Genomic DNA, 57,671 nt, shown 5'->3' with positions numbered 1-57,671 from the left:
ACCGGGCTGGCGTTCACGATGCTCGGTGCAGCGATCGTCCATGCCCGCCGCAAGGAGAACCAGATGATCGGGGCGAACGTCGTCCTGTTGGTCATAGCGGCCATCGTGGCCTGGGGCAGGTTTGGCCCCTACGCCTTCTGATCCCGTCCAGGTCCTCCTCGGTCCACGTCGCGAACCCTTTGGAGATCGTCATGCGTGCATTCGAACGTTCCCGACCCTTGGAGGCTAGGGACGTGAAGCGGGGGCAGGTCGATCGACCTGGTAGTCGACGCCGCCGGCTGTGCTGGCCGCCGACAGACCCGGCCGGCAGCACCGCAACGCCTCCTGCCCGCCAGGGAGTCGCGGTCTGAGTTGAAGCGTCAAGTTATCGTGGGGGTATGAACACTGACGAGCCCCGCTGGCTGGATGACGAGGAGCAGCAGACCTGGCTTGCCATGGTCAGCATGCTGGTCCGGTTCCCCGCCGCTCTCGACGCCCAGTTGCAGCGCGATGCCAACATCTCCCACTTTGAGTACCAGGTCCTCGCCGGGCTCTCCATGGCTCCCGAGTGCACCCTTCGTATGAGCGACTTGGCCGACTTCGCCGAAGCGTCTCTGTCTCGCCTCTCCCATACCGCCAAACGCCTGGAGGGCAAAGGGTGGATCACCCGCACGCCCGACCCCACGGACGGTCGGTTCACCCTCGCGACCTTGACCGACGCAGGGCTGGACAAAGTCACGGCTACTGCTCCTGGTCACGTTGCAGAGGTGCGCCGCCTGCTCATCGACTCCCTGACAAAGGCGCAGTCCAAGCAGTTGCGGGAGATTAGCCGTCGCGTCAATGACGCCATGGGGCCCCGCCCTGACTACCCCTCGGTGCGCACCGCCTGACCACAGCGGCTCCGGTGTGGCGCACCAACTCCAACGAAAACCACCCCAGCGGGCTGAGCCGCCCGCAGCCGCACTGGAGGCCATCGTGCCCGACCTGTTGAACCCCGAGACGCCCGCCGGCGCCTACGACGCTTTCCTTCCCGACGCCCTCGACCGGGCCGCCTCGCACCGGTCGTGGGGTCCCACCGGCGGGCCCCTGCCGGCGATCTACCTCAGCCATGGCGCCCCGCCGCTCTTCGATGACGCCGACTGGATTCGGCGGCTGTTCGACTGGGCCCAAGCAATGCCCAAGCCCAAGGCCATCATGATCGTCTCCGCGCACTGGGAGGACGCCCCACTCAGTTTGTCCGCGCCCGCGGCCGGCACGCCCCTGGTCTATGACTTCGGCGGCTTCCACCCGCGCTACTACCAAATGCGGTACGACACCCCCGACGCGTCCGGCCTGGCAGCCCGTCTTGCCGCGATGATGCCCGACAGTGAACCCATCCATCACCACCCCTCTCGCGGCCTGGACCACGGCGCCTGGGTCCCGCTGATGGCCATGTACCCGCTCGCAGACATCCCGGTCCTGCAGATGTCCATGCCCACCCATGACCCTCAGCGGCTCCTTGCACTCGGTCGTCGTCTGGCGCCTCTGCGTGATGAAGGCATTCTCGTAGTCGGTTCCGGCTTCATGGTCCACGGCCTACCGCACATGACACGCGACATGATGTTCCACGGTGCCGTGCCCAACTGGTCCTCCGACTTCGACGCATGGGCCACCGACGCCCTGGCGCGAGGTGACATCGACGAACTCACCTCCTACGCCAACCGCGCACCGGGGATGCCCTACGCCCACCCCACCCCGGAACACTTCCTCCCCATCTTCGTCACCCTTGGCACCGCGGAAAACCCCGAGCAGCCTGCCCGGACCGTCATCGACGGTTACATGGCTGGTCTTGCCAAACGCTCCTTCGAGCTTCTCTGAATCCACCAAGTGCAGTGCCAGGCGTGCCGTCACGAAGGCTCATTGCCCAACGGTGCTGAGACGAAATAGCGGCCCGAGGGCGACGCGCATGAACGCATCTCCCCCGGCGGCACGCCCCACTTGCGGATGACGGGCCCTGCGGAACCGGTGGGGAGGCGTGGTCGGCGTCCTCCTGGATCAGGCAGCGCATGCCCGCGTTGCGCCCGCACGTCGAGGTCCACACGGTGGAACTGAGCGCAGATACGGAATGGCCGGGCGCGACCCCGCTCGCCGTGAAGAAGGTGTCCCGCTCGGTCACTCGCAGTGGCCCTGCACGGCCAAGTCGCCATCGGCCGACTGGCGCAGCGATTCCGGTGCCGGGTCGAGCATCCACAGGAGCGGCGCACACGCCGCCTGCGTGAACCAGATCAGCTCGCCGTGTTCCTGGAGGTAGCGGACGGTGTCGCCTTACTGATGGTTTCAGAATGAATTTCGGTGTGGGGCTTGGTGGTTGGGTGTTGTGTCGGCAGGATTTGGTAGGTCTGCTGACCTTGTGCCTGATGATCTGTGGGAACGTGTCGCGCCGCTGTTGCCGGCCCGTGCGCCTCGGCGACATCGGTATCCCGGGCGGTTGCCGGTGGAAGACCGGGCTGCGTTGCGGGGCATCGTTTACGTGCTGTGCAAGGGTGTGAGCTGGCGGGACGTTCCCGCGGAGCAGGTCGGCTGCAGCGGGGTGACGGCCTGGCGGCGTCTGCGGGACTGGACGGAAGCGGGTGTCTGGCCCCGGCTGCACGAGGTGCTGCTGGCCGAGTTACGGGCTGCCGGGTTGCTGGATATGGACGACGCGGCGATCGACGGATCGCACGTGCGTGCCCTCAAAGGGGGGCTCACACCGGACCTTCGCCGGTCGACCGGGCCCGGCCCGGAAGCAAGCACCACCTGATCGTCGACCGGCATGGCACCCCGCTCGCCGTCTCTTTGACCAGCGGAAACCGTCACGATGTCACCCAGCTCATGCCGCTACTGGACGCCGTACCCCGCATTCGCGGCCTGCGTGGCCGGCCCCGTCACCGGCCCCGGCGGCTCTTCGCCGACCGCGGCTACGACTACGACAAGTACCGGCGTCTCGTCCGGGCCCGTGGGATCACACCCAAGATCGCCCGCCGCGGAGTCCCGCACGGTTCCGGTCTGGGCAAGACCCGCTGGGTCGTCGAGCGCACCTTCGCCTGGCTCCACCAGTTCAAACGACTCCGCATCCGCTACGAGATACGTGCCGACCTCCACCTCGGCCTGCTTCAACTCGCCTGCACCATCATCTATTTGAGACGACTCCGAACCTCATTCTGAAACTATCAGTTAGGGCGTGCAGATCTTTAACCTGTCTTCTTGATCTTGATTTGGGCAGGGCCGGAAGCGAGAAACGTTGCGAGGTCGGTTGGTGTGCGGAAGCGGGCGGTGGAGGCGTCGATGTGGTGGCCGTGTGCTTCCAGGAGTGGGCGGACTTCTTGGCTTGCACGGCTGATGGTCACGGCGGAGACGCCGAAGAGTTGGCCGAGGAGGTTCATGGTGGCGAGTTTGCGTAGGTGGAGCACAGTGGCCAGGATCCGGTCGGCTGGGGTGAGTTTGGCTTTGGCGCCTGTACCGGGAGCTACCAGGCGCGCGTGACCGCGAATTGTATGGAGTGTCTGCTCGCGCTGTAGTGCCAGCTCGGGAGTCAGTGCGCCGATCAATTCACTGAGCTGTTGGCGGGTCATGCCGGTGAGTTCGGGGTCCTGCAGTGAACGCATCGACAGTGGATGCGGGTTGTTCGCCGGTGGCTGGCGCGTCGTTGCGTTGATCAGCGTCGTGCCGAGCGGCGGGTGGGGGTGGAGGGTGTAGTTCCAGTCGCCGTGGAAGCGGTGCCGGGTGATCGGCAGGGCGGCGATCTCTTCGTCGCTGACCTGGATGCCTGTGGGGTACTGGTCGGTGTCGAGTTCGGCGTGCACCGTCAGGCCGGTTTTGGTGGTGGTCGCGGCGATGCTCTGGACGATGACTTCGTGGCTGGTCAGAGGCCTGCCGCGCCAGTTCATGGTGATGTGGGAGAACAGGCGGTGCTCGATCCGGTTCCACTTTGAAGTTCCGGGAGGCAGGTGGCAGACGGTGATCGCCAGTCCGGTCTCGGATGCGAACTGGGCGAGCTGGGTCTTCCAGGTGCGTGTGCGGTAGCCGTTGGAGCCGCCCGCGTCGGCGGTGATCAGCAGGCGGCAGGCCGTCGGATAGGCGGCCCGGCCGGCTCCGTTCCACCAGCGGCGGATGGACTCGACGGCGAACGCGGCGGTGTCGTGGTCGGTGCCCACATTGACCCAGCCGGTGTTCGCGGTGACGTCGTAGATGCCATAGGGCACTGCCTTACCCAGCTCGCGGTCGGGGAAGTCGTGGGTGTCGACCCGCACCGGTTCACCCTTCGGTTCCCACTCGCGGCCGTTGTTCTTGAAGGGGCCGACCAGTTCCTTCTTCTTCGTGTCCACACTGATCACCGGAGCCCCGTCGTTCTGGTGGTCCCGAGCCCGTTCGTTGAGGTAATGGAACTGCGCGTCTCGGTCAGGGTGCTGCTTGCCCTCCAGGGTCTTGGCGTTGCTTTGCAGGCTGAAGCCCTCCTCGCGCAGGATGTCGCCCACCGAATCCGCGGAGATTTTGTGGCCCTGCCGGGTCAGCTGCTCGGCGAGCTTGCGGGTGGATTTGGTGGTCCAGCGCAGCGGCGACATGGGGTCCCCGCGGACATCCGGATCAACCAGGGCGAGCAACGCAGCCCGCAGTGCAGGGTCCAGGTCGACGACGCGTTTGCGTCCACCGCCGGGCCGGCGGACCCGCCCCAACGGCGCCTCTCCGGAGTCGAGTTCCCGCACACCGAGCGACACAGTGGCCTCACGGACACCGACGGCACGAGCGACTGCCCTGATCCCGCCGTGGCCGAGCGACCGGGCCTCCGCCCCTATCAACAGACGACGCTGCCGCTCATCCAAATGCGGCAGAATCGCCCCTAACTTGGCTGACAGCATGGCCCGTTGCTCTTCCAACCCACCCATACCAGACCAACGACATACCGAGCGGAAAGCCACGGGTTAAAGATCTGCACGCCCTTAGAACTCCTCGCCGTCGTCGGGCAGTTGAAGACCCTCGGACTGCTTACCCACACCGCACACACGATGCTCTCGACGAGGACGGCGTCGACGAACCCCTCGAGGGGCTCCACGACTCGACGCAGCCGTCCTGCGCCACGTGCAACTGCCGGGACCTGCATCGGACAGCATCGCCGTGGCCCTGGGCCGCCGGACCGTACCCCACGGTGGCTTCTGCGTAGCCCAGGTTGCGCAGGCACTGAACACCACCGCAGAGCACGCCATCTGTCCGCTGTCCCGGCACCCGGTCGACCGGAGTTCGCCTCGGTTCCGCGGCACCCAGAACACCGTCACCCGCATCGGACAACGGTGCATCTGGTTCGAGCGGGACCACCTGTCGCTCCGGACCGTCGGACTGTGAAGGCACAAGCCTCGTCACTGTGCGTCTGTTCCTAGTACTACAGCCGGTGGTCTTACGGTGAGTGAGCGCGGGCGGTTCGGGTGCGGTAGTGGCTGGTTCGGGCTCGGGTCTGGTGGCGGGTGCGCCAGCGGTGCCAGTGCATGGCCAGCCAGGTCCGGGCGGTGCGGGCGGGAGCGAGGACGATCCGGTCGTACAGGCGGCGGATCTCGTTCACGGTCGGGGGTCGGGAGTCATCGGTGGGGCGGGTGTGAGCCGGCTCCGGACGGTGACGAGGAAGGCCATGGCGAGCATGCACACGGTGGTGTGCCGGTACCACGAGCACCATTTGCGTACCTCGTGCTCGTCCAGCCCCACCTGTCCCTTGGCGACCTGGAACGACTCCTCCACCATCCAGCGCTGTCCGGCGGCGACGACCATCTCGGCCAGGGTTGTGTCCAGGTGGGTGTGGCACAGGAAGTAGGCGATCTCCCGGACGAGTTCGCCGGTCTTCTTGTCCTTCTTGTTGGGCACGATCGAGCGGCGGATCAGCAGATGCCGCTCGAAGTCCCCTTCAGTGGTGGCGAGTTGGACGGTGGCCCAGTCGTACTCGCGCGGGCCCTTGGCGCCGTCCGCGCAGGGCCGGCGCTCGAAGGCGTCCTCGGGTACCAGCGCCCACAGCTCGCGGGCCTGCCGGGTGCGCCCGTCGGGCAGCGGCAGCACCTCATCTTTCGGGACGGCGAGCACGTAGCGGACGTGGTGTTCCTCCAGCCAGGCGCGCAGCGCCCGGCACTGCCCGTATGCCTCGTCGGCCAGGAAGTAGGTGAACGGCACCGAGGCCGCCAGCGCGCGCTCCAGCATCCGCCGGGCCAGCTCCGGTTTGGTGACCACCGCGCTCGCGCGTTCGGGCGGGATGCCCTGCTCGGCGCAGCGGCGTTCGTGCTCCACGGTGGTGCCGGCCCAGTTCCTGCCGAGGTAGAGCTCGGCGTCGATCAGAGTGCGACCCCGGCGGGATCCGTACGACAGGTGCACGCTGACCTGGGCATTCTCGACCCTGCCCGCAGTTCCGGTGTACTGCCGCTGGACACCGGCGGTCTTGGTGCCCTTCTTGATGTCGCCGGTCTCGTCCGCGATCAGCACCGCGTCGTCGTCGGCCAGGGCGTCGACCGCGACGGCGCGGACCCGGTCGCGCAGTTCGTCCGCATCCCACGCGGCCTTGGCCAAAAAGCCCTGCAGCCGGTCCGGGTTGGGGTGGCCGGCCGCCTCCGCGAGCTGCCACAGGTTCTTGCGCGGCACCTCGCTCAGCAGCCCACGCACCATCGCCCGCAGGTTCTCCCGGGAGGCCGGACGCGCAAACACATCGTCTACCGAGGCACACAACGCCTCCAGCTCCCCCTCAAGCTCCCGCACTTGGCCCTCGGCCAGCTCGTCCGTCCGCACCACACCAAGCGACAGTTTCAACCCCACGAACGGAGCAACGAGCCAACCATCGTCACGTCACGTGAACCACCGGCTGTAGTACTAGTCAAGAAATGATGTCCCCGCTACGCCCCGCCGGGTCCTATCCAGGTTTTCCCAGAAGGAAGTTACCGTCCAGGCGAGTTCTTTCGTTAGACCCCGTCCTGGGCGTTGACGCACGCTTCGATGATCAAGGCCACCTGTTCCACAGCCGGTGAGTTGCCCACGGAACGGCGGCCCAGGACGAGGTCGGTGGTCTCCGTCTCGGCGAGCGGCACGTACGTGACGCCGTCGAGCCGAAGGCTCTGAACCGACTCCGGCACGAGGGCGACCCCGTGCCCGGCGGCCACGAGGACGACGAGGGTGGCTGTCTCACCGACCTCGACGAGGGACGCGGGCTGGAAGCCGGCCCGGCGGCACGCGGCAAGGACGCGGTCGTGCATGGCGGACCGCGCCTGGGCGGGATGGATGACGAAGGGTTCTCTCGCCAGAGAGCCGAGCGGGATCGGGTCGTCGGAGGCCAGTGGGTGGTGGGCCGGCAGCACAGCGACCAGGGGTTCGGTGCGCAGCAGCGTGGCGTTCACCCCTTCGGCGTGGGGGCCGGAGCGGAGTACTGCGAGGTCGTAGGTGCCGTCGAGCAGGCCGTCCATGAGTTGTGGGGTGAGCAGTTCGCCGCGCAGGTCCAAGGTGATGTGGGGCAGCCGGGCGCGCACGGTTCGGGCGACGCGCGGCAAGACGTCGTACGTAGCGGTGCCGATGAAGCCGATGGAGACGCGTCCGGCGTGACCGGTGGCGAGTTCGGCCATGTGGGCCTGTGCGCGTTCGGCTTCGGACAGGAGGGACCGGGCGTGGCCGGTGAGGTGCCGGCCCGCCTCGGTGAGTTCGACATGCCGGGTGGACCGGTGGAACAACGGGACGCCCAACTCCCGCTCCAGCTGCTTGATCTGCTGGGACAGGGCAGGCTGGGCGACGTGCAGGCGGGCTGCCGCGCGCCCGAAGTGGCACTCCTCCGCGAGCGTGAGGAAGTAGCGGACCTGGCGGAGCTCCATGGATCCATTCTATAAAGAGCACTTATCAATGAGGAAGAACTCAGTCTTGGACGTGATGAAGTTCGCGGGCCTACCGTTGTGACCGTGACCGACAGTTATGTGTACGCGACAGCAAGGACGCCGTTCGGACGATTCTCCGGTGCCCTTGCCGGCATCCGGCCTGACGACCTCGCGGCGCTCGCCGTGCGCGGGGTTCTGGATAAGGTGCCGGCGCTCGATCCGGGTGAGATCGACGACGTGGTGTGGGGGAACGCGAACGGCGCGGGTGAGGACAATCGCAACGTGGGCCGGATGGCTGTGCTCCTGGCCGGACTGCCCACGTCCGTGCCCGCCACGACCGTGAACCGGTTGTGCGGCTCTTCTCTCGACGCAGCGATCATCGCCTCCCGGGCCATCGAGACCGGCGACGCGGACATCGTGCTGACCGGCGGGGTGGAGTCGATGAGCCGGGCTCCGTGGGTGCTGCCCAAGCCCGACCGGGCCTTTCCCGCCAAGGACATGACCGCCGTCTCCACCACTCTGGGCTGGCGGTTGGTGAACTCGCGGATGCCGAAGGAGTGGACGGTCTCCCTGGGCGAGGCCAATGAGCAGCTCGCCGAGCGGTTCTCCGTCTCGCGGGAGCGGCAGGACGTGTTCGCCGTCCGGTCCCACACCTTGGCGGACGCGGCCTGGACGGACGGCTTCTACGACGATCTCGTCGTGCCGGTCGCGGTGGACGGCAAGGGGCATGCGCTGACGCGGGACGAGGGCATCAGGCCGGGGTCCGCGGTCGACAAGCTCGCCGCTCTCAAGCCGTCGTTCCGCCCCGACGGTGTGATCACGGCGGGCAATGCCTCGCCGCTGAGCGACGGCGCGTCGGCGGTACTCCTGGGTTCGGGGGCGGCCGCGGCTCGCATCGGGGTGGATCCGCTGGCCCGCGTGGCCGGCCGCGGGGTGTTCGCGCTGGATCCGCAGATGTTCGGCTTCGCTCCGGTGGAGGCGGCGAACCGGGCGCTCAGGAGCGCGGGTATCGACTGGCCGGACGTCTCCGCGGTCGAACTCAATGAGGCGTTCGCCGTGCAGGCGCTGGCCTGTGTGGACGCCTGGAAGATCGACCCGTCGATCGTCAACGCCCAGGGCGGCGCGATCGCGCTCGGCCACCCGCTGGGCGCCTCCGGCGGCCGGCTCCTCGGCACGTTGGCCCACCGGCTGAAGGAGTCAGGTGAGCGCTGGGGTCTCGCCGCGATCTGCATCGGAGTCGGCCAGGCGCTCGCCGTGGTGCTGGAGAACGTCACGGGGACGAGGCGATGACCGTGAAGCTGTGTGCTCATGCCGATGAGGCCGTTGCCGGCATCAAGGACGGTTCGACGGTGCTTGTCGGTGGGTTCGGGATGGCCGGGATGCCGGTGGAATTGATCGACGCGCTCATCCGCCAGGGCGCGACGGATCTGACCGTGGTGTCCAACAACGCCGGCAACGGCGACACCGGCCTGGCGGCGCTGCTGGCGAAGGGACGGGTCCGCAAGGTGGTCTGCTCTTTCCCCCGGCAGAGCGATTCCTATGTCTTCGACGGGCTGTACCGGGCCGGCAGGATCGAGCTGGAGGTCGTCCCGCAGGGCAGCCTCGCCGAGCGGATGCGGGCGGCCGGCGCCGGCATCGGAGCCTTCTTCTGCCCCACCGGAGCGGGCACACTGCTGGCCGAGGGCAAGGAGACCCGCGTCATCGACGGTCGCACCTACGTGCTGGAGTACCCGATCAGGGGCGACGTCGCGCTGATCGGCGCCCACCGGGCCGACCGCATGGGCAATCTCGTCTACCGCAAGACCGCTCGCAACTTCGGTCCGGTCATGGCCACGGCTGCGACCACGGTGATCGCGCAGGTGCGAGAAGTCGTCGACACTGGAGTGCTCGACCCGGAGTCCGTGGTGACGCCGAGCATCTACGTCGACCGCGTGGTGCAGGAGGCAACCGCATGAACCCCGATCGCCCCACCATGGACGCCGAGCGCCGTCCTCTGGGCAAGAGTCCTCTGGACAAGCACGACATCGCCGCACGCATCGCGCGGGACATCCCGCACGGAGCCTTCGTCAACCTCGGTATCGGCCAGCCGACGCTGGTGGCCGACCACCTGTCGGCCGACTCCGGTGTGGTGCTCCACACCGAGAACGGCATGCTCAACATGGGCCCGGCCGCCCAGGGCGACGCGATCGACCCCGATCTCACCAACGCCGGCAAGATCCCCGTGACCGAACTGCCCGGAGCCGCGTACTTCCACCACGCAGACTCCTTCGCCATGATGCGCGGCGGTCACCTGGACGTGTGCGTCCTGGGTGCCTTCCAGGTCTCCGCGGACGGCGACCTCGCCAACTGGCACACAGGCGCGCCCGACGCCATACCCGCCGTCGGCGGAGCCATGGACCTGGCAATCGGAGCCAAGAAGGTCTTCGTCATGATGACCCTGTTCACCAAGACCGGCGCGCCCAAGCTCGTTCCTCAATGCACCTACCCGCTGACCGGAACCGGCTGCGTCGACCGCGTCTACACGGACCTGGCCGTCTTCGACCTCACCCCACAAGGCGTCGTGGTTCGAGAGACCTTCGGGGCCACGATCGACGACCTCGCGGGCCGTCTGGACCTGCCACTCCTGCCTGCCTAGGCCTGACCTGCGCATCCCGGACAGGCGTCACCCGACAGGCGACTCGCCCGGTGTTCTCGGCGGTCCCGAGGGGATCTACGACGAAGCGGTCAGGGGATGTCGGCTCGCGGGGGCCGAGTCGTGGGCAAGAGGGACAAGGCGCCGGGCCCCTCGATGGACAATGAGCTCACGTCCCGGACACTGGAACGCGCCGCTCGTGAACTGCTCGAACTCGATGGCGTGCTGAATGGGTCGAACCTGCTGGAGGTGACTGATCACGCCGGTGTGAACCGCGGCTGGTACCCCACTACTTCGGCTCCCGCAGGGAACTGCTGCGCTCGACGCTGCGACGCAACGTCAAGGAACGCATCAACGCCTTCCGTCTCCCCGACCGTCCGCAGCGCGTCGTCGACCGGCTCCGGAACGTGGTGAAGGGTGGTCTCCGCAACGGGGGCCGTGCTGCGATCAACGGTCGGACAGGGGGTGTGCCTCGTCCAGGCGCCTGAACACGTCGATGACGTTGGCCAAGCCGGCCCGTCACCATGGGCGGCGGACCGGCGCCCGCCTGGAGCTCGTAATGATCGAACTCCAGCACCAGCGTCAGTGATCCCTCGAGTGCGTGAGAGCGGCGGCGTCGCTCTGCGGGCGGCTCCGTCGCTCATTTCGTTGTGCTCGAACCCGTGACTCGGCCCGCGAGCGCGTGCGCCTCGTGCAGGAGGAGCTGACCGAGCTCCTGCTGGCGCGGCGGTGAGAGGCGGGACTCGATGCCGGTGATACTCAAAGCCCAGCGCGGCTCTTCGTGAGCGTCGAAGACAGCGGCCCCGAGGCCCCAGCTGCCGGGCACGATGAGGCCGGGGTTGACGGCGTAGCCGAGGTCGCGTGTGGCCTTCACCCGCTCGCGCAACTGGTCGGCGCGGTGCTGCTCGCCGAACCGCTCCTCCAGGTGGACGCCCGCCAGGTAGGGCTCGCGCTCGCGCTCGTGAAGGAACGAGAGGATGACTATCCCGGCCGAGGCGACGCCGAGTGGGAAGCGGATCCCCTCGTGCAGGACGTGCGACCGGATCGGGAAGCTGCCGTCCTCGCGGAGGACGCATACCGTCTCGCTGCCGCGTCGTACTGAGAAGAAGGCGCTCTCGCCGGTCTCGCGCGCGATACGGAGCACTGTCTCGCGGGCGATCGGCGTGATGTCGTGGCGGCTGGTCGCCGCGGCGCCGAGCAGGAAGCACTCGGGGCCGAGATGCCAGGAGCCGCTGATCTCGTCGCGCTCCACCAGTCCCTCCTCCCGCAATGCGGAGAGCAGGCGGTGTGCCGTTGGTCGCGGCAACGCCGTCGCGCTTGCGAGGTCGGTGGTGCTGGCTCCGTCCGGCTCGCGGGCGGCGAGGGCCCGCAGCAGGATCCCGATTCGGCTGGCGACGGTGGGTCCGGTGTCCATGCTGACAGAATATGACCAGTGTTCGCTGAATGAACGCGTGAGGGCCTCAATGCCCGTCACGTGAGAAGTTCAGAGCGAATCGACGGTCATTCATTGACCGTTTTGCCTCTCGGGTCTTTGACTGTCGCGTCATGGACAAGTTGATTCCGTCGGCTGCTGAAGCGCTGGCCGACATCCGGGACGGCGCGACCTTGACGGTCGGTGGCTTTCGGCCTGTGCGGCATCCCCTCTGTGCTCATCCAGGCTCTCCTCGACGCCGGGCCCCGCGACCTGGAGGTGGTCTCGAATAATGCCGGCATCGACGACTGGGGCCTGGGCCTGCTGCTGTCGGCGGGGCGCCTGCGGCGCGTGGTGGCGTCCTATGTCGGTGAGAACAAGGAGTTCCGCCCGGCAGTACCTTTCCGGTGAGCTGGAGGTCGAACTGACGCCTCAGGGCACGCTGGCAGAGCGGATGCGCGCCGGCGGCTCGGGGATCGCCGCGTTCTACACCCGCACGGGAGTGGGGACCCAAGTTGCCGACGGCGGCCTCCCGTGGCGGTACGACGCCGAGGGCAACGTCGTGAAGCGCTCGCCCGTGAAGCCGGTGATGGTCTTCGACACCCGGGATGGCCGACGCGAGTTCGTACTGGAAGAGGCGATCGTGTCCGACTTCGGACTGGTCCGCGCCTGGAAAGGCGACCGGCACGGCAACCTCGTCTTCAAGGACTCCGCTCGCAACTTCAACCCGCTCGCTGCGATGGCCAGCCAGGTCACCATCGCCGAGGTGGAGGAGCTCGTCGAACCTGGGCTGATCGACCCCAACGAGGTGCACTTGCCCGGTGTCTACGTCCACCGGGTCGTACGGCTCACGTCCGAGCAGGCCGCCGACAAGCGCATCGAGAAAAGAACCGTGCGGACGGCCAGTGCCTCCGCCGCAGGCGGGGAGGGCCGCTGACATGGCATGGACACACGAGCAGATGGCCGCACGTGCCGCGTCCGAGTTGGTCGACGGTGACTACGTGAACCTGGGCATCGGCCTGCCGACCCTTGTGCCCAACTACGTGCCCGACGATGTCGAGCTGGTATTGCAGAGCGAGAACGGCATCCTCGGAACCGGCGCCTACCCGACCGAGCACGCCGTCGACCCCGACCTGATCAACGCGGGCAAGGAGACGGTGACTGTGCGGAAGGGGGCGAGCTTCTTCGACTCCGCCGCCAGCTTCGGCATGATTCGCGCGGGGAAGATCGACGCCGCGATCCTCGGCGCCATGCAGGTCTCCGCCGCCGGAGACATCGCCAACTGGATGATCCCCGGCAAGATGGTCAAGGGCATGGGCGGTGCGATGGATCTCGTCCACGGTGCGAAGAAGGTCATCGTGCTCATGGAGCACGTCGCTCGTGACGGCTCGTACAAGGTCGTCAATGAGTGCTCGCTCCCCTACACCGGCCGCCGGGTCGTGCAGCGGATCATCACCGACCTGTGCGTTCTCGACGTCAACCCCGACGGCCTGCGGCTCGTCGAACTCGCGCCAGACGTTACTGCGGACGAGGTCCGCGCGAAGACGGAGCCACCCCTGCGCCCTCGATGATGAAAACGCACCGCTATGGCCTTGGCACGCTCATGAGCAGTCCCGCCCTGGTGATGCCTGCGTCCTCTCGGTACGTCGCGACGCCGGACCTGACGACGCCCGTGTGGGCGTCGTCAGGCCGACCGGGTGCGAGCCCCTGCGAACAACCCGCGCGAGAGACCACCGCCCCGGGCTGCAGCGGTTGCTGTGGGCTGCGTGCGAAGGCACGAGTCCGGTGATCGCGCGGGTCCAGAGCTGGGTCAACTCCGCCGCCGCACGTCGTCGACCGCCACGGCGAGCAGACCGCCGACCAGGCCAAGGTTCTTGAGGAACTGACCCTTGAGCTGCCCACGTTGCGGCCCTTCAGGCTCACTCCAGTACGGGAACGCCGCCCACGTGGTGGGCAGAAGCGAGCCGGCAAGAGCCGTCGCACAGATGGCGGGTGCGCGGCCTGCCGCCAGGCCTATGCCGGCTGCGACGTGGACGGCCGCGTTGGCGCGCACCAACTGGACGTCGGTCAGCCGGTCGAGGAGCGGCACCACGCGCCGGCACCGTTCGAGAAACGGTCCGGCTGCCTGGGAAGGACCGTCCGGGTGCTGCCATACCTGGCGGCCGCCGGAGACGAACACCGCGGCCAGGGCGAGCCGGGACGCAGTGAGCGCCGCGGCTTCGGGGCGCAGGGGGAGTTCAGGCATTCCATGGGTCCGTTCGCAGGTGCCGGTCGAAGAAGCGCTCGATGAGGGCCGGTGTCAGCGGCACGGAATGCTTGAGGCCCGGAGCGTGGGAGGAGTGAACGGTCGCTGTCATGGGGCGGCGCTCCCAGTCGGCCGAGTTGAGGAAGCTGTGGTCGGCACCGCGGACCATGAGCAGGTGGGACTCGGCGCCCGCGGTCAGTAGCGCGTCATGCAGGCGGCGGCTCTGCGCCGGCCCGATGAGCAGGTCGCGGTCGCCGTGCAGCAGGAGCACGGGAGGTACCTGCGGGTGGACCTGACGGACCGGGCTGGCCTGGACGGCTTCTGCGGACCGCGCCCAAGGGTTTCCTCCCAGGAGCCCCCAGGCGGGATCGGACAGGTCCACCCCCTGTACTCCGCCGGGCAGTGCGTCTTCGTTCAGGCGCAAGAGATCCGTCGGGGGGTATCCCGCCACCACAGCGCGTACGCCGGGCACGGTGCGCGCTCCCGCGCCGTCGGTCGCGAAGGCGGCGAGCAGCGCCAGGTGCGCGCCGGCGGAGCTGCCCCACAGGCCGAGCGCCCCGGTGTCCAGGTCGTAGACATCGGCGAGGCCGTGCAGGTGGTGGAGCGCGGCGAGGACGTCGTCGATCTGCGCGGGCCAGCGGTCGACGTCGGACGAGCGGTAGTCAACATCGACCATGGCGTAGCCCCGCTCGGCGAAGAGCCGGGGCAACCGAGGCCCATAGCCCCGGCGTTGCCCCCGCCAGCCACCACCCGGAAGCCACACGATCACCGGCGCGGGGGCCGGCGCCGACCGTGGTAGATACAGGTCCATCCGCAGTTCCGTAGGGCCCCCCGTGCCGGTCGGCGTGCTGAACACGATGTCGCGCACCACCCGTACGGCAGGCGGGTCGATCCGCTCGGGAGGGAGTGGTGCCTTGCTGAGTCCCTCCATGAAGCGGCCCATGACGGCGGAGTTGTTCGCCAGCACCTCGGTGAGCCCGGAGGTCTGCGGCGGCGAGGTCTCACTGTTCACCGGCACGTCCCGTTGCGATGGCGGCGAGGAGGGGCAGGGTGCGGCGGGCTTGGGCGCGGTGCTCGGTCAGCCGCTGCCGGTACTCCGGTGCCATCTTGTCCTCGCTCCAGTCGACCTCCTCGCTCAAGGCCACCTCGACCGCGGTTACGCCGGGCAGCGCCGAGAGGCGGGCGTGGGCCTCGTTGGCGAAGGAGCCGATCAGGACGCAGCTGGGTTCGGTGACGCCGACGGTGACCGCGATGCGATGGCAGCCGTTCGGAGCGTCGTCGATACGGATGTCACCGACGAGGCCCATGTCGACGAGGCCGGCGGGCACTCCGGCGGTGATGCTGCACGGGTCGACGATCTCGTTGAGCGTGGCGCGCACGTCGGATTCGGTGAGTGTCGTCATCGGGCACCGGCCAGGGCGTCGTCCTGGGCAGGCTCGATGCGGCCGCCCCACGGCTGCTTGAGCTCGGTGGTGTCGAACTCGTCGCCAGTGATGCGCTTGCGCAGGTCCTGCTCGTCGATGCCGTGCATGCGCAGGAAGTTGCGGCCGAGGATGTTCGCCTTCATCTCCTTGGTCAGCTCCGGCAGCCCGTACTCCTCGATGAGGTCGCGGGGCATCTCGAAGTTCCAGAACGCCTCCAGCACCGGGCGGGGGTGGACGGCGTCGCAGCCGGTGGCCCAGATGATCCGGTCCGCACCGCCGGCCTGGACGAAGGCGCCCATGGCCTGGGCGAAGCGGCGGGGCGCGTACACCGCCATGAACGACGTGGCCTCCAGATTCACCCAGATGTTGCGGAACGACTCCAGCTGGAGGGCCGTCTCCTCGACGAAGGCCATGCCGCCGTGGACGACTTCGAAGGTCAGGTCGGGGAAGGCGAGGGCGGCGGCCTCGACGTCGGCCATGCCGAGCGCGGAGGTCGGGCCGGGGCCGACCGGCAGGGCCTTGTGGATGCCGATGACCTTGATGCCGCGCTCGCGGGCCTTCTCGAACAGCGGGAAGCAGACCTCGGGGTCGCCCATGTCGAGAGCGGTCGTGCGGCCCTCGACGACATCGATCGGGTAGAGCTTGAGGGCATTGACCCTGTGCTCGTCCACCAGCTCGTCCACGCGGTCCAGGGCGCCGGGGCGCAGCGGGGAGACCGCGCCATAGATCAGGACGCGCTCCGGCCACTTCTCGCGCATCTCCAGGCCGATGCTCAGCGCCGAGCCGCCGTCCTTGAAGTGCCCGTAGATGGGGGTCTCGTGGTAGACGATCACGTCGGTCTGGGACTCGGCGAGGAGCGATCGGCCGATGAGCTCCGCGCCGGCGCCCTGCAGGTAGGTGGAGCGCTCCAGGCTGTACTCGGGGCCGCTCACACGCTTGTGCAGGCCGTACATGTGCTCGGCGATGGCCTGCCCGACGGGCGGGTGGACGCAGTTCTTGGGCCGGAAGTTGTAGTTGTGGGCCACACCCTCGACGACGATGTTGTCCTCGATCACGGTCGTTCTCCTTGGATCCGGTGGTCTGTGGTGTGTTGGGCGCGGTGGCTCAGGCGAGCAGGTCCTTGAGCGCCTCCAGGGCGCGGCCGGCGAGCCGTTCATCGGTCTCGCCGTCGGCTCCGCCGACTCCGACGGCGCCGATCACCTCGCCGTCGTCCGCGGTGATGGGCAACCCGCCGATGACGGGGAGGAGTTGGGCGTCGACAAGGTGCACGGGTGCGGCCGCCATGGCCGACGACGCGGCGAAAGCGGCGAAGCGCGCGGTGGGCATCCCGGTGACGGCGGCGGTGTACGCCTTGCGGCGCGCGGTCTCGACACCGATCAGGCCGACTCCGTCATCGCTGAGCTGCACCTTGGTGATGCCGCTGCGGTTGACTACGACGACACATACGTGTGCGCCCTCGGCCCGAGCGGCGTGGAGTGCGGCGTCGGCGGCCGTGCGCGCGATGGCGTACGTCAGGGGCTCCCTCATCGTGCGTTCCTTTCACGGAGCGGAGTGACGTTGGCGCCGGCGCCGGCCACCGGGATCCCACGGATCAGATCCGAGGCCTTCTCGGCGACGGCGATGACGGTGGCGTTGATGTTCGCGCCCGGCACGCTGGGCAGCACCGAGGCGTCCACGACACGTAGCCCCTCCACCCCGCGCACGCGCAGATCCGGGTCGACGACGGCGTCCTCAGAGGTGCCGATCGCGCAGGTGCCGCAGGCGTGGTTGGCGGAGTAGCCGGTCTCGCGCACATAGCGCTCGAAGTCCTCGTCGCTGCGTACGTCGGGGCCGGGAGAGAGCACCTTGTTGATCATCGGGGCGACCTCGGGGCTGCGCAGGATGGCGAGCGTGGTCCGCACGGTCTCGCGCAGTGCGGCGACGTCCTCCGGCTCGGTGAGGAGGTTGAACGTGATGCGCGGTGAGTCCGTCGGATCGGTGGAGCGCAGGCGCACCTCGCCCCGGCTGCGCGGGGTAGCGACCGCGTTGAGAGCCACGCAGTTGCGGGCGCGCAGCGGCTTGATGCCGGGGAGCCACGGGCGGGCGTCGAAGCCGCCGGCCAGGATGCCGAGGAACGCGTCGGGGCGGTCGAGTCCGGGGCGGGTGCGGATGTACGCGGACAGGAACTCCGGCATTCCGCCCAGCGGGCCGCTCCCGTTGAGCAGCCAGCGCAGACCGCCCACCGCCAGGCGGTCCAGGCGCAGGTGCTCGTGGACCGTGACGGGTCCCTTGACCTCGAACAGGACGGGCGCCGCCGGGTGCTCCTGCAGATTCGCTCCCACGCCGGGCAGGTCCACCACCGGCTCGACACCGAGGTCGTGCAGGTGCTCCGCGGGCCCGATGCCGGAGCGCATCAGCAGCTGTGGCGAGTTGTAGGTTCCACCGCACAGGAGCACCTCGCGGCGCGCCAGGATCACGCGGCCATGGCCCCGCTCTACGACGCGAACGCCGCTGGCGCGTCCCTTGTCCAGCACGACCTTGTCCACGAGGACGCCGGTGAGCAGTGTCAGGTTGGGGCGACGCCGCAGCGCGGGGCGCAAGTAGGCGGCCGCGGTGCTGTGGCGCCGCCCTCGGCGGAGGGCGGTCTCGTTCTGCCCGGCTCCGGTGGGGTCACCGCTCTGCGTGTCCTCCGGGAACTCGATACCGAACGAGCGGGCCGCGCGGTCCAGCCGACGGCCGAAGGGGCCACGCCCCTCGGTGGTCGACACGGTGACAGGGCCGTAGCCACCGTGATGGTCGGTGTCACCACGCCAGCTCCGCTCCGAGCGCCGGAAGTACGGAAGCAGGTCGTCCCAGCCCCATCCCGTGGCGCCGCTCTTGACCCAGTCGTCGTAGTCGAGCCGGTGGGCGCGCACATGGGTCGAGCCGTTGATGGAACCAGTGCCGCCCACCAGACGGCCGCGGGGGACCGGGATGCTTCTCCCGCCCAGGCCCGGTTCGGGCTCGGATTCGTAGCCCCAGCTGATGTCCTTTCGGCCCGACAACAGCCCTACGCCCATGGGGAGTTGGACCAGTAGGTTGCGATCGGCGGGTGGTCCCGCCTCGATGAGCAGTACGCGCGCGCCGCCGTCGGCGGACAGGCGCGCGGCGAGCACACAGCCGGCAGAACCGGCACCGACGACGATGTAGTCGTACTCGGTGACGTCTGCGGCGGTCATGCGGAAGGTCCAGACATCGTCGTCTCCTTCGGCCAGGGAAATGAACGCGGCGGGGCGGGCGGCAGGCGGGGAGTGGCGGCGCTCGCGTGGGGCGTTCACGGGGCGGATCGCGCGAGAACAGGGGCCTGAAACGGCCCGCTGTCTCGGCGCAATGGCAACGTAGCAAGACTTCGGGCATCTTCGTCAGGGGCTGCAAGTAATTCATCAAAGCTGGTCAGAGCCATTGACAGGATTTCATCAGAGTCGTACAACGGCAATAGGTGGCCAAGAGCCACCCCACTTTCACGAGATGCGTCGGCCAGGCCGACGTGCTCCAGCACGGCTGCCTTATGCGACGCCGCAAGATCCTCGATGGCGGCTCGCCGCCGCCGCTCACCTCGTCCGTCGCCCTGCCTGTCCGCCCCCACTGCCTCAATGCCGAGGAGATCGATCACCATGACCGACGCCACCGTGACCGACACGGGAACCGGCTACGGCCGAAAGCCCACTTCCCACGACGCACGTCTCACCGAAGTCGGCCCTGGAACGCCGATGGGCGAGGCGCTACGCCGCTACTGGCACCCGGTGGCCAGCTCCGACGCCCTCACCAGCGATGTACCGCACCGCACCCGGGTTCTGGGTGAGGACCTGATCGCTTTCCGTGACGGGCATGGCCGTCCCGGGGTGGTTTATGAGCGATGTGCGCACCGCGGCAGCAGCCTGTTCTACGGGCGGGTCGAGGAGGACGGGATCCGCTGCTGCTATCACGGCTGGAAGTTCGACGTGCAGGGCCACTGCCTGGATCAGGCGTGTGAACTGGACGGTGGCCGCCGCCGCAACCTCGCGCGCCAGCCCTGGTACCCGGTGGAGGAGCGGTACGGCCTGGTCTTCGTCTACATGGGCCCGCCCGAGCACAAGCCCCCGCTGCCGCGCTGGGACTGCTTCGAACCGCTGGAAGAGGGGGACAGCTACCACGCCACCTGGCCGGTGCCCGGCGCCGAAGTGACCGGCCTCGAGCAGGACTTCAACTGGCTCCAGTTCTACGAGAACGCCGTCGACCCCGTGCACGCGTCGTGGCTTCACTCGCAGCACAGTGGCTTCCAGTTCCAGGGCACCGGGACCACCGGTTTTCCGGAGGACTACTACGACCCGCGCACGGTCGCGGAACGCGTCACGTACCACCGCACCGACCTCGGCATGAAGTACTTCCAGCGCTACCAGGACAAGACAGGTGCCGACAGTGCGCTCGTCGATGTCGACTGGTCGGTGGAGCTCCAGCTGCCGAACATCATCGCCCTGCCCGACTTCGTCAATGTGACGCCCGACGCCCGGCACGATCTGCTGATCTGGGTGGTCCCCGTAGACGACACCCACAACCGGCTCTTCTTCTGCGCACGCAGTGCCGACGCCACCCGTATCGCGACCTTCGCCTTCGGCATCAAGCAGAACGGCAAGGACAACTGGGAGATGGCCGAGGACGAGAAGCAGCGCTTCCCCGGTGACTACGAGGCCCAGCGCTCCCAGGGCGACATCACCCAGCACTCCGAGGAGACCCTCGCCCCGTCCGACCGTGGCGTCGTCATGCTCCGCCGCATGCTGCGCACGATGATGGACGATGTCGAGGGAGGCCGTGTCCCGCTGGGCGTCGCCGCGCCCGATGAGCCCGTACGACATGTGGAGGCCGGCGTCTTCACGCGGGTGGCATCGCAGGGCGACGGCCCTGCGGCCGCCGGCGCGGGAGCGTGAGCCCGACGTGAGCACCACCTGGACGGAGGTGGTCGTCGTGGCGCGCCACGACGCCACGCCACGGATCGCGGTCTTCGACCTCGCCCGGACCGACGGCGAGGAGCTGTGGGGTTACGAGCCCGGCGCTCACATCGACGTACAGGTCGGTGAGCTACAGCTCGTCCGGCAGTACTCGCTGTGTGGACCGCCCGGCGTACGCAAGCAATACCGCATCGCTGTTCTCAACGACCCCGCCTCACGCGGAGGTTCACGCGCGATGCACGGACTCGCCGAAGGCGACCGCCTGCGCATCGCGGCCCCGCGCAACCGCTTCGGCCTGACCGCCGCACGCCGGCACATCCTCCTCGCCGGCGGCATCGGCGTCACGCCACTGCTGTCGATGGCGCAGGCGCTGGATGACACAGGCGGCGACTACCACCTGCACTACTGCGCGCGCAGCCGTGGCGAGGCGGCCTTCGCCGCGGATCTGGAGAACCACCCACGGGTCACCCTCCACTTCGACGACCAAACAGTGCAGCAGCGCCTCGACATGGCACGTGACGTGGGGGGACCTGATCCGGAAACGGCGGTCTATGTGTGCGGCCCCGGCGGCTTCATGGACCACGTGCTGGGCCAGGCCGTCGAGTGGGGATGGCCGGCCGCGGCCCTGCACAAGGAGCGCTTCAGCGCCTCGGCAGCCACCGCGGAGCCGAGTGCGAGCGACGCCGGCGCATTCACCGTCAAGCTCAGCTCGACGGGGACGGAATACGCCGTTCCCGAGGACCAGAGCGTCCTGGACGTCCTGCACGCCAACGGGGTCGATGCCCCGTACTCGTGCGGGCAGGGCATCTGCGGCGAGTGCATCGTCCGGGTCCTCTCCGGTGAACCCGACCACCGCGACGACGTCCTGACCGACGACGAACGCGCCCAGGGCATGTACACCCCCTGCTCGTCCCGATCCCTCTCACCCGTTCTGGAGCTGGAACTATGACCGCCCCCTCCACGTCGGCGACACCGCGCTCCGGCCCTGCCACGATCGAGGAAGCCGAACGGGCCTGGCTCGCGGCACAGACAGCCCCGGACCTGGAGGAACGACTCCGTGCGCTGATGCATCCCGACTGCATCGTCGTCCACGCCGCAGTCGGACACCAGCACGGAGTCGACACCTTCCTGCGGTACGCGGCACAGCGGGGTCACACCGGCCAGGTGAAAACCTACGACGAGACCGTCCGCCACTTCGGCGCCACGGCCGTGGTCAGCTGCCTGCAGGAAATGCAGGTCGCGTTCGTGCCCGAGCTAGCCCCGTTCGTCATCCAGGCCGCCGTCACGCGCGTGTGGGTGGCGGCCGACGAGGGCGGCTGGAAGCTGGCCCACATGCAGATGGCCCGGCGCCTCCCTCCGGGCTGAGCATCTGCATCCACCTTCGTGGGGGACGAGGCCCGTCCGCCGTCAGCTGCCACTCTCCCCGGGCGGTTCGGCAGCCGGCGCCTCGTCCCCTGCTACGTTGTCGAGCGCGGCCACGATGCGGGCGAGCTGATCGGCGTAGTCGTCGACGAACTCCTGTGACGTGGGGTCCTGTTGAGTGAATTCGCGCGCGATCCAAGGCAGCACCACCGGGGCTATCGACGCGGCGAAGAACACCAGGGACAGCGCCCCGACATCGATGTCCGGGCGGATCTCACCTCGTGCCTGTCGGGCGCGCAGTTCCTCGACGGTGTTCAGCAGCTCGACAGCCCGCTCGTCCTCGGCCGGCGGGGCCATGGCGGGGTCTTCGCGTGTCAGAGCGTTGGCCCACCCGGGGTCCTCGTCGGCCATGTGCACATACCGGTGTGTGGCCTCGACGTGGTTGATCGTCGGGAAGTGAGAGAACGACCTGTCTGTGGCGCCGGGGCAGCCGACGGTCAATGTGTCGTCGGTGAAGACGCTGCCAAGATCCGGATCGTGCAGCGAGAGGGCCCCTGGTGTGTGAGGGGCGTGTGCTCGGTCCCCGCCACGCTGATGCGACGCAGGCCGGAGAGGTAGCCCCGTGCGCCGCGAGATCTCCGAGACGGTCAGGGACGGCCCGTCGGGCGCGAACGCCTCGAAGATCCGCACGGCCCTGGCCAGCACCGACTCGCCGTTCCGTGCCCTCACGCCGTCACCATCGGCCCCCTGGAGCGACGGTCAGGACCTGTGGTCGTCGCGTAATCGATGTAGCGGGGGCAGGGCAGCGGTATACGTCGGATCGAGAATGGCTGCGGCGACATAGGTGCGCTGGCATACGCAATTCTCCGATGTGCCTCAGAACAGCTGAGCTCAGCAGAGCGTCTACCGCAAGGCCGCAGGCCTCGCGGCGTGCCTGCCGACGCTGAACCGCTGCGTCGAGCGGAACATCGAGAGCCACCTCCCCTACGACAAACTCCCCGAAGGGTAGCTTGCCCTCTTTCGGTACGTCGCCGAGCGCGACGGCGCCAGTCCGTCAGTCGTCGCGGGGGCTACTGCCTGCGGTTCCGGATCTGAGTGTCAAGTCGTGCTTCGAAGCCCGCGGTGGAGCAGACATTCACGATGACGCCGCCGTCGCGCATGATCCGGGCGGCCTCGCGGGTGCCGGCCAGGGTGCCGCGCGCGTTGACCGCGAACACCTGGTCTCACGTTGCGTCGTCCAGGTCCGCGATCGACACGCTCGGGAAGACGCCCGCGTTGTTGACCCAGGCGTCGAGCCCACCCCAGCGGGCATCAGCGAGGTCTGCGGTTTCGCGTACGTCGTCGGAGTCGGTCACGTCCATCTCGACGCCGACGACATCGGTGCCGTGGCGGTCGGCGAGTTCGGCGGCCGTGGCCTTGGCGAGCTCGGCGTCGATGTCGGCGACGAGCAGCCGGGCACCTGCTTCGGCGAGCCGGGCGGCGATCGCCCTGCCGAGGCCGCGGCCGCCACCGGTGACGACGGCGCGGCGCTCGCGCAGGCTGATCAGTTCGGAGAGGCCGGAGGCGGAGACATCAGGCATGGGGCACGTACTTCTGGTCGATGGCGGATTCGGGATGTGCGCACTGGGCGTGTACGGGGCACCGGCGGCGACACGGGTGCCGTCCGGCAGGACGAGGGTCGCCGTCGAACCGGCGGGCACGTCCACGTCGAGGCGGAACGTGCCGTCGCGGACGGCCCACTTCACGGTGATGACGCCCTTCGGGCCGTCAAACGAACCGGACGCCCAGGTCAGCCCGGCGCTCGGAACGGGCGCCACGGCGAACGACTCCCAGGCGACCGATCCGGCCGCCTGCCCCAGGCCGAGCGTGTGGGTGTGCAGGAACCGGACGACGGCGCCCTTGCTGTAGTGGTTCAGGGAGGCGGTGGCGAGGCCGTCGGCGTCGACACCGTCCCAGTCCTCCCAGATCGTGGTCGCGCCCCGGTCGAGCATGCCGAGCCAGGACGGTGAGGTGCGCTGCGCCAATACGGCGTACGCGACATCGCTGTGGCCATGGTCGGCGAGCACCGGCAACAGGTCGGCCGTGGACAGGAAGCCGGTGCTGAGGTAGTTACCCGACGCGCGTACCAGCGCGGCCAGACGTCCGGCCGCGGCGTCCCGGAGGTGATCCGGTACGAGGCCGAAGGCGAGCGCTCGTACGTACGAGGCCTGTGTCCCGGCTGTGCTGCAGCCTTCGGTGTCGAGGAACTCGGTCTGCCAGGCCTCCTGGATGCGCCCGGCCAGCTCGCCGTACCTATAGGCCATTTCATGCTTGCCGAGCACTGTGGCGACCGCGGCCAGTGTGTGGACGGGGCGGTAGAGATACGCGGTCCCGACCTCGCCCTTGTCGGCCGTGAACCACCCCGTGGGGTCGGCCGCGACTGGATCGATGAGTGTGCCGTCCTCCGCGCGCCGTTTCGGCTCGCACCACTCGCCCCAGTGGAACGTCCCGTCCCACACGAACTGCTCGTGCGGCAGTGGGACTTCAGCGCTTACTGCGCGGGACGGATGACGTTTGGTGCGGGCGGCGTCGAGTGCGAACTCCACCCATTTCACCATCGCGTCCCAGTTCTCGCCGAGGGCCACGTCGTCGCCGTACGACTCGTAGAGCACCCATGGGACGTGCACGATGGTGTCGCCCCAGCCGGCCGACCCGGTGATGTGGTCGGCCAGGAGGTCCGGGTGCTGCTTGAGGTGGTTCGGGTCGGGCGAGGAATTCACGATCCGCCCGTCGGGCAGCTGGTCATCGCGTACGGAACGCAGCCACTTGCGGGAGAACCCGTCGACGTCGAAGAGGCGTACGGCGGTCGAGACGAAGACCTGATAGTCGCCGGTCCAGCCGAGCCGCTCACGAGTGGGGCAGTCGGTCGGCACGTCGACGGCGTTGGATCGGAAGCTCCAACGCGCCACATAGTGCAGGCGTGTCAGGTCGGGGTCGCTGCAGGCGAAGGTGCCGGTGGGGCGCAGGTCGGAGTGGACGACCTGCATCGAGATCGCGTGGGCGAGGGATTCGGCATCAAGCCCGTTGCGCTGGACTTTGACATTGCGGAACCCATGGACTGTGTGGCGCGGCTCGAAGGCGGCGTCCGCCAGCCCGTCGGAGACCACCTCGTCGCGCTGCAGGAACGGCGTCGTGGGCTCGCCCGGACGCGAGCTGTACGGGTGGTGTGTCGTCAAGTCACCACTTGCGTCGACGTGTTCACCATGGTCGATGACTGTGCGGGCGCCTGCCGGGCCGAGGTCCGTCAGGCGCACTCGGCCCGACGCGTTCTGCCCGAAGTCGACGACGCACGCGCCATCCGGCAGCTGCGTCACACCGACCGGTGCGATGCTCTCGATGCGGCGTACAGGCGGGGCTGGCGACCAATCGATGGAGGGGGGCTCAACAACCGCTGGAAGAGCTGGGGTTGGCGGGCCGGCAAGTGCACGGAAGTCGCTCGTCTGGCCGTCCATCAGATGGCCCGAACGACCGTGCTCGGCCGTGATGTCCATGTCGATCCGGTGCCGAACGTCCACCATGTGCCGTCCTCGAACTCGACGTGCACCTCCAGACGTGCGGCCGTCCGGGAGCCCCAGCGCGCAGGTCTGCGCCAGGCCCCGGCCTTGCCCCGGTACCAGCCGTCCGAGAGCACGATCTCCAGAGTGTTGGTCCCCTGACGCAGCTGCTCGGCGATGTCGTAGGCCTGGGCGTGGAGGGTCGTGGCGTACGAGGTGGAACCAGGTGCGAGTTCGATGTCGCCGACCCGGTGGCCGTTGAGGAACACCTCGTATACGCCGAGAGCGGTGGCGTACAGGCGCGCTCTCGTCCACGGCCGGTCCTCGGCTTCGAGTTCGAAGGAGCAGACCAGCGCGTGCACGGAACCGGGTGTCGCCTCAGGCGGGGAGATCCAGCGGGAGGACGTCAAGTCGGGTGCGAGCAGCCCGACCTCGAAGGTCTGGGCCGCCGACCACGGTGACAGGGTGTCGCCCGCACGCGTAAGCACCTGCCAGCCGACCTGGTTCCTGCTGGCGAGCGGGGGACACGGCCACGACACGAACAGGTGGCGTGGCGAGGTGACTTCGACCGGAGGCACGGCGGCGCCGTCTATGGTCGCCCGGTGGGCCTGGGGCCGCGGACGGCCGACCCGTCCCTGGCCAGGTTCTCCGGGGGAGCTGCGTACATGGTCGTCGATCTCCGAAGCGTTTCATGAGGATGCTGGGGTGTCTGACTCAGCGAACCGACCGCACGCGCGTCACGATCAACAGGCCGACGATCAGGGCGAAGACGGCGCCGGTGAGATAGAGCGCGGTGTAGTTCTTGGTGTCACCGGAGGTGCTCAGGGCGATGATCACGGGAGCGATCAACGGGGCCAGGGCGCTCGGAATCTTCTGCGAGAAGGCGACCGCCGCCATGTAGCGGCCGGCTTCGCCGCGGTCCGGGAGGACCGCCATGGCGATCGCCTGGTCGACCGACGAGAACGCGGCGATGGCCAGCTGCATCAGCACCGAGCCGACGACCAGCATAGGGAAGGAGTAAGCGAACGCCTCCACGACCGCGCCGCAGGTGAACAACACCGCGCCGATCATCGTGAACAGCCGTCTGCGGGCCAGCCTGTCGGAGAGGAACCCGCCGCCGACCGCCCCGGCCATCGCCGCGACGATGCCCACCATGCCGGCCGTCGCGACCGCCCCCGCCACATCCTTCACCGGCAGGTCGAGCCGCTGCGAGTAGAAGAAGGTGCTGAAGGTGGTGTTGAAGTACAGGCCCATGAAGAAGACGAACCTGCCGAGCCAGTTCCACCCGAAGTCGGGGTGCCTGCGCGGGTTGAAGACATAGCTCGCCAGGATCTTCTTGAGCGACACCGGCTCCGCTGCCGTGATCGTGGTACGGGAGTCGGGTTCGGGGCCGCGCACCGCAAACGTCATCGCGAGGGCCAGACCCAGCACACCGGGCACGACGAAGACGAGGAGGGTGCCCGGCAGAACCGCGGCGACGGCGATGCCGATCACGGGGCTGATCTGCCCGGTGGCGGCGGTGAGTCCGGAGACTTTGCCGCGCTGCTCCTCGGGAACCCGGTCGGCCTGGAGGGTGAGGATCGCCTGGGAAGCGGTCGCCCAGCCCAACATCGCGACGATCCAGCCGACCTCGATGAGGAACAGGCTCGGGGCCAGGGAAATGGAGGTGAGGGCCACGAGGCCGAGGACGCTGCCGCCGACCAGGAACGGCTGTCGGCGGCCGAGAGGGCTGCAGGTCCGGTCGCTCCAGATGCCGAGCAGGGGGCTCGCGACGAGGTAGACGACCTGGGCGATGCCGGTGACGTATCCGAGCACCTCCTCCCGGCCCGGCGCCAGCTGGTCGATGCGCAGGGTCAGGGTGTACGTCAGGGGGAGGACATAGGCCATGGAGACGCCGAAGTTGGCGGCGACCATCCAGAACAGGTAACCGGCCGAGACCCGGCGGGGTCCGGCGGCGGAGGGGGGCGGCTCGAGGGCCGTGGCCGGGCCGGCGCGGCTGCCGGACAGGGGTGTCTCGTCCTTCACGGTGACTCCGTTGTCAAAGGGGCACGAGAGTGTGTGGGGTGGGACGTGCGGGAAGTGGGGTGCGTCGGATGCATGAACTGTGGGGCGCTCACGGCGCGTCGCCCGGGCAGTCGATGCGTCAGGGGCGGCCGCGGCGTGCGACCTCGCCGAGCCACGCCAGGCTGGGCTTCGGGGTGCGTACGAAGGTCTCGCGGTCGACGGCGATCAGGCCGAACGTCGGCTCCCAGTGCCCCCACTCGTAGTTGTCGAGGGCACTCCAGTGCAGATATCCGCGTACGTCGATGCCCTCGTCGGCCGCCGCGAACAGGTGGCGCAGCGCCTCGTCGGTGTAGGCGATGCGGCGCTCGTCGTCCGCGGTCGCGATGCCGTTCTCGGTGACGAGGACCGGGACGCCGCCCGTGACGTCCCAGGTGTGGCGGACCGCCATGCCGAGCGCGTCGGGCCGGTACGCGGTGCCGACCAGGGTGTTGTCGGGGTGCGGCGGGTGGGGCTCGATGCCGTCCTCGCCGACCCACTGGCTGGAGTATGACTGGACGCCCACGAAGTCGTCGCCGCATGCCGCCTCCAGGTACAGGTCCTCCCAGATGTGCTCCAGCTCGCGTAGCTTCTCCTCGGCTCCCGGCCGGGCGACGAAGGCACGGTTGGCCACCGTCCAGCCGACCGCGGCGCCGGTGCGGGCGCGCACGATGTCGCGGACGGCGTGGTGGGCTTTGACGAGCACGGCACCGATCTCGGGGTCCGGCGCGGGCAGGGTGGGGCGTGGGTCGTTGTCCACGGTCGGGCTGTGCCAGCTGTCGGCGGGGCGCTCCCGCATCCGGCGTTCGATGGTGAGCATCATCGCCAGCATGTTGGGCTCGTTCATGGTGACGACGTACGGCACGTCGCCGAGGATGCCGGTGACCTCTTCCACATAGGAGACGAACCGGTCGACGGCCCTCTCTCCGAGCCATCCGCCCTCCTCGGCGAACCACTGCGGATTCGTGAAGTGGTGCAAGGTGATGACAGGGATGAGGCCGAGGCGGAGCGCGGTGTCGATCATGCGCCGGTAGTGCGCGAGTTCGGCCCGTGAGAAGTGTCCGGGAATCGGCTCCACACGGGCCCACTCGATGCCGAAGCGGTACGCGTCGAGGCCTGCGTCCGCGAGGAGGCGCATGTCCTCCTCGTAGCGGTGGTAGCTGTCGACGGCGTCGCCGCTGCGCTCCATGCCGGGCATCTGGCCCTCGCGGGCCCACCAGTCGCTCGTGACGTTGTTGCCTCGATCTGGTGCGGCGCGGTCGAGGCGCCCCAGAGAAACGCCGGCTTGTCCATGAAGTGGTCCTTGAGAAAGGAGAAGAGAGAAGACGGGGAGGGGCGGTCGGGATACGCCGGGATCCCGTGCTGAGCGGGCACAGATGGAATGTAACCACCCTGGCTACTTTTCGATCGAGATTTAACTCCTGGGCAGCGGCAGGGGGCAAGACCCTGGTACGTATCTGGTGTCACGGGTAAACGGCGCAGGAGGCACCATGAGTTCGTCGACCACCGGCACCCGCCGCCGGGGGCAGTACGCCACCACGCCGGCCCGGCGGCTCGAGATCGTCCGGGCTGCCCTGGCGGGCTTCGCCGAGCACGGCTTCGAGCGGGCCTCACTGCGCGACATCGCGGCCCGCGCCGGGGTCACGCACGCCGCGCTGCTGCGTCACTTCTCCGGCAAGGAGGAACTTCTTCTCGCTGCTCTAGCGCTGCGCGAGGCGGACGAGGAGGAACAGGCCGCCCGGATCATTGCCTTGGGCACGGCAGGGCCCGCGGTGCTCAGTGCGGTCCTCGCCGACGAGTTCGCCGATCCCGCCTACCAGCGCAACTGGATGGCGCTGGCCGTTGCCGCGACCAGTCCGGACCATCCGGCGCACGACTTCTTCGCCAAGCGGCGTGAGCGGATGCGTACGCGGTTCCGGACCAGCAGTCTGCGCACGGCGTACGACAGCCCCGAGGTAACCGCCGACGAGAAGGTGGTCATGGTGCTCGCGATGATGGACGGGCTGCGGATCCAGACCCTCCTCGACCCGTCCCAGGACGCACTGCGCCTGCTGGAGATTTTCATGCGGGCGGTGATCGGACCCGAGTCGGCTGAGGAGAACGACTGAGGCAGAGCGCGGTGAGTTCGCCCCCTGCGCCCACAGGACGTCGAAGGTGGGGGATCCGTCCGGCAGTCGGATCGAACCCACTCGAAGTGATGGTTGTAAAAGCCGAGGCGGATCCTGCCCGGCCGCCGAAGTCCTGCACGAGCAGCGGGATCGCCACGAACGCGGTATCCGTGCCGAGGGTCCGGCCAGTCTCGACCACAGACGCCTGACCGCCGGCCGACACCGCGATGTGAACCGAGGTCACTCCGACGCCGATCGCGTCAGGCCGGTGCGCAACGACCGTGCGGAGCAGACGAGTTCGTCGGACGGCGTATTCCACAAGCCGAGGGTGAACGGGCTCGACGTGCCAGCAGCCAATGCCGACCAGCTGCGCAAGGGGGGCCAGGGGTCACGCCTTGTCCTCCTCCGCTTCTTGGGGGAACACCAGGTGCATGAAGGCCAGCATCGGGCCGACGATGTCGAGATCCTGGTCGAGCAGCCACTGAAGCTGCAGTCCGTTCAACACGGCCTGGAGGAGTGTGGCCGCGTGGCCGGGATCGAGGCCCTCGTGCAACTCGCCGCGCTCGGACATGTCCCGCATGCCGAGGGCGAAGTTCTCACGGCTCTTGCCGTAGCGCTGGACGAAATAGGTGTGCGCCGGATGCTCCGGGCGTGAGGCGGCCGCGGCGAGCTCGATCCACAGGCGCATCAGCTCGGGGGCCTTCTGATGGTGGCGCAGCAACTCGCCGATGAACGGTGCCAGCTCGCCCATGTCCGCGACCTTGGCCAGGCCGAGCTGCCACTCCGCCTCGTCGCGCTCGGCGAGTACGGCCGCGAGGAGCTCGTCCTTGCTGCTGAAGTGGTGCAGCAGTCCGGCATGGGTGATGCCGGCCCGCACGGCGATGTCCCGGAGCGACGCCTTCGTGAACCCGTTCTCGGCGAAGCTGTCGCGCGCCGACCGGACGATCGCCGCCCGCCGCGCCGCCGTCTTGGCGTACGGGCCGCGGGCGAACTCGGGCGGAGGCCGCCAGATGGCGCTGGCACACGGTGAGTTCGGGCGCGCCCTCGGGCAGCCGGTCCCGGCACGCCTCGCGGGTGGGGTGGCGGCCGGCGCCTGGATGCGGCGCCGCGTGGAAGGCTGCGTGGAGGTGTTCGGCTGCTTGCCACAGCCGGATCCGACAGGCCCTGAGGTGATCGCCCTCGGCATCGTCGACCGCGGCGGTGCGCACGGCGTGCGCGTCGAGCAGCCCGTACAGGGCCACAAGGTGGGCGTGCAAGGCGTCCAGTTCGGTGCGACTGGCAGCTACCGGGGCGACGGGCATGTTGATGGCCTGGTGGAAGTCGAGCGCGGCGGTGGCGAACGGGACGAAGTCCTCCGCCAGTTCGGGCAAGGGCTCGGTCGGCATGATGGTGCCCTTCGGTTGAGCGCGGTCGGTGGTGCTGGGGTGCGCTACGGGCGGGCGAGTGGCAGGGCGGCGTTGGTGAAGGCTTCGGCCTGCTGCCAGGTCAGCGGGCGCAGATCGATGAGCGCGGCGACGGCGGCGGTCTCGATCGCGGCGCAGGCGGCGTTGAGCTGTTCGTCGCTGTCGGCGCTGACGGTGAGCAGGCCGGTGAGGGCGACATCAGCGTGCCCGGCGATGAGCTGGCGTTCGCGCTGCTTGATGTCGGCGTACTCGACCGAGTCCTCCTCGGAATCGACCTGCCCCTTGCGGGCTCGCTCGGCGGCGTCCGCGATCACGGTGGCCTTCTTGCGCTGTACGTCCTTGAGTGCGGAGTCCAGTCCCTTGGGCTCATACGTCAGCGACAGGGTGCGGCGCACGCCGGAGGTGAACAGGAGCTGGTGAAGGAAGCCGGGCGACGTCTCGATGCGCGGCCAGTTCTCGATCCAGAATGTGGCGTGGTGGGCCGAGTCGGTGTGGATCCGGTCGGCCTTCTCGACCAGGACGACGGGACCAGCGGCAGCCGGGTCGGCTTGCGGGCGTCCCGAGGCGGACCACTGGTCGAGGGCGGCCGACACCTTGGGGTCATACGCGGTGCGGATCACGGCGGCGATCTGGGTCGCGTGCAGCCAATTGCTCGGCATGAGGCCGGAGTTGCGAGCGGCCTGGTCGAAGGTGGAGGTGAGCTGGGCCAGGACGGCGAAGCCGCCGGTGAGACCGCCGCCGGCCTGGTTGATCAGGCGGCGGGCCGCCTTGAGGTCGAGGGCCAGGGCTACGTATGCCTCGTGCGGGGCGGCGGCCGGACCAGCGGCGCTCAGCAAGTCACGGTAGATGGGTCCGGCCAGCGGCGACTGCGCATCGCCGTGCTGATTCCAGTAACGGTTCAGCGCGTCACCGGAGTCGGGGACGGTGCGTTCCAGGACCTGGACGCGGGCGATGTGCCCGGTGCGCGCGAGTGCGGCGAGCGTGCGGCCCCAGCCGGATACGTTGCTGGTCTGGGTGGCTGGGTCTAGCAGGGCGAAGGCGCGGGAGGAGACCTTGACCACGGCGGTGAGGGTGCCCTCGTGCGGGTCGTGCACTGCGCCGAAGCGGCCGTCCGGAGCGGTGGCCACGCGCAGCGATGCAGCCGTTCCGGGAAGGTGGAGCAGGCCCTCGCGCTGTGGCCGGGTCGAGGGCCGGGTGAGCCAGATCAACTGGCCCTGGAAGCGACGCAGCGCGTAACGGACCACGATCGGCGCCCAGTCGGCGAGCGAGCGCCCACGGTGGCGCATGAAGACTGCCGCGAGTGCCAGAGCCCACAGCGGTATGAGCTTGAGCGCCCCGGTCACGCCAGCTGAGAGCAGCACCGCGAGCAGGAGCAGGCCGGTGACCGCGACGAGGATCAGCTGCGGGGCCGAGAGGCCGAGCAGCACGCCACGGCGTGAGCGGTGTGGGAACTTCACGGTGACCTGACTGCCGGGGTGAGGAGAGTCGGAGTGCATGGCGAAGCCGTCCTTGGAACGTGAGGCGAAGGAAGGGGGAGGGGCGGGCGGCTGGGCTGGGCCTGCGGCCGCCCCATCAGCTACGGGCTATGGGCCCGAATCACCCGGCGGCGCGGGATAGACCCACCGTTGCGGGGTGGCACCGCCTTGCGGCGCAGGTCCGCCTCGTTGTGGCGCCGGCGGATCCTGGTGCGCGACCCGCGGCGGGGCGACGGAGGCACCCTGTGGTGTTGGCGCCGAGGCCACTGGAGCCGAGTCGCTCGCGGAACCCTGGCCGGGGCGCTGGATGAGAGGTACTCCCCGGTCGCCGTCCGTGGGAGGGCGGCGGATCAGCGCCCGGCCCTTGTCGCCGGAGGCGTTCGGGGCCTCGCCGAAGCGGAAGTGGGCCTGGTTCGGCTTCTCATCTCCGCCAGAGCCGCCGGTCGGATCGATCCCGGAGGCAACACCATCCGGTCCCTGGCCCGGCACCTTCGCCGGACCCTGCGGAGCACGCATCCCCATACCGGCCTGCATGGTGAGCTGACCTGCGGTCTTGGCCGCGCCAGCGGCCACCGCCATGCCGGCGATACCGGAGCGGTGCATGTCGTCATGGCCACCGCCGTCGGCTGCCCAGTGCACGAACTTGTAGGTCGCATATGGGCAGAGCATGACGAGGACCATCACGACGATGCCCGCGAGTGCATCGGACAGGGCGCTGAGCCCGTCGTTGGCGTCGGACTTGCCCATGGCCGAGACGCCCAGCAGGAACACGATCGTCATCAGGAGCTTGGAGACGATCAGGGTACTGGTGGCCTCGATCCAGCCACGCCGCCACCGCTTGGCGACCTCCCAGCCGCCGCCGGCCCCGGCGAACACGGCCAGTGTGACGAGCACCAGGATGCCGACCTTGCGGGCCACCATGACGGCCCAGTAAAGGAAGGCGCCCACCGCGCAGCCGAGTGCCATCAGAGAGGGGATGGCCCAGCCTAGGCCGTACATCGGCCCCAGTTCGTTGACCTTGATGACGCGGCGCACCGCATCGTCCACCGAACTGTTGGCAGCCTTGAACAGCCCTGCACTGAGCGCGTCGACCACGGTGATCGCGACGGTGGTGCAGGCGATGGCAGCGAAGGCGAACAGGATTCCGGCCACGGTGCCGTAAACCGCCTGGCCGAGGGCTCGCTCGTCCCGTCGCCAGGCGGCGCGGGTGAGTTGCAGACAGAACGTCCCCACGGCCAGGATCAGGCCGATAGGCAGGATCAGTTCGTAGTTGCTGCGGAACCACTCGGCGTTCAGATCAATGCCCGTCGTCTGATCGACGGCCTTCGACGCCAGATCAGCCGCTGCCTGTGCCATCTCACCCATCGACTTGGCGATCCAGGCACCGATTCCGTCCGTGACCGCCTCGCCGGTCGCGCCGACGACACCGTCCACGGTGGCGCACACCGTGTTCATCAGAGGAAGGTCGCAAGCCCCCATCAGGCCACCTCGTTTCGAGAGTTGTGGGGGTGGGTCACGGCGCGACGCTCGGCAGGACCCCGACCAGAGCACAGTTCCGGTGCGGCCGGCACTGGACGGCGAGCGTTATCGAGCGGGACTCGGCCCCGGCGCCTGAGCCCTTCCAAGTGATGGACTGCTTGCCGGTGACCGTGACGGCGTAGACGTACGCCTCGGTGATCGCGCCGGGATCCTGAGCCAGGGCCGACTTGAACGCCTGCGGGAAGTGGCCCTCGCCGACGGTGGCGCTCGCGTGCTGCTGGTTGTCGTGCATCCGTGACCACAGCACGAGGCTGGGTACCTGGTCCGTGACGGACGTCCAGTCCGCGTACTTCTTCTCGCTGGTCATCCACTCTTTGAGGCCGGCCAGGTGCTCGGCCTGGGAGGAAGATCGGGTGTCGTACGTCCACAGGACCTTGGTGGCGGCCTTGGCGAAGACGATCGGATCGCTGGTCTTCGGCGGTGCGGCGACCGCCGAATCTGCGTGCGGAGCGGCGGACGCGGAGGCCGACGTCGAGGAGGATGACGGAGCCTGGGTGACCTTGGCCGAAGCGGGGCTTTCCGGACGTGTGACGTAAGCGAGGAGCCCGGCGACTGCCAGCAGCACAGCGAGGACGACACCTCCGATCGCAGCGTGGCGCAGAACCGAGGCCGGAGCCTGATGCGTTCGCTCGCCAGAGGAGGGAAATGGCTTCTTCGGCATCAGTGGACCTGCGTCCCCATCGCCGAGAAGAACGCCACGATGCCGTTGGCCGCTCCGAGCAGCAGCGCGCAGCCGGCCGCGACGACGGTGCCCTTCTTCCCGTTGGCCTCCGCCTGGTGGCCGCCGCTGTGGTGGCCCCAGGCCCAGACGATCGCCGAGATCGCGAGCGCGCCCACTACGGCGATGATGCCGAACAGGTTGATGCTGCCAATGACCTTCTTCAGGACATCGAGTCCGGGCAGGCCGCCCTCCCTCGGGCTGACGCCGGGGTTGTACGCCAGGATTTGGGCATGCTGCATGAGCTTCACTGGTACTCCAGTACGGTTTTGGGCGCGCGAGAGCCCGGAGAGGGTGGAGCGAGAGGAGAGGGGGAGGCGGCCGGTCAGACGATCCGGCGGGCGGCCACCACGTTCGGTCGCCAATCAGTGACGGTCGAGATCTTGACCACGTCGCCGGTGTGCGGAGCCTGAAGGATCAAGCCCTCACCGATGAACATCCCGACGTGTTCCGGGACTTCAGCGGTGCCGCGGGTGAAGAGGAGATCTCCCGGCTTGAGGGCATCCACGCCAACCGCCCTGCCCTCCTTGACCTGCGTGTACGTGGTCCGAGAGATCGAGACTCCGCCAGCCCTGTATGACGCCTGCATCAGGGACGAGCAATCGCAGCGGCCCATCGGATCCTGACCGTGCGGATCCGAACACTCGCCACCCCACTGATACGGAGTGCCGAGCTGGCCGAGCGCCCAACGGATAGCCGTGCGCACGGACTTCGGAGCGTCGGTCGGGATCTTGTAGCCCTTGGGGACGGAGCCAGCGGGGATCGGACCGAACGCGGCCCCGTCGTTGCCGGTTCCGCACCCGGCAGGCACAGAATCCGACCCCCCGTCCTGGGTGTCCTTGGAACCACTCTTGACGGACGTCGACTCCTTGGACAGCGACTTGGCGATGGCCTTCTGCAGAGCTGTGGCCAAGGGAAGCCACCTAGCGTATGCGTCGGGTGAGCCGCTCTGCTGAACCGCCTGCGCGGCCTGCGTGACGGTCATGGACTGCCAGCCCGAGATGCTGAGCAATTCCTCGTAGAACTTCGTCGAGGCCTGCACCGGATCACGGACCTGAGCGGCCGTCCCCCAGCCATGACTGGGACGCTGCTGGAAGAGACCGAGCGAATCCCGGTCGCCGTAGTCCAAGTTCCGCAGCCCCGACTCCTGCAGGGCCGTGGCCAGGGCAACGATCTGCCCCCGCCCCGGCACCTTCATGGCGACGCCCGTGGCCTGGATCGTCTTGGCACTCGGGATCTGCACCGTGGGATCGGCCGGGCCTGCAACCGAAATGGCCCCCTCGCCGCCGCCCTTGAGGATTGATTTCACCTGCTTGGCGACCGCCAGGGAATCCCCAGCCTGTGTACCGCCATCGGAGCAGGTGGCCTGAGGGTCAGCAGCACTAGCTGCGACAACAGTGATCGGCGCGATCAACAGCAGCGGACCGAGTGCCACCACCCCGACTATGCCTGCGGCCATCTTCACGGTCGCAGGCTGTACGTCGAGTGGTGGACCGGAGCGCAGGGTCCCGGAGAGGGGCGTGCCTGGGCATGCTGCATCAGCAGCTCCTTACGCGTAGGCGGCACGACACTGGCTTCTTGTCGGAAAGGTCACCAACGCCGCGCCGGGCAGGAATAAAGGGACTCGTGAAAAGAAGGGGACCAGGGGGTCGGCAGCAGATAACTCCCTTCCCCTGGGTGCCCTTTAAGAAGAGCGGCAGCCAGCCGCCTTAGCCCGGATCCACCGGCTTGATGTCTGTGGGCAGTTTTTCGGGGAATGAAGAAGTGCCTTGTGACCTGCGATGATGGGGTTTCTCTAGGACCACATCAGGCACGATCAGCAAGGCACTTCCGAGATGCAATCTTCCCATGCCGCAGCGGCGGTCTCATCCGCGTTCGATGACCCGAACCTGATCGCGTACGGCGGGCTGGAGCCGGTGGTGCGGTTGGCCGAGCGGTGCGGTCTGCCCGCACTGGTCGGGGAGTACATCCGTCTGCCGGCCTCGAAGGACGGCACCGGTGCCTTCCCCACGGCGAAAGTGATGTCGCTGGTGGGCGGCATGATCGCGGGCGCCGACAGCATCGATGACATGCACCGGCTACGGCACGGCGCGATGGGCCGCCTGTTCTCCGGTGTGCGGGCCCCGTCCACGCTGGGGTCGTTTCTGCGTTCCTTCACGCACGGGCATGTGAAGCAACTGCACGCTGTGGCCCGCCGGTTCCTTCCTGAACTGGCCCGTCACGCCCCGCTGCTGCCCGGCGCGGACCAGGTCGCCTACGTGGACATCGATGACACCATCCGCCGCACCTACGGCTACGCCAAGCAGGGCGCCGGTTACGGATACAGCAAGGTCAAGGGCCTGAACGCGCTGCTCGGCATCGTCTCCACACCCCTGGCCGCCCCGGTGATCGCCGCCACCAGGCTGCGCAAGGGACCCTCGAACTCCGCGCGCGGGGCGGCAGCGTTCGTCGCCGAGACCATCCGCACCGCCCGCGCCTGCGGCGCCAGTGGCCTCATGGTGATGCGGGCGGACTCCGCGTTCTACGGCGCCGACGTCGTGAACTCCTGCCGGGCGCTCGACGCGCGTTTCTCCATCACCGTGCGGATGAACGCCTCCGTCAAGGCCGTCATCGCCCGCATCGACGAGGGCACCTGGACGCCGATCAAGTACCCCAAGGCGGTCTGGGACGAGGAGGGCCAGTGCTGGATCTCCGACGCCGAGATAGCCGAGACCGGCTACACCGCCTTCACTTCCAAGCCGAAGAAGCAACAGGTCACCGCCCGTCTGATCGTGCGCCGAGTCAAGCGCCTGGACTCTGGCGCCGTTCCCGCCGGGCAGGGCACGCTCTTCGACACCTGGCGCTACCACGCCGCGTTCACCGACTCCCCGCTCTCCCTGAAGGACGCCGAAGCCGATCACCGTCGGCACGCTGTCGTCGAGCAGGTGATCGCGGATGTCAAGAACAGCGCCTTCGCTCACGCGCCGTCCGGCCATTTCCAGGCCAATGCCGCATGGCTCGCTCTGGCAGCCCTGGCGCACAACCTGACCCGCGCCGCCGGCGCCCTGGCCGGAACGTTCCATGCCAGAGCGACCACCGCCACCATCCGTGACCACCTGATCAACGTGCCCGCCCGCCTGGCCCGCTCGGCCCGCCGCCTCACCCTGCACCTGCCCGAACGCTGGCCCTGGAGCACGGACTTCATTCAGCTCTTCAGCATCGTGCACGCGCCACCAGCCCTCTGACACTCCCTGACCGACCAGGGCTTGCGCAAGTTCCCGGGTTCGCCCAACTGGCGTGAGGATGCCGCGGGTTGGGGTGGATGACAGAGCGGACACGGAATCCGTGATCATTCAGGTGTCTAAGCCGAGTGATCAAGAGGGTTACCGTGTCCGCTGTCTCATCTTCCCCGATCCCTGCCGTGTTGACCAAGTTGGGTCCGCTCAACCCGGACGACGTGGCTGACCTGCGGTTCTTCCTGGAGGCGGTGCCCGATCCTCGCTCCCGGCGGGGCCGTTGGTACTCGTTGGCCTCAATCCTGCTGGTCTGCGCGGCCGCCGCGGTCTCAGGAGCCCGGACCATCGACGAGCTCGCCGAGTGGGGCGCCCGTGCCGACGCCGGGCTCCTCGCCGCGCTCGACGTGCGCCGTCACCTGCTGCACTGGCGGCATGCACCGTCCAGATCGGCGATCGGGAGGGTCCTCGAGCGCCTCGACGCCGACGCACTCGATGCGGCCGTCGGAGCCTGGCTGGCTCACCGCCATACCGCCGCAGCCCCGGGCAGACGACGGGTGATCGCTGTGGACGGCAAGGCACTGCGCGGCTCCGCCCGTCTGAGCCGGCCCCGCCGCCACCTGCTGTCCGCCGTCACCCATGGCCGCCCGGTCACCCTCGCCCAGGCCGAGGTCGGGTCCAAGACCAACGAGACACGGCACTTCCAGCCCCTGCTTGCACCGCTCGACCTGGACGCAGACGTGGTCACCTTCGACGCGCTGCACTCCGTGAAGGCCAATGTCGCCTGGCTGGTGGAGACCAAGAAGGCGCATTACGTGGCCGTGATCAAGCCCAATCAGCCCACCGCCTGGGCCCAGCTGGACGGTCTGGACTGGCACGCGGTGGCCATCCAGCACACCGCCTCGAACAAGGGACACGGCCGTCGCGAGTTCCGCTCGGTCAAGACTCTCGCCATTGCCGACAACCTCGGCGGCATCGCCTTCCCCCACGCGAAGCTCGCCCTCCGCGTCCACCGCCGCCGCAAAGCAACCGGCAGTAAGGAAACCCGCGAGACCGTCTACGCGGTCACCAGCCTCGACGCCCACCAGGCGAAACCGGCCGAACTCGCCTCCCACCTGCGCGGACACTGGATCGTGGAAGCCCAGCACCACATCCGCGACCGTACCTTCGCCGAAGACGCCTCCACCGTCCACGCCGGCAACGCACCCCGCGTCATGGCCGCCCTCCGCAACCTCGCAATCGGAGCCCTCAAAGCCCTCGGAGCGACCAACATCGCCAAGACCACTCGCGCCATCCGCGACCAACCCGAACGAGCCCTCCCCATCCTGGGCATCACCTACAAGCCCGACCTCAACGGAACTTGATCAAGCCCTGCTGACCGACCCGCCCGAAAGGGCCCGAGACTTGCGGAAAAGTGGAAAGGCTGGGCAGACCAGCGGTCACCCCACGCCCGAATCCGCAACTCAGCCCCGACACACCCTGCACGACCCCGAACCGATCACACCACAATCAAGGCGGTGGATCCGGGCTTAGTAATCTCAGACGCCGCACAGAGAATCGCTCCTGCCCAATTCGCAGCCTGTTCGGTGAGTGCCAGGGCGTCGCCGTCTGGATGCGGAAACGCGTATCGGCACAGCTCAACAGGCGCGGAGCCGGGCTCCGTCCGTCGAACATGGCTGGACTGTAGGGACGAATTCCGGCCGCACCAAACGACCCCGAACCTGAGCGTCCCGCGCAGTCGCCGGGCGACTTTAGGGCGTTAACCTCGATCGTTCATGAGTCCTCGTCGGTTCGCTGACGGGGGCTCTGCCTTTGTGGGGTGACGGTTTTCCGGTGGTGGGGCAGGGTGAGGGACCGGCTGTCGCGTCGGGTGGGCGCCGGGTTCCACTCTCCGGGGTGGTGTGGTTGTTGGGACGGTCGAAGTAGCTGGTCAGCCGGGGTTCGGCAGGGCCTGGAGCCGATCGATTGCCTGGGTGATGGTGTCGGTCCAGGGCCATCGGGCGGTGAAGCGGAGCCAGCGACGGCGGCCGGTGTTCACGAGCCGGGCGGCGGCGGAGAACAGGTGGAGCCGGAGTCGTTTGGGTTCCCAGCGGCGGGTGTCACCGGTGAGCGCGAGCATCGGCATCCAGGCCAGCAGGTCGAGCGCGATGGAGACGATCTCGAGCCAGATCCGGTTCTGGGCGGAGTCGTGGAGGTTGCGCAGGCCGGTGTCGCGGGCGTTTCGGATCCGGTCCTCGCAGCGGGCCCGCCTTCGGTGACGCAGTTCGAGGTCGGCGAGCTGGCCGCCCTTGGTGTTGGTGGCGAAGCAGGTCAGCCTCAGTCCATCGAGGTCGGTGAAGCGCAACTGGGCCCCGGGGTAGGGCCGTTCCATGCGCACGATCAGCCGCAACCCCTTGGGCCAGGCGGAGAGGTCGGGCATGTCGGTGATCTCAGTGACCCAGGCGCCGGGCCGCTCGGTGCCGCCCGCGTCATAGGCCGGCGTCCACGCCTACTTCGGGATCTTCAAGACGGCTTGGTGGATGGCCTCGGTGATCGTCATTCCGACGGAATACGACAGCCACCGGCCTGGCTTGGAGAGCCAGTCGAGGAAAGCGTGGGGTGCCGCCGGCGGAGTCGGTGCGGATCAGTGTCTGCCGTCCCCGCCGCAGGTGTTTGGGGAGTTGGGCCAGGGCGAGCTGGGTGGTGTCGATGTGGTCGTTCGCGGTGTTGGAGCCCGCGTTGCCGGGCCGCAGCAGCGCGGCAACCGGCTCCCCGGACCCGTCCTGGCCGTGGTCGACGAACGCGACGAGGGGATGGTGGCCGAAGGTCTTTTTCCAGGTCGCGGTGGCGTCCTGCTTCTCGGAGTGCGCGAGCACAAGCACCCCATCGATGTCCACGATCACCGATCCGTCAGCGGCCGGAGCGTTGGCGCCGGCCAACTCCCAGACCCGAGTCCGTACTTGTGCTCGTGCCGTGCGGATCGCCGTGAGAGCACTCGGTCCGGCCGCGGCCAGGGCGTCGATGAGGCGGGAGACAGTCGGATCGGAGGCCACCGGGCCGAACACTTCCTGCTCGGCCCGCAGCACGGCGACATCGGCCAGGCAGCCCGCCCAGAGCCGTCGCGAGCGCGACATCCAGCAAGACCTTGCCCGGATCGTGCACGGCCCGCGGGTTGCGCCACGGCGCCAGCGCCGTCGATATCGCGGTGTCCAGGCCGGACTTGCGGACCGTCTCGACCAGCAGCACCGCCCCAGCCTGCGAGACCACCGAGCGGCCACCGCCCCCGACACGGACAGACGCATAGGACCCGATACTCTCCTCCACCTGGGAAGTGCTTCTTTCCTCGCCACGTACAGGACCCTCAGCAAGTCCTATCGTTGCAGGTCAGGAGCACTTTCTGCATTCCCGGTCGCCTACCGGACACCACTCGTGGTGAAAGCCCGAGGCTAGAGAACCCCGCTCCGACAGAGCTGCCCAACCAAAGAGAGGCGAACGCCCAAGGCCCCGTCTCGCGCAGGCCGCAGTGCTCAATGACCACTCCGTCCCCCAAAACAGCCCATCGCAGGCGGCCATGTTGTAGAACTGAAGCAGGATCAGGCCAGCATGAACCCTCATGAGTCATCGCCCAGTTGACACTGGCGCTATCGCAGCAGGAGGACCTGGCGTTGCCACTCATCGCCCAGCGTTTCGCTCTACCATCAGCCCCAGCCGGCGAGGGAGGCCACGCGAAGCTCTTCAAGTCTGTCGATCTTGAAAACGACAACGCTCCGGTGGCTGTGAAGGTATTCAACCCTTCAAGCAACCTTGATGATCGAGTATTGAAGGCCGCCTGGGCGAATGAACTAAACGCATATCAAGCTCTAGGCGACCATCCAAATCTGGCGCGACTAATCGACTGGGGTCGATCGGAAGACGGGTCCCCCTACCTCGTATTCGAATGGCTTGAGCAGGATCTCTTCAAAGGCCTGGACGGCCTAGCCATCGAAGGGTGGGATGACTTCTGGCCCATCGCTCAGGATATTCTTTCAGGCCTGCAGGCGATTCATTCTGAAGGGTACGTCCACCGTGACGTAAAGCCCGAAAACGTCTTGATTACAGAAAATGGGCGATATAAAATAGCGGACTTTGGTACCGCTAGGCTTGCCGAGACAGTTAGCATTGGCGTCACACTCGCACCCTTGGGAACAATTCCCTACGCACCAGATGAGCGAGGCACGCGCACGCCAACCCCATCCTACGACGTCTATTCATTCGCCGTTCTCACCGTAGTCTGCTTGGCGCAGAGAAACTTCAATAATGCAGCAGAGGTTGAAGCGGCTTTCCGGGACCTAGACCTGCCACCTGACATTTTCTCTGTACTAGAACCTTGCTTCGCAACCGCGCCGGATGCGCGTCCTGCTACGGCCGGCGTTTTGTACTCCCAATTGGCCGCCGTCCAGGGAGAGCGAGAGCTTCGGCGGAGTCCCGAAACAGAGATATTTCTCGATTTGCCAACATTTGTCCTGGAATCACACAGGAAGCAATATGGTGTCGCGCTCACCTCAGATCAGGTGATCGAGGATATACACGCTGTTTGTGCGCTTTCCTACGACACCCGGTCTAAGGCGAAGCCAGACCTCCAGATTTCAGGACAGACCCTGCTCCTTCGAGTTCAACCTCACCGGGTCAGGCCGGGAGTGCTTCGAGTGGCAAGAATTCAACGGCCACAAGCTCAACTGCTAGAGGCTGCAAGAGCGAACTGGTACCGCCCAAAGACTAAGTTCAGGCTCAGCTCTCCAACAGACCCTGGCCGAGCCGACCGTGACCTCAACAGTCTGCTGGCAACAGTCAGTGACATGGATTCGGAGAGAGCAGAGCTGGAGGTTAGCTCTGCCGAGGCATCCGCATTCTCCAGTTGGCGGTCAGTTCTGGACGCTAAGTTTGCCCTCGAGAATGGACGCGGCGCGAAAGCAAACTACACCTCCTATCGACGCGATGGTAGCAGAATCCGCTTTTCTGTAGCAGATGCAACCGGTCTGGAGGTTGGCGAAGGACGACTTGTTTGGGATGGTAACCGGCGGGTCCTCTTTGGTGAAGTCGAAGGAATTGAAAACGGAGAAGTAATCCTATTTGTCACGAAGGGGAGATCGGAGGATCTCCCTCGACGTGGCGTGCTGGAGTTCGACTCAGAGGCATCCAAGTCTAAGCTTAAGAGAGAGCGAGACGCCCTTGAGAGAATTTCTAATCGACGTTCAGTCCGCTCTGACCTTCGTGACCTGCTCTTGGACCCCCAGCGGAGCGCGCCACCTCAGCCTGCCAATGTAGAAAGTTTCCTCCAGGACGGTCTCGACACCGCAAAGCAAAAGGCAGTTTCAGCGTCACTCGGCGCACGCGACTTTTGCCTGGTTCAAGGACCGCCCGGGACCGGCAAGACGACATTTATTGCCGAGCTCGTATCACAGCAGCTCCGCAAGAATCCTCGGGCACGCATCGTCCTGACGTCGCAGACGCACATCGCACTTGACAACGCCCTAATTCGTATTCGGGAGATGGAGCCCCAGGTCAGCCTCCTGCGTCTTGGTCGCTCTGACAGATTGGCTCAAGATGTTGAGCCATTTTCGATGACCGCACAAATGGAGCTTTGGCGAAAGTCAGTGCTTGGTCAAAGCCGAGCTTTCGTCAAGGAATTTGCGGCTCGCCTCGGAGTCGATCTGGACGCCGAAGGTTTGAGAAACGCGGCATTGGAACTTCAGCGCCGGCAGCGACGGGTGGTCGCTCTAGAGCAACAAATCGACACTAAGCAGGCGGATCGTCGGGAGCTCTTGACGGAAATTGACCGGCTTAATTCCCTTGCCGCTCCAATCCTGAACATGGCTTCTGAAATTGAAAATGCTGCCAAATCTGGAACGGGCACCGAGCTGGCGGCGGCAGCAGAGCGCTTCATTGAGACCGGACTAACTCTCGCGGCGCAACTGGAAGCTGCTGGCCCCGCAGGGCAAAAGCTGGTTGAAATGGAGGCGACTCTCGCACAGTGGCGAGCAGACCTAAAGGAGCAGACAGCTCACCAGAGCGGGGCTCAGGACGTCCTTGCCAAGTCCATGAATGCGGAGCCAAATACCACAACTGAGAATCTTGTCTCGGCCGCTCTGGAGCGATCCAACGTCGAGGATCCCAGAATCGCTCGACTGCAAGAGATCGCCTCAGACTGGGAGGAGCGATTCGGCCGTGGCAGTGAGTTCGCGGCAGTTCTCGTGACTCGCGCGCAGGTGGTAGCTGCTACGTGCGTTGGCGTAGCTGGAGTAGCCGGCGCAGACTCGATGGATTTTGATCTGTGCATCATCGACGAGGCATCCAAGGCGACGGCTACCGAGGCCCTAGTTCCTTTGGCCCGCAGTCGGCGCTGGGTCCTGGTGGGCGACGATCGACAGCTTCCTCCGTTCGTTGAGCAGGCGCTTGAAGATCAAGCAGTACTCAGTCGATTCCAGCTTACGCGTCCTCAAATACGGGAGACCCTGTTCTCCATATTGTCCGAGCGCCTTCCAGATTCATGCAAGTTCTCTTTGACTCATCAGCATCGAATGCACCCGACAATCGGAAGGCTGGTAAGCCACTGCTTTTATGGTGATCAACTCACCTCTGCCCCTCGTAACCTGTCACCCGTGATTCAAAGTTCATTGGGTGCAGCAGCCGTTTGGATCGACACGAGTCTGAGAAGCGACCGGCAGGAGACGCGAGCTGGAAAGAGTCTCCGGAATAAAGGCGAAGCCCGAGTGATCGCCAGCCTTCTAGACAGGATTCAATGGGTTGCTGAGCAAAACGGATCAGAACCCTTGAGTGTAGCGGTGCTCACGGGTTACGAAGCCCAAAGGAGAGAGATCACAGAGACTCTGGCCAAAGGTGAGCTCACAAGAATTCTACTGAAGGTGCGAGTGGCCACGGTGGACTCATACCAGGGTCAGGAAGCCGATATCTCCATCTTCAGCGTGACCAGGTCCAACGACGGCGCTGATCTGGGGTTCATGCGAAGCGAGGAAAGAGTCAACGTGGCGGTCTCGCGGGCACGTGACGGACTCGTGATCGTGGGCGATGCGCCATTCATTGAATCGAATAAGGACTCTCGGAACCCTCTGCGAGAGATTCTTGATCACATGCGTGCCGATACAGGATGCATCGTTGAGAAGGCTGATAAGGCATGACTGAGACTTCGATTGAAGATATGGTTCAGCGCCTGTCCAGGCATGCTGGATATCGACTTGTCACCTTCAGGGAAGTAGGTCTTCCTTTTTGGGATATGCCAATCCGCTGCCAACTACTCGAACGCAAGGCTCTCGGCGTTCTGGATGAGTTCACCCTGCGGTGCGTTGAGGCGGGATTGAAGGTCAGTGACGACATTTCTCGCTTTTTGAATCTACCCGTGGAGGTTACCGATGAAGTTATGGGTCGCCTTGTTGTCCGGGGCCACATAATTGCTGTCCCTGTCAGTAGCGGAGGCATGCATTACGTTGTTTCTGAGTCCGGAAAGCGGGCGTGTAAGGAGCTTGCCGAGGTTACCCCAGAAGAGCGCACCCTGCGCCTCGCCTATGATGGACTAACACGGAAGTATGGACACGTTGAAAGGTCTCTGAGGTGGCGTCCCAGAGATCTACGACAGCACGATGTGTTGGAGATTCCGGCCTTCCCCGCCGATCCGCCGGCGGTAGGCCCTGACGACACCGCCGCTATTTCACTTCTTCTAAGAGATGTGACCGATACAGCAAAGCATGATCTGATTACTGTCATGTCACTCGGCGGCAAAAGAGAGAAGTTCTTCCTGAGGGCGATAGCGCTCGTTTTTGAATCGGTTGACCGAGCCAACGATATTCAGGTCAAGTTCGCAATCGATGGCCGCATCAGCGAAGAGCACGCCTTGGCATTTGCCAAGGCAGAGGGTAGCCGAAAGATTGGGCTAGTCGGCGCACTGAGGGATCCCGATTCCACGGTGGATGCGCTCCTGGGCGAAGAACTCCTGAAACAGCGATCAGATGAAGCCGAAGTCGCAGCGATCAGGCGAACGGCCGAGAAGTATAAGAATCAGCTGTCGGCTTTTGAGAAGCGCGTCTCCGCTGCTTCAGATGAGCAAAAGGAGCCCCTCGTGGACCTTGCCACCGAAGCGGCGGCTAGGCTCGATGAGGCAGAGACCGCTCTTCAAGGAATTGCAGTCCGAGTCTTGGAGGTGCATGAGCATAGGCCGCTTTTGCTGGAGGCTCTAAGGTCCGCTAAAGAGCGCCTGATGATCATTTCGCCATGGATCCGCTCTGCGGTCGTAAATGACCGATTCTTGGAAGATCTTGGACGCTTGCTTTCCTCAGGCGTGAGCGTGGTTATTGGCTATGGGATCGATGGAAACGACTCAGCGGGAGAGGCGAGTAGTCCGGCCGCTCGAAGGTTGAGCGATTTGGCGGTAAAGCACAGTAACTTCCAGTTCGTTCGCCTTGGTGATACACATGCGAAGGTTCTGCTTGTTGATCACGCGTACGTGGTTGTTACGAGCTTCAATTGGCTATCCTTTAGAGGTGATCCAAGTAGGCCTTTCCGTGATGAACGGGGCACTCTGATCACAATACGGAATGAGATCGATCGACTATATTCTGACTATATGGCGCGCGTGGGGTCGGTTGTTAGTACGTGACAGCCGAAATCTGAAGCCTTGGTGACCTCCTTAAGTATTCTCGGTGATCACCAGTCGCTGTTCAAACAGCGTTGTACAAGGCAGGTGCCGGAGGCGACTTCCTTCTGTGGTTGTGCCCGCAGTTGAGTGTCCAACTTCGCACACAATGACATGTGAGTAGAGAAACCCGTAACAGCTCACTTCATTGTCGGAAGGTGTGACGAAGCGGACGCCGTCGAACTGTTCATTCCCGAAGGCGAGCCTCCCCCAACAGGCTGGCTGAGGATGACGCCGTGAGGCCCGCTTGAGCGTGCCCGCGGGGTTGATTCAGCAAGTCAGGAGCCCGGCCAAAGGTCCCATCACAGTCTTGTCCTCCCGCCCGACCGGAGCGTGCTACCCCTCATGCGTCGTACGGAAGGACAGCACTCATCAGCATGGCAGACGAGATAGCGGTGGTCGGCGGCGCCGACACCCAAACCGACTTCCACCAGGCCACCGTGATCGACCCCATCGGTCGGCACCTGGCCACCGAGGCCTTTGCCACCACTCCCTGCGGCAACCGCCAACTGCTTCATTGGCTCCGCTCACACGGCGAGGTCGCGTCGGCGTCGAGGGCGCCGGCGCCTACGGCTCTGAACTCGCCCGGTACCTACGGGCCAACCAGGTGACACCTGGGTACCACCTCAGGTGCCCTGGTACAGGCATGACCCTGCTGACGGAAGCTGAGCAGCTGGTAATTGCCCCCATGCTCCGCTTCAGCGAAACGCTCCAGCGAGTCGCGACCTCGTCCGGGCGCGCGCAGTTGATGATGCTGCTCACTGAGGGCACTCTCGGCACTCTCGACCTCCTCCGGACTCGGCGAGTACGCGACCTCGATCGAGCGCGGGACGCCTGCCGGACCGAGCGCCGATGAACTGGGCCGTGGCAAGTAGGGGAAGCGGCTGGGATGAGCTAGGTGCAGGGCGTCGGTGAGGGTCGTCTTGCCGGAGCCGTTGGCACCGATCAGAACGCTGAAGCGGCCCGGCAGTTCGCAGGTGATCCGATCCTTGGCGCTCGCTCGTAGACCGCTGACCGATACGCGACTTAAGTACACCCCGACCCCCCAGGAAGCTCAAACGTTCGATGACACATCATCGCTTACCACACTGGCAGCCAGGAGTGAGGATCGCCTGCGCTGTGCTGTGCGTGCGCGGCCCGTGCTGGGAGTCGGTGAGCTTGGCATGCTAGACACCGAATGGGCGAGTGCGGCGGACTGTGGCGGCTGACAGGTGACCTCTCGACGTCAGGCGCAGGCCCCTCGGGGCGGAATCCCTACTGACCTGACATGCCGTCACGAAAGTCAGCAAGCGGTCAGCATCAACCCTGTTAGAGGTGGCCGAACTCTGCGACACGTGCAGTTGAGGCATCACAGGAAAAGGTGATCTGGCCTGCAGGGTTGCTGGTAACAGGCGCGGGCGTAAGCTGTCTGCGTGCCCGTGTAGGAGAACCAGTCGTACCACTCGACGGCGTTGCCGACCGAGGCGGCGAGGAGCTGGCGCAGCGGGCGGCGCGGGGGAGCGGTGGTCAGGGCCCCGGCCGCCGGTTCGGACGGGTCCGAGGGGCCGGACGGGGCCGACGGGGAGGGGGACGTGCGATCTGTCATGATCGCGACCATCCCCCGAACCCCGCCGTCCCACACCTCGGCCCTCGCGGTCCGAGGTCACTGTCGGCTCAGCCCTGGCGGTACGGGATCACTGTCGGCTCAGCCCTTGCGGTACGAGATCACCGTCGTCGTCACCAGGCACGGCGAGGGCGGCACCATCTCCACGCGCAGCGTGCCGCGCGCCGTGTCGTAGTCGACGCCCTCGGCCTCGAACGTGCCCGAGCAGATGCTTCGTTGCGGGATCGCGAACGCGCTCGTGACGTGCCCGGCGACCGGTGAGCCGTCCAGCGGGCGGTCGAGGGAGACCTCCAGGACCTCCTTCGTCGAGCCGTCGGACGAGCACACCAGATGCGTGGCGTCGGTGAAGTCGCAGCCCTGGATGTTGTCGACGGGCTTGTTGAGGCTGATCTGCCCGGCCTGCGGGAGGTTCGCGCCGGGCGTGGGCGCGGACGGGTTGAGCACGGGCGCCGGGAACACTTGCAGCCGGTTCATGGTGCCCCACTCGCCCGCCACGAGCCACTGCCCGTCGGGCGACACGGACGCGAACGAGTTGTTGAGCAACTCGCCCTGATCCAGGGTGTGTTCGTACGTCGTGCGCCGCCCGTCGGGGGCTGTCACCGCGAACATCTTCTTCGTCGTGCCGTCGCCGCCCTGGTACGCGTCGAACGTGTAGCCCTGCGCCACGTCCGGGTCGCCTATGTGCGACCAGCCCGCCGTGCGCAGGTCGAGCGGTACGGAAGCGAGGCCCCGGTACACCAGCGAGCCGTCGGCGTGGCTCGCCAGGCCCTGGCTGCCGGTGAGTGAACTCACCCGAGCGGTGCCGGTCTCGGTCCAGGTGGGCGCGGCCGTCGCCGTGCCCGCGCCGAGCGACAGGGCGCCCAGGGTCGCGGCCAGAGTGAGGAGTTGGCGTCTCGTCCGTCGTTGCGTGGGGGGTTTCATGCGGCCTCCGCCGGTCGAAGATCGGGTCGCGGACCAGGCTGCCCTACGATCGGCGCATGAGGCTGACGATTCTCGGCGGTGGCGGATTTCGAGTGCCCTTGGTGTACGGAGCGCTGCTCGGCGACCACGCCGAAGGCCGGGTCACCGAGGTCACGCTGCACGACACCGACCCGGACCGGCTGCGGGCCGTCACCGGCGTACTGGCGGAACAAGCCACCGGCGTCCCCGACGCGCCCGCCGTGCACGCCACCACCGACCTCGACGAGGCGCTGCGCGGCGCCGACTTCGTCTTCTCCGCGATCCGCGTCGGCGGCCTCGCGGGCCGCGCGGCGGACGAGCGGGTGGCCCTCGCCGAGGGAGTGCTCGGCCAGGAGACCGTCGGCGCCGGCGGCATCGCGTACGGCCTGCGGACCGTGCCCGTCGCCGTCGACATCGCGCGCCGCGTGAAGCGACTCGCCCCCGACGCCTGGGTCATCAACTTCACCAACCCGGCCGGCCTGGTCACCGAGGCCATGTCGCGGCACCTCGGCGACCGCGTCATCGGCATCTGCGACTCGCCCGTCGGACTCGGCCGCCGCGTGGCGCGCGTCCTCGGCGCCGACCCGGGCGAGGCCTGGATCGACTACGTCGGCCTCAACCACCTCGGCTGGCTGCGCGGACTCAGGGTGAACGGCCGCGACGAGCTGCCCCGCCTGCTCGCCGACGAGAAGCTGCTCGGCTCCTTCGAGGAGGGCCGTCTCTTCGGCCCGGACTGGCTCCGCTCCCTCGGCGCGATCCCCAACGAGTACCTGCACTACTACTACTTCAACCGCGAGACGGTGCACGCCTACCAGGAGGCCGAACGCACCCGCGGCGCGTTCCTGCTCGACCAGCAGGCCGCCTTCTACTCCGACCCGTCGTACGCCAGTTGGGACCGCACCCGGGCCGAGCGCGAGGCCACCTACATGGCGCACAACCGCGAGGCGTCCGGCGCGGGCGAGCGGGACGCCGCCGACCTGGAGGAGTCGGGCGGCTACGAGAAGGTGGCGCTCGCCCTGATGCGCGCCATCGCCCGCGACGAGCGCGCGACGCTGATCCTCAACGTGCGCGGGCGCGGCGCACTGCCGTCCCTCGACGACGACGCCGTCGTCGAGATCCCCTGCCTCGTCGACGCCAACGGCGCGCACCCCGTGAGCGTGGCGCCGCTGCCCGGCCATGCCACGGGCCTCGTCTCCTCCGTCAAGGCCGTCGAGCGCGAGGTGCTCGAAGCGGCCGAAGGCGGCTCGCGGGCCACCGCCGTCAAGGCGTTCGCCCTGCATCCCCTCGTCGACTCCGTGACCGTGGCCCGCCGCCTCCTGGAGGGATACACGGCGGCCCACCCCGGCCTCGCCTACCTGACCCGCTAGGGGGTGTCCGGCGGGTCGGGGTCGGGTAGGTCGCGGTGAGGTGCCGCGCCGGGCGTCGCGCCCCGGCGGTGATCCGCCGGACACCACGTAGTAGAGGAGCAGGTATGCACGACGAACTCCGCCGCATCGAGCAGCGCGTCGCCCGCGTCCACGACCAGCGCGTCAAGCCCGCCGTCCACAGCGACAGGGTTCCGCTCGCCCTCCAGTCATGGCAGGCGCCCGGCGAGCCCGTCCCCTTCGCCGAGGCGAGAGCGGCCGCGTACAAGCCGTTCGGTGTCGGCACCCCGTGGGGGCCGCCCTGGGGCACCACCTGGTTCACGGCGCACGGCACCGTCCCCGCCGAGTGGGCGGGCCGCCGCGTCGAGGCCGTCTTCGACCTCGGCTTCGTCAACGAATGGCCCGGCAACCAGGCGGAGGCCCTCGTGCACCTCCCCGACGGCCGCCCCCTCAAGGCCGTCAACCCGCAGAACCAGTACGTGCCCGTGGCCCGGCCCGCCCAGGGCGGCGAGGAGGTCGAGTACCTCATCGAGGCCGCCTCCAACCCGGACATACTCGCCGACCGCTTCGCGCACCCCACCGCGCTCGGCGACCCGCGCACGGCGGGCGATCAGCCGCTCTACACCTTCAGGAGCGCCGACCTCGCGATCCTCGACGAGGACGTCTTCCACCTGTCGCTCGACCTCCAGGTCCTGCGCGAGCTGATGCTGGAACTGAGCGAACACGAGCCACGCCGCCACGAGATCGCGCACACCCTCGAAGCGGCGCTCGACACCCTCGACCTCGACGACGTCTCCGGCACGGCCGCCGCCGCCCGCGCCGTCCTCGCCCCTGCCCTCGCGAAGCCCGCGCACGCCGGCGCCCACACCCTGTCCGCCGTCGGCCACGCGCACATCGACTCGGCCTGGCTGTGGCCGATCCGCGAGACCAAACGCAAGACCTCACGCACCTTCTCGAACGTGACGGCGCTCGCCGAGGAGTACGACGAGTTCGTCTTCGCCTGCTCGCAGGCCCAGCAGTACGAGTGGGTCAAGGACAACTACCCGCACGTGTGGGACCGCATCAAGGAGGCCGTAGCCAAGGGCCAGTGGGCGCCCGTCGGCGGGATGTGGGTCGAGTCCGACGGCAACCTGCCCGGCGGCGAGGCCATCGCCCGCCAGCTCGTCCACGGCAAGCGCTTCTTCATCGAGCACTTCGGCGTCGAGACCAGGGGCGTGTGGCTGCCCGACTCGTTCGGCTACAACGCCGCGTACCCGCAGCTGGCCAGGCTCGCCGGAAACGAGTGGTTCCTCACGCAGAAGCTGTCGTGGAACCAGACCAACAAGCTGCCCCACCACTCCTTCTGGTGGGAGGGCATCGACGGCACGCGGATCTTCACCCACTTCCCGCCGGTCGACACCTACAACGTCGAGTTCTCCGGCCGGGAGATGGCGCACGCCGTCCGCAACTACCAGGACAAGGGACGCGGCACCCGCTCCCTCGCGCCCTTCGGACACGGCGACGGCGGGGGCGGCCCCACCCGCGAGATGCTGGAGCGCGCCCGCCGGCTCGCGAACCTGGAGGGCTCCGCGAAGGTCAGGGTCGAGCACCCGGACGCCTTCTTCGCGCAGGCGAGCAAGGAGATCCCCAAGGACCAGGTGTGGTCGGGGGAGCTCTATCTGGAGCTGCACCGCGCGACGTACACGTCGCAGGCCCGCACCAAGCAGGGCAACCGCCGCAGCGAACACCACCTGCGCGAGGCCGAGTTGTGGGCCACGACCGCGGCTCTGCGCGCGCCGGGGTACGCGTACCCGTACGAGAAGCTCGACCGGCTGTGGAAGACGGTGCTCCTGCACCAGTTCCACGACATCCTGCCCGGGTCGTCCATCGCCTGGGTGCACCGGGAGGCCGAGGCGGAGTACGCGCGCGTGGCGGGCGAACTCGAAGCGATCACGGCGGAAGCGGTCGCCGCGCTGGGCGAGGGCGCGCTCGGGGAGGGCGTGCCGCACGTCTTCAACACCAGCCCGTACGCCCGTACCGAAGTGATCCGCGACCCGGCCGGTGAGCCGGCCCTCACCCACGTGCCCGCAGGCGGGTCGGCGCCCCTCGCCCCCGCCGCCCCCGACCACCCCGTCACCGTCACGGACGGCCGCACCCTCGACAACGGACTCGTGCGCGTCGTGATCGGCCCCGACGGGACGCTGGCCTCCGTGTACGACCTGACCGCGGAACGCGAGGTCCTGGCCGGTCCCGGCAACCTGCTCCGCCTCCACAGCGACCTGCCCAACTACTGGGACGCCTGGGACATCGACAAGCACTACAAGAACCACTACCGGGACCTCCTCGACGCCGAGTCCGTGACGGTGACCGAGGAGGGGCCGCTGCGCGCCGCCGTCCGCGTGGAGCGGGCCTTCGGCAAGGGCTCCCGCATCACGCAGACCGTGACCCTGCGCGCGGGCAGCAAGCGCGTCGACATCGAGACCGAGATCGACTGGCACGAGACCGAGAAGATCCTCAAGGCCGCGTTCCCCGTCGACGTCCGCGCCGACCACTCCAGCGCCGAGATCCAGTTCGGCCACGTCAAGCGCCCCACGCACACCAACACCAGCTGGGAGGCGGCCCGCTTCGAGGTGTACGGCCACCGCTGGGTCCACATCGGTGAACCCGGCTACGGCGTCGCGGTCCTCAACGACTCCACGTACGGCCACGACGTCTCGCGCACGACCCGCGACGACGGCGGCACGACCACCACGGTCCGCCTCTCCCTGGTGCGCGCCCCGCGCGTCCCCGACCCGGAGGCCGACCAGGGCGCGCACCGCTTCACCTACTCCCTGCTGCCCGGCGCGAGCATCGCCGACGCCGTGGCCGAGGGGTACGCGCTCAACCTGCCGCTGCGCGTGGCCGGTTCGGGCACGGACACCGCCGACCCGGTGGTGTCGGTGGACGGCGACGGTCTGACGGTGGAGGCGGTGAAGCTCGCCGACGACGGCTCGGGCGATGTCGTCGTGCGGCTGTACGAGTCGCTCGGTGGCCGGGCGGCCGGCACCCTGCGTACGGGCTTCCCGCTGGCCGGTGTCCAGGTCACCGATCTCCTGGAGCGCCCGCTCACCGAACAGCCGGACCAGGTGCGGCAGTCGGCGGACGGCGGTGACGCGGTGCGGGTGGCGCTGCGGCCGTTCCAGATCGTGACGCTGCGGCTCGCGGTGGGCGAGCGGGGCTGAAGTCGGCGGCGGGGAGGACCAGTTGGACTCCGGCCGGTCCTCCCCGCCGATTGGGACACCAGCGCCTGGGTGATTGTTTCTGACGCATACGGCGAGTTTTCATGCAAGTGTCATCACCCCTTCCCCTCTGGCCGGTCCTCTTGGAACACTCTGCTCGCTTCTGTCCCCACACACCCAAGAGGCCCCACACCCATGCCTGAACTCAACCGGCGGCGTTTCCTGCAGATAGCGGGCGCGACCGCGGGCTTCACCGCCCTGTCGAACAGCATCGACCGCGCCGCGGCCATCCCGGCCGCCCGCGTCAAGGGAACCGTCCAGGACATCGAGCACATCGTCGTCCTGATGCAGGAGAACCGCTCCTTCGACCACTACTTCGGCACGATGAAGGGCGTCCGCGGCTTCGGCGACCCGCGACCGGTGACGCTCCCCAGCGGCAAGCCCGTGTGGAACCAGGTGAGCGGCGGCAAGGAGGTCCTGCCCTACCACCCCGACGCGGCGGACCTCGGCATGCAGTTCATCGCGGGCCTCGACCACGACTGGGCCGGCGGCCACAGCGCCTTCAACAACGGCAAGTACGACAACTGGATCGCCGCCAAGGGCACCGGCACGATGGCGCATCTGACGCGCCAGGACATCCCGTTCCACTACGCGCTCGCCGACAAGTTCACGGTGTGCGACGACTACCACTGCTCGTTCATGGGGGCCACCGACCCCAACCGCTACTACATGCTGTCGGGCCACGTCGGCAACGACGGCACCGGCGGCGGGCCCGTCCTCGGCAACCAGGAGGCCGGTTACGGCTGGACCACGTACGCCGAGCGCCTGGAGAAGGCCGGGGTCTCCTGGAAGGTCTACCAGGACATCGGCGACGGCCTCGACGCCGCCGGGAGCTGGGGCTGGATCGACGACGCCTACCGCGGCAACTACGGCGACAACTCGCTCCTCTACTTCAACAACTACCGCAACGCCAAGCCGGGCGACCCCCTCTACGACAAGGCCCGCACCGGCACGAACGCCAAGGCGGGCGACGGCTACTTCGACGTCCTGAAGGCCGACGTCAAGGCCGGGAAGCTCCCCAAGATCTCCTGGATCGCCGCGCCCGAGGCGTTCTCCGAACACCCCAACTGGCCCGCGAACTACGGAGCTTGGTACATCTCCCAGGTTCTCGACGCCCTGACGTCCAACCCGGATGTATGGAGCAGGACGGCTCTGTTCATCACATACGACGAGAACGACGGCTACTTCGACCACGTCGTGCCGCCCTACGCCCCCGCCTCCGCGAACCAGGGCCTGTCCACCGCCGACACCACGCTCGACTACTTCAAGGGCAACGCGAGCTACGCGGCGGGCCCCTACGGCCTCGGCCAGCGCGTCCCCATGATCGTCGTCTCGCCCTGGTCCACGGGTGGCTACGTCTGCTCCGAGACGCTCGACCACACCTCGATCCTGCGGTTCATGGAGAAGCGCTTCGGCGTCAAGGAGACCAACATCTCGCCGTGGCGCCGCGCGATCTGCGGCGACCTCTCCTCCGCGTTCGACTTCTCCCTCACGAACACGGCCCCGGCGCAACTGCCCAGCACCGCCGGGTACGTGCCGCCGGACCACGACCGGCACTCCAGCTACGTACCGAAGCCGCCGGCCAACCCCGTGCTGCCCAAGCAGGAGTCGGGCTCCCGGCCCGCGCGCCCGCTGCCGTACGCGCCGTACGTCGACGGGGTCTCCACGCCGTCGACCGGCAAGTTCCAGCTCACGTTCAGCGGCGGCCCCTCCGCGGGCGCGGCCTTCCAGGTCAGGTCGCAGAGCCGGGCCGACGGCCCCTGGACGTACTCCACCGAGGCCGGAAAGTCGATCTCGGACGCCTGGAACTCCGCTTACTCCGCCGGGAAGTACGACCTCACGGTGCACGGCCCGAACGGATTCCTGCGCGCCTTCAAGGGCACCAACACCGCCGCCGAGCCCGGACTCACGGCCCGCCACGACGCGAGTACGGGCAACCTCACGCTCACGCTGACGAACCCCACCGGCGCCGACGTCCACCTCACCGTCACCAACGCCTACGGCGGACAGCCGCAGACGTACACCGTGCGGGCCGGTGCCACCGTCACGCAGACCGTCGACCTGCGCGCGACCAAGCGCTGGTACGACCTGAAGGTGACCGCCGACAGCGACAGCACGTACCTGCGTCGCCTCGCGGGCCATGTCGAGAACGGACAAGCCGGCGTGAGCGACCCCGGGATTCTCACGGTCTGACTCCCGTAGGAGCTTCTACTCGAAGGCGCTCGACAGTCGCGCCGCCGCCCGTTCCGTACCGGTTCGGGCGGCGGCGTACGTCACATCGGTCCGGCCTGGATGCCGGCGCAGGATGGCGCGATAGTGTGCCGGGGTGACGACGCAATCGAACACCCCTGCAGGCTGGTACCCGGACCCCCAGGGCGCGCCCCAGACCCTGCGGTGGTGGGACGGCGCGCAGTGGACCGAGCACACGAGCCCCGTGCAGCAGCCGGCTGGACAGCAGGTCCCGCACCAGGCGCAGCAGCCTCAGCAGCAGCCCGTGCAGCAGGCGTCCCAGGGCCAGTTCGCCCAGCAGCAGCCTGTGCAGCAGCACCAGCCGCAGCAGCCCGGGCAGTACCAGCAGCCCCAGCAGCACGCCGCCGGTCCGTACGGGCAGCAGGCCCCGCAGCAGCAGCAACAGCAGCACGTCGACCCCGCCAAGGTGCAGCACCAGGTGCAGCATCAGGCCGGTGTCGCGCCCACCGCGCAGGGTGGCGGCAGCCTCTTCACCGAGCCGGTCCTGGTGGTGAACCAGAAGGCCAAGCTGATCGAGCTGACGAACGAGTACACCGTCATGGATCAGAACGGCGCCCAGATCGGATCCGTCGTCCAGGTCGGCCAGAGCACGCTCAAGAAGGTCGCGCGCTTCGTCTCCAGCCTCGACCAGTTCATGACCCACAAGCTGGAGATCCGCGACGCGTACGGGCAGCCGCAGCTCGTCATGACGCGGCCCGCGAAGTTCATGAAGTCGCGTGTCGTCGTGGAGCGTCCGGACGGCTCGCCGGTCGGTGAGATCGTCCAGCAGAACATGATCGGCAAGATCAACTTCGGGATCAACGTGAACGGCCAGCAGATCGGCGCCATCAAGGCCGAGAACTGGCGGGCCTGGAACTTCTCGATCGTCGACCACGCCGACAACGAGGTCGCCCGCATCACGAAGACGTGGGAGGGACTCGCCAAGACGATGTTCACGACCGCGGACAACTACGTCCTCCAGATCCACTACCAGCTGCCCGAGCCCCTTCTGAGCCTCGTCGTGGCGACCGCCCTCACCGTGGACACCGCCCTCAAGCAGGACGCGCGCGGCTTCGGCTGACCGGACCGGCGCCCGGCGGGCGTCGGTTCACCGCGACATCGGCTGCTCCAGGCCGACCTCCTCGTCCGCCCCGGCCGTCGTCCCGTGCGCGGCCGGGACGCGCGGTCCGCCCGCGCGGCGCGCGGCCGGGACCAGCAGGGCCGCGAGCGCGGCGGCGAGACACAGCGCCGCGAGCAGCGTGAAGCCGTGGGTGTACCCGGAGGCGTAGGGGAGCCCCGACGCCTGGAGGTGCCCCGTGACCAGGCTGCTCATCACGGCGGCGCCGATCGAGCCGCCGATGGTGCGGATGTTGGCGTTCATGCCGGTGGCCGCGCCGGTCTGCGCGGCCGGGACGCTCTGCACGATCAGGTTCGCCATGGACGCGAACGCGAGCCCGATGCCGAGCCCGAACACGCCTGCCGCGAGGGCGACTTGCCACTGCTCGGTGTGCCAGGCGGCGAGCATGGCGCAGGAGACCGCGCCGAGCGCGGCGCCGGTGGTGAGCAGCGCCTTCGCCCCCACGACGGGTTCGAGCCGGCCGCTGAGCACTCCGGCGAGGAACATCGCCACGAGCATCGGCAGCATCAGGAGTCCCGCACCCGTCACGCTCGCCCCGAAGCCGTATCCGTCGGACGAGGGTGTCTGGGCGAAGCCGGGCAGGAACGACCACACCGCGTACATCCCGGCGCCGAAGA

General features: G+C 67.7%; 43 protein-coding genes and 6 pseudogenes (2 of these 49 running past the window's edge). 21 read left to right on the top strand and 28 right to left on the bottom strand.

The window, feature by feature from the left end:
- The 4 genes from OG456_RS05865 to OG456_RS05850 all read left to right on the top strand — a co-directional run.
- Window positions 1-141, top strand: the end of a protein-coding gene (locus OG456_RS05865; RefSeq protein WP_266557871.1) for a DoxX family protein. 234 nt of this gene lie to the left of the window's left edge; the window shows 141 of its 375 coding nt (coding positions 235-375); the start codon falls outside the window, past its left edge; its stop codon occupies window positions 139-141.
- Between the two features lie 236 nt (window positions 142-377).
- Window positions 378-869 carry a MarR family winged helix-turn-helix transcriptional regulator gene (locus OG456_RS05860; protein WP_266557869.1) on the top strand — a complete coding sequence of 164 codons (492 nt, stop codon included), beginning with the start codon at window positions 378-380 and terminating at the stop codon, window positions 867-869.
- A gap of 85 nt (window positions 870-954) precedes the next feature.
- On the top strand, window positions 955-1,836 hold the full coding sequence (locus OG456_RS05855) for a dioxygenase (RefSeq protein ID WP_266557867.1): 882 nt from the start codon (window positions 955-957) through the stop codon (window positions 1,834-1,836).
- Window positions 1,837-2,335: 499 nt separating this feature from the next.
- A protein-coding gene (locus OG456_RS05850) for an IS5 family transposase (protein WP_266569081.1) occupies window positions 2,336-3,162 on the top strand; the annotation gives its coding sequence in 2 pieces (ribosomal slippage) (window positions 2,336-2,693 and window positions 2,693-3,162; 828 coding nt in all).
- Window positions 3,163-3,188: 26 nt separating this feature from the next.
- Here OG456_RS05850 and OG456_RS05845 read toward each other — a convergent pair.
- From OG456_RS05845 to OG456_RS05830, 4 genes are all read right to left on the bottom strand, one after another.
- On the bottom strand, window positions 3,189-4,880 hold the full coding sequence (locus tag OG456_RS05845) for an ISAzo13 family transposase (RefSeq protein WP_266569078.1): 1,692 nt from the start codon (window positions 4,878-4,880) through the stop codon (window positions 3,189-3,191).
- A 506-nt stretch (window positions 4,881-5,386) separates the two neighbouring features.
- Complete coding sequence (locus OG456_RS05840; protein ID WP_164324575.1) at window positions 5,387-5,548, bottom strand: hypothetical protein; 162 nt, start codon at window positions 5,546-5,548, stop codon at window positions 5,387-5,389.
- Window positions 5,545-6,777: an IS701 family transposase gene (locus OG456_RS05835; RefSeq protein WP_266557865.1), complete on the bottom strand. Its 1,233-nt coding sequence runs from the start codon at window positions 6,775-6,777 to the stop codon at window positions 5,545-5,547. Before OG456_RS05835 ends, OG456_RS05840 begins: the two co-directional genes overlap by 4 nt.
- Before the next feature lie 143 nt (window positions 6,778-6,920).
- Complete coding sequence (locus OG456_RS05830; protein ID WP_266557863.1) at window positions 6,921-7,817, bottom strand: LysR substrate-binding domain-containing protein; 897 nt, start codon at window positions 7,815-7,817, stop codon at window positions 6,921-6,923.
- A gap of 84 nt (window positions 7,818-7,901) precedes the next feature.
- Between OG456_RS05830 and OG456_RS05825 the strand changes: the two genes are divergently transcribed.
- Genes OG456_RS05825 through OG456_RS05815 form a run of 3 tightly spaced genes read left to right on the top strand, consistent with a single transcriptional unit; the run spans window position 7,902 to window position 10,452 of the window.
- A complete protein-coding gene (locus tag OG456_RS05825) occupies window positions 7,902-9,107 on the top strand; it encodes a thiolase family protein (protein ID WP_266557861.1) in 1,206 nt (401 codons plus the stop codon).
- Window positions 9,104-9,772 carry a 3-oxoacid CoA-transferase subunit A gene (locus OG456_RS05820; RefSeq protein ID WP_266557859.1) on the top strand — a complete coding sequence of 223 codons (669 nt, stop codon included), beginning with the start codon at window positions 9,104-9,106 and terminating at the stop codon, window positions 9,770-9,772. Before OG456_RS05825 ends, OG456_RS05820 begins: the two co-directional genes overlap by 4 nt.
- 17 nt (window positions 9,773-9,789) lie before the next feature.
- Complete coding sequence (locus tag OG456_RS05815) at window positions 9,790-10,452, top strand: 3-oxoacid CoA-transferase subunit B (protein ID WP_266569076.1); 663 nt, start codon at window positions 9,790-9,792, stop codon at window positions 10,450-10,452.
- 637 nt (window positions 10,453-11,089) lie between these two features.
- Here the strand turns inward: OG456_RS05815 and OG456_RS05810 are convergent.
- Entirely contained in the window at window positions 11,090-11,863 is a 774-nt protein-coding gene (locus OG456_RS05810; protein WP_266557857.1) for an IclR family transcriptional regulator, read from the bottom strand.
- A 131-nt stretch (window positions 11,864-11,994) separates the two neighbouring features.
- On the opposite strand from OG456_RS05810, the pseudogene OG456_RS05805 reads away from it, so the two are divergent.
- Window positions 11,995-12,797 (top strand): annotated as a pseudogene (locus OG456_RS05805) (CoA transferase subunit A).
- 1 nt (window position 12,798) lies between these two features.
- Window positions 12,799-13,431, top strand: coding sequence for a 3-oxoacid CoA-transferase subunit B (locus tag OG456_RS05800; protein WP_266557855.1), 633 nt, complete (start codon window positions 12,799-12,801; stop codon window positions 13,429-13,431).
- Window positions 13,432-13,670: 239 nt separating this feature from the next.
- On the opposite strand, the gene OG456_RS05795 is transcribed toward OG456_RS05800, so the two are convergent.
- The 7 genes from OG456_RS05795 to OG456_RS05765 are packed head-to-tail and all read right to left on the bottom strand — an operon-like array spanning window position 13,671 to window position 19,163.
- A complete protein-coding gene (locus OG456_RS05795) occupies window positions 13,671-14,105 on the bottom strand; it encodes a DoxX family protein (protein WP_266557853.1) in 435 nt (144 codons plus the stop codon).
- Window positions 14,098-15,117 (bottom strand): alpha/beta hydrolase, encoded by a 1,020-nt coding sequence (locus OG456_RS05790; protein WP_266557851.1) that lies wholly within the window; start codon window positions 15,115-15,117, stop codon window positions 14,098-14,100. Before OG456_RS05790 ends, OG456_RS05795 begins: the two co-directional genes overlap by 8 nt.
- Window positions 15,107-15,508 (bottom strand): metal-sulfur cluster assembly factor, encoded by a 402-nt coding sequence (locus OG456_RS05785; RefSeq protein ID WP_266557849.1) that lies wholly within the window; start codon window positions 15,506-15,508, stop codon window positions 15,107-15,109. Before OG456_RS05785 ends, OG456_RS05790 begins: the two co-directional genes overlap by 11 nt.
- Window positions 15,505-16,584 (bottom strand): amidohydrolase family protein, encoded by a 1,080-nt coding sequence (locus OG456_RS05780; protein ID WP_266557847.1) that lies wholly within the window; start codon window positions 16,582-16,584, stop codon window positions 15,505-15,507. The genes OG456_RS05785 and OG456_RS05780 overlap by 4 nt, the downstream gene beginning before the upstream one ends.
- Before the next feature lie 49 nt (window positions 16,585-16,633).
- Window positions 16,634-17,056 carry a heme-binding protein gene (locus OG456_RS05775; RefSeq protein WP_266557846.1) on the bottom strand — a complete coding sequence of 141 codons (423 nt, stop codon included), beginning with the start codon at window positions 17,054-17,056 and terminating at the stop codon, window positions 16,634-16,636.
- A complete protein-coding gene (locus tag OG456_RS05770; RefSeq protein WP_266557844.1) occupies window positions 17,053-18,825 on the bottom strand; it encodes a GMC family oxidoreductase in 1,773 nt (590 codons plus the stop codon). The genes OG456_RS05775 and OG456_RS05770 overlap by 4 nt, the downstream gene beginning before the upstream one ends.
- Window positions 18,822-19,163 carry a hypothetical protein gene (locus OG456_RS05765; protein WP_266557843.1) on the bottom strand — a complete coding sequence of 114 codons (342 nt, stop codon included), beginning with the start codon at window positions 19,161-19,163 and terminating at the stop codon, window positions 18,822-18,824. Before OG456_RS05765 ends, OG456_RS05770 begins: the two co-directional genes overlap by 4 nt.
- On the opposite strand from OG456_RS05765, the gene OG456_RS05760 reads away from it, so the two are divergent.
- Genes OG456_RS05760 through OG456_RS05750 form a run of 3 tightly spaced genes read left to right on the top strand, consistent with a single transcriptional unit; the run spans window position 19,162 to window position 21,837 of the window.
- Complete coding sequence (locus tag OG456_RS05760) at window positions 19,162-20,451, top strand: Rieske 2Fe-2S domain-containing protein (protein WP_266557841.1); 1,290 nt, start codon at window positions 19,162-19,164, stop codon at window positions 20,449-20,451. The two genes, OG456_RS05765 and OG456_RS05760, sit on opposite strands and share 2 nt — an antisense overlap.
- Window positions 20,452-20,458: 7 nt before the next feature.
- Window positions 20,459-21,421, top strand: coding sequence for a PDR/VanB family oxidoreductase (locus OG456_RS05755; protein WP_266557839.1), 963 nt, complete (start codon window positions 20,459-20,461; stop codon window positions 21,419-21,421).
- Window positions 21,418-21,837, top strand: coding sequence for a nuclear transport factor 2 family protein (locus tag OG456_RS05750; RefSeq protein WP_266557837.1), 420 nt, complete (start codon window positions 21,418-21,420; stop codon window positions 21,835-21,837). The genes OG456_RS05755 and OG456_RS05750 overlap by 4 nt, the downstream gene beginning before the upstream one ends.
- 441 nt (window positions 21,838-22,278) lie before the next feature.
- Here OG456_RS05750 and OG456_RS05745 read toward each other — a convergent pair.
- The 5 genes and pseudogenes from OG456_RS05745 to OG456_RS05720 all read right to left on the bottom strand — a co-directional run.
- Window positions 22,279-22,407: pseudogene (locus tag OG456_RS05745) on the bottom strand (MBL fold metallo-hydrolase); the annotation flags it as partial.
- A gap of 497 nt (window positions 22,408-22,904) precedes the next feature.
- A pseudogene (locus OG456_RS05735) lies at window positions 22,905-25,127 on the bottom strand (SDR family NAD(P)-dependent oxidoreductase).
- A 197-nt stretch (window positions 25,128-25,324) separates the two neighbouring features.
- Entirely contained in the window at window positions 25,325-25,855 is a 531-nt protein-coding gene (locus OG456_RS05730; protein WP_266557831.1) for an alpha-L-rhamnosidase N-terminal domain-containing protein, read from the bottom strand.
- Window positions 25,856-26,081: 226 nt separating this feature from the next.
- Window positions 26,082-27,392, bottom strand: coding sequence for an MFS transporter (locus tag OG456_RS05725; protein ID WP_266557829.1), 1,311 nt, complete (start codon window positions 27,390-27,392; stop codon window positions 26,082-26,084).
- Window positions 27,393-27,510: 118 nt separating this feature from the next.
- Window positions 27,511-28,700 (bottom strand): annotated as a pseudogene (locus tag OG456_RS05720) (family 1 glycosylhydrolase).
- Window positions 28,701-28,897: 197 nt separating this feature from the next.
- Between OG456_RS05720 and OG456_RS05715 the strand changes: the two are divergent.
- Window positions 28,898-29,515: a TetR/AcrR family transcriptional regulator gene (locus tag OG456_RS05715; RefSeq protein ID WP_266557827.1), complete on the top strand. Its 618-nt coding sequence runs from the start codon at window positions 28,898-28,900 to the stop codon at window positions 29,513-29,515.
- A 388-nt stretch (window positions 29,516-29,903) separates the two neighbouring features.
- Here OG456_RS05715 and OG456_RS05710 read toward each other — a convergent pair whose 3' ends face one another.
- The 7 genes and pseudogenes from OG456_RS05710 to OG456_RS05680 all read right to left on the bottom strand — a co-directional run bounded on the left by OG456_RS05710 (window position 29,904) and on the right by OG456_RS05680 (window position 36,109).
- Entirely contained in the window at window positions 29,904-30,461 is a 558-nt protein-coding gene (locus OG456_RS05710; protein ID WP_266569074.1) for a TetR/AcrR family transcriptional regulator, read from the bottom strand.
- Window positions 30,462-30,525: 64 nt separating this feature from the next.
- Window positions 30,526-30,900 (bottom strand): annotated as a pseudogene (locus OG456_RS05705) (DUF6238 family protein); the annotation flags it as partial.
- A gap of 44 nt (window positions 30,901-30,944) precedes the next feature.
- Window positions 30,945-32,414: an SCO6880 family protein gene (locus tag OG456_RS05700; protein ID WP_266557825.1), complete on the bottom strand. Its 1,470-nt coding sequence runs from the start codon at window positions 32,412-32,414 to the stop codon at window positions 30,945-30,947.
- Window positions 32,415-32,501: 87 nt separating this feature from the next.
- Entirely contained in the window at window positions 32,502-33,872 is a 1,371-nt protein-coding gene (locus OG456_RS05695) for an ATP-binding protein (RefSeq protein WP_266557823.1), read from the bottom strand.
- A gap of 34 nt (window positions 33,873-33,906) precedes the next feature.
- Entirely contained in the window at window positions 33,907-34,497 is a 591-nt protein-coding gene (locus tag OG456_RS05690) for a hypothetical protein (RefSeq protein ID WP_323136302.1), read from the bottom strand.
- 95 nt (window positions 34,498-34,592) lie between these two features.
- Window positions 34,593-34,892, bottom strand: coding sequence for a DUF6112 family protein (locus tag OG456_RS05685; protein ID WP_266557819.1), 300 nt, complete (start codon window positions 34,890-34,892; stop codon window positions 34,593-34,595).
- Between the two features lie 83 nt (window positions 34,893-34,975).
- The gene (locus OG456_RS05680; protein ID WP_266569072.1) at window positions 34,976-36,109 is read right to left on the bottom strand and encodes a C40 family peptidase; all 1,134 of its coding nucleotides are present in this window, start codon (window positions 36,107-36,109) and stop codon (window positions 34,976-34,978) included.
- Between the two features lie 376 nt (window positions 36,110-36,485).
- On the opposite strand from OG456_RS05680, the gene OG456_RS05675 reads away from it, so the two are divergent.
- Window positions 36,486-37,874, top strand: coding sequence for an IS1380 family transposase (locus OG456_RS05675; protein ID WP_266557422.1), 1,389 nt, complete (start codon window positions 36,486-36,488; stop codon window positions 37,872-37,874).
- A 176-nt stretch (window positions 37,875-38,050) separates the two neighbouring features.
- Window positions 38,051-39,226, top strand: a complete 1,176-nt coding sequence (locus tag OG456_RS05670; RefSeq protein WP_266557817.1) for an ISAs1 family transposase — start codon at window positions 38,051-38,053, stop codon at window positions 39,224-39,226.
- 566 nt (window positions 39,227-39,792) lie between these two features.
- On the opposite strand, the pseudogene OG456_RS05665 reads toward OG456_RS05670, so the two are convergent.
- Window positions 39,793-41,165: pseudogene (locus OG456_RS05665) on the bottom strand (IS1380 family transposase).
- Window positions 41,166-41,470: 305 nt separating this feature from the next.
- Here OG456_RS05665 and OG456_RS05660 point away from each other — a divergent pair.
- Together OG456_RS05660 and OG456_RS05655 are read left to right on the top strand one after the other, a co-directional pair.
- The gene (locus OG456_RS05660; protein ID WP_266557815.1) at window positions 41,471-45,016 is read left to right on the top strand and encodes a serine/threonine-protein kinase; all 3,546 of its coding nucleotides are present in this window, start codon (window positions 41,471-41,473) and stop codon (window positions 45,014-45,016) included.
- A complete protein-coding gene (locus OG456_RS05655; RefSeq protein WP_266557813.1) occupies window positions 45,013-46,488 on the top strand; it encodes a phospholipase D-like domain-containing protein in 1,476 nt (491 codons plus the stop codon). Before OG456_RS05660 ends, OG456_RS05655 begins: the two co-directional genes overlap by 4 nt.
- A 628-nt stretch (window positions 46,489-47,116) precedes the next feature.
- Here OG456_RS05655 and OG456_RS50800 read toward each other — a convergent pair.
- Window positions 47,117-47,560 carry an AAA family ATPase gene (locus tag OG456_RS50800; protein WP_353962086.1) on the bottom strand — a complete coding sequence of 148 codons (444 nt, stop codon included), beginning with the start codon at window positions 47,558-47,560 and terminating at the stop codon, window positions 47,117-47,119.
- Window positions 47,561-48,208: 648 nt separating this feature from the next.
- Complete coding sequence (locus tag OG456_RS05650) at window positions 48,209-49,048, bottom strand: hypothetical protein (protein ID WP_266557811.1); 840 nt, start codon at window positions 49,046-49,048, stop codon at window positions 48,209-48,211.
- A 56-nt stretch (window positions 49,049-49,104) separates the two neighbouring features.
- On the opposite strand from OG456_RS05650, the gene OG456_RS05645 reads away from it, so the two are divergent.
- The 4 genes from OG456_RS05645 (at window position 49,105) to OG456_RS05630 (ending at window position 56,997) form a co-directional block, all read left to right on the top strand.
- Window positions 49,105-50,433 carry a 6-phospho-beta-glucosidase gene (locus OG456_RS05645; RefSeq protein WP_266557809.1) on the top strand — a complete coding sequence of 443 codons (1,329 nt, stop codon included), beginning with the start codon at window positions 49,105-49,107 and terminating at the stop codon, window positions 50,431-50,433.
- Window positions 50,434-50,537: 104 nt separating this feature from the next.
- A complete protein-coding gene (locus tag OG456_RS05640) occupies window positions 50,538-53,630 on the top strand; it encodes a glycoside hydrolase family 38 C-terminal domain-containing protein (protein WP_266557807.1) in 3,093 nt (1,030 codons plus the stop codon).
- A gap of 192 nt (window positions 53,631-53,822) precedes the next feature.
- Window positions 53,823-55,880, top strand: coding sequence for a phosphocholine-specific phospholipase C (locus OG456_RS05635; protein WP_266557805.1), 2,058 nt, complete (start codon window positions 53,823-53,825; stop codon window positions 55,878-55,880).
- 133 nt (window positions 55,881-56,013) lie between these two features.
- Window positions 56,014-56,997 (top strand): phospholipid scramblase-related protein, encoded by a 984-nt coding sequence (locus OG456_RS05630; protein ID WP_266557803.1) that lies wholly within the window; start codon window positions 56,014-56,016, stop codon window positions 56,995-56,997.
- Between the two features lie 27 nt (window positions 56,998-57,024).
- Here the strand turns inward: OG456_RS05630 and OG456_RS05625 are convergent, their stop codons facing one another.
- Window positions 57,025-57,671 carry the final stretch of an MFS transporter gene (locus OG456_RS05625; RefSeq protein WP_266557801.1) on the bottom strand. It continues 823 nt past the right edge of the window, so the window shows 647 of its 1,470 coding nt (coding positions 824-1,470); the start codon falls outside the window, past its right edge; its stop codon occupies window positions 57,025-57,027.

The organism is Streptomyces sp. NBC_01446, assembly GCF_026340095.1.
GTDB lineage: Bacteria > Actinomycetota > Actinomycetes > Streptomycetales > Streptomycetaceae > Streptomyces > Streptomyces aureus.
The sequence above is the reverse complement of the archived record's forward strand: the minus strand, read 5'-3'. Positions and strand labels throughout refer to the sequence as shown.

Coding starts and splice junctions, on each gene's coding strand:
- OG456_RS05860 (WP_266557869.1), top strand. CDS start 378: ATGAACACTGACGAGCCCCGCTGGCTGGATGACGAGGAGCAGCAGACC.
- OG456_RS05845 (WP_266569078.1), bottom strand. CDS start 4,880: ATGGGTGGGTTGGAAGAGCAACGGGCCATGCTGTCAGCCAAGTTAGGG.
- OG456_RS05830 (WP_266557863.1), bottom strand. CDS start 7,817: ATGGAGCTCCGCCAGGTCCGCTACTTCCTCACGCTCGCGGAGGAGTGC.
- OG456_RS05820 (WP_266557859.1), top strand. CDS start 9,104: ATGACCGTGAAGCTGTGTGCTCATGCCGATGAGGCCGTTGCCGGCATC.
- OG456_RS05815 (WP_266569076.1), top strand. CDS start 9,790: ATGGACGCCGAGCGCCGTCCTCTGGGCAAGAGTCCTCTGGACAAGCAC.
- OG456_RS05810 (WP_266557857.1), bottom strand. CDS start 11,863: ATGGACACCGGACCCACCGTCGCCAGCCGAATCGGGATCCTGCTGCGG.
- OG456_RS05800 (WP_266557855.1), top strand. CDS start 12,799: ATGGCATGGACACACGAGCAGATGGCCGCACGTGCCGCGTCCGAGTTG.
- OG456_RS05795 (WP_266557853.1), bottom strand. CDS start 14,105: ATGCCTGAACTCCCCCTGCGCCCCGAAGCCGCGGCGCTCACTGCGTCC.
- OG456_RS05785 (WP_266557849.1), bottom strand. CDS start 15,508: ATGACGACACTCACCGAATCCGACGTGCGCGCCACGCTCAACGAGATC.
- OG456_RS05775 (WP_266557846.1), bottom strand. CDS start 17,056: ATGAGGGAGCCCCTGACGTACGCCATCGCGCGCACGGCCGCCGACGCC.
- OG456_RS05760 (WP_266557841.1), top strand. CDS start 19,162: ATGACCGACGCCACCGTGACCGACACGGGAACCGGCTACGGCCGAAAG.
- OG456_RS05765 (WP_266557843.1), bottom strand. CDS start 19,163: ATGGTGATCGATCTCCTCGGCATTGAGGCAGTGGGGGCGGACAGGCAG.
- OG456_RS05750 (WP_266557837.1), top strand. CDS start 21,418: ATGACCGCCCCCTCCACGTCGGCGACACCGCGCTCCGGCCCTGCCACG.
- OG456_RS05715 (WP_266557827.1), top strand. CDS start 28,898: ATGAGTTCGTCGACCACCGGCACCCGCCGCCGGGGGCAGTACGCCACC.
- OG456_RS05700 (WP_266557825.1), bottom strand. CDS start 32,414: ATGCACTCCGACTCTCCTCACCCCGGCAGTCAGGTCACCGTGAAGTTC.
- OG456_RS05695 (WP_266557823.1), bottom strand. CDS start 33,872: ATGGGGGCTTGCGACCTTCCTCTGATGAACACGGTGTGCGCCACCGTG.
- OG456_RS05685 (WP_266557819.1), bottom strand. CDS start 34,892: ATGCAGCATGCCCAAATCCTGGCGTACAACCCCGGCGTCAGCCCGAGG.
- OG456_RS05680 (WP_266569072.1), bottom strand. CDS start 36,109: ATGGCCGCAGGCATAGTCGGGGTGGTGGCACTCGGTCCGCTGCTGTTG.
- OG456_RS05675 (WP_266557422.1), top strand. CDS start 36,486: ATGCAATCTTCCCATGCCGCAGCGGCGGTCTCATCCGCGTTCGATGAC.
- OG456_RS05655 (WP_266557813.1), top strand. CDS start 45,013: ATGACTGAGACTTCGATTGAAGATATGGTTCAGCGCCTGTCCAGGCAT.
- OG456_RS05650 (WP_266557811.1), bottom strand. CDS start 49,048: ATGAAACCCCCCACGCAACGACGGACGAGACGCCAACTCCTCACTCTG.
- OG456_RS05645 (WP_266557809.1), top strand. CDS start 49,105: ATGAGGCTGACGATTCTCGGCGGTGGCGGATTTCGAGTGCCCTTGGTG.
- OG456_RS05640 (WP_266557807.1), top strand. CDS start 50,538: ATGCACGACGAACTCCGCCGCATCGAGCAGCGCGTCGCCCGCGTCCAC.
- OG456_RS05635 (WP_266557805.1), top strand. CDS start 53,823: ATGCCTGAACTCAACCGGCGGCGTTTCCTGCAGATAGCGGGCGCGACC.